This is a genomic window from Curtobacterium sp. GD1, from assembly GCF_020882855.1.
Taxonomy (GTDB): Bacteria; Actinomycetota; Actinomycetes; order Actinomycetales; family Microbacteriaceae; genus Curtobacterium.
The window spans coordinates 56,416-110,429 of sequence record NZ_JAFEVQ010000014.1 but is presented as its reverse complement, the minus strand read 5'-3'; the positions used below and the strand labels follow the sequence as shown (position 1 = coordinate 110,429).

The following is a 54,014-nucleotide window of genomic DNA, read 5'->3' as shown; positions in this document are numbered from 1 at the left end:
CCCGCGACCCGGCCAGCCCACTGCCCCGCGACCCGGCCAGCCCGCCGCCCCGCGACCCGGCCGACGCGCGCCGCGGCGCCTGAGCCCTCACCGGCCGACGGCGCGCTCGACCATCGCGCACGGCACGGTGGCGTCCCACCCCGCGATCCGCGGCATCGCGCCGACCCGGACGGTGTCGCCCGGGTGCGCCGCGCAGTACGACGCTCGCTGCTCGATCTCGGCGGACCACTGCGGCCCGTGCTCGCGGAGCGGCACCGCCCCGGCCCCGGCCATGAACGCGACGAGCGAGGCCACGACCAGCACAGCGCCGGCTGCCCGCCACGACCACCGTGCGCGGGCGAGGAACACGTCGGCGGCGAGGACGACCGCCGCGGTCAGGAACATCGACGACGCAGCCGCGTACCGCAGGGGAGCCGTGCCCGCCCACGCCGCCGGGGTGAACGAGGACCACGTCGTGCCGGGCGTCCGGTTCACGATGAGCGCCGCGTACCAGACGACGCCGGCGCCGACGCTCACGGCGAGGAGCATCCACCGGGTCCGCCAGTCCGCCAGGACGAGGGCGGCCACGACCGCGACCACGAGGAGCACGGCCGGCACGGTGACGACCCACCAGCCGTGGGCGGCGACGGACGCCCCGACCGCACGCACGTCGGCGTTCCCGCTGCCGCCGACGACCTGGGCGACGAACCCGGCGGTCATGTCCCGGAACGAGGTGATGCCACCCCGGTGCGTGGCGGAACGGGGGTGCGTCAGCGCTGCCGTGACCTGTGCCGCGACACCGAGCACCGCGACTGCTGCGACGGGGATGACCCGACGCTGCCGACGGCCCAGCAGCAGGAGCGGCAGGAACACGGCGGCCTGGATCTCGCTCGTGGTCACGACCGCCACCGCGACGGCGGTCCACGCAGACGACCACCAGCTCCGCGGACGGTGGGCGAGCAGCCACGGCGCCGCGAACAGCAGGTACCAGTGCAGGTTCGCCGCGGTCCCGGCGATCTCGACGGGCGCCAGCGGAACGAGGGCAGGGACGGCCGCGAGGAGCACCCGGAGCGGCCAGGCCCGCACCACGCCGCGCGCCAGGACGAAGACGGTGCCGCACACCGCGCCGAGGACCGCGCACGACATCGCCGAGACGGACAGCGCGTACAGGTCGATCCGCCCGAGCGCGACGGCGGCGTCGACCACCAGCCGGGGCAGGACGTGCAGGTAGCCGTCGTACGGGTGCCACACCGAACGCACCGGACCGAGGGTGAGCCGGTCGGTGAGGAAGCGCCCGGAGTCCTCCGCCCAGGCGACGCCGCGGGCCGGGCTCCCGATGCGGACCCACGCGAGCAGGCCGGTGGCGACGGCGACGAGGAGCGCCCAGACCGCCGTGGTCGGTCGTCTCCGTGGGTGGTCCGCCGTCGTCATCGGACCCCCTCGTGCCGTCGTGCCGTCCGTGCTGTGCTGCTGCCGATCGATCCTGGCGTGCGCCGGTGGACGGCACCCGTGACGCAGATGCCGTGACTCTCAGACAGACCGACGAGGACACGGACCGAACCGCTGCGCGCGCCGACTCCCGGCGACGTAGTGTCGGACGGGTGACGACGACGTTCCCCCGGTCCACCCCGTCCGCCCTCGGCATCGACGCCCGTGGCCTCGCCCGGTTCCTCGACGCCCTCGAGTCGACGCCCGACGTCGAACCGCACAGCATCGTGCTGCTCCGGCACGGTCAGGTGGCCGCCCAGGGCTGGTGGCATCCCTACGCCGAGGACCGCGTCCACCTGCTCTACTCCCTCAGCAAGAGCTTCACCGCCGCCGCCGTCGGGATCGCCGTCCGCGAGGGGCTCATCGACCTCGACGCCACCGCCCTCTCGTACTTCCCGGAGCTCGACGCCGAGATCACCGACGAACGCAGCCGCCGCATCCGCGTCCGGCACCTGCTCGCGATGGCGAGCGGCCACCGCGAGGAAGCCCTCGACCGCGCCCGCTCCGCCGACCCGGAGAACCTCGTCCGCGGGTTCCTGCTCACGCCGCCCGACGAGGAGCCCGGCACCGTCTTCGCGTACAACCAGCCGTGCACCTACACGCTCGCCGCCATCGTCCGGCGGGTCAGCGGCGGCACCCTGGTCGACTACCTGCGCCCGCGGCTGCTCGACCCGCTCGGCATCGACGACCTGGCGTGGCGCCGGGACGAGACCGGCGCCGAGCTCGGGTTCAGCGGGTGCTACGCCCCGACGTCGGCGATCGCCGCGCTCGGCCAGCTGTACCTCCAGCGCGGCGTGTGGGCGGGCGAGCGGATCCTCGACGAGGACTGGGTCGCCGCCGCCACGAGCACGCAGGTGGCGAACCCCGACGAGGGCAACCCGGACTGGTCGCAGGGCTACGGCTTCCAGTTCTGGATGGCCCGCCACGGCTTCCGCGGCGACGGCGCCTACGGCCAGTTCTGCGTCGTCCTGCCGGAGCAGGACGTCGTCCTCGCGCTCACCGGCCAGAGCCTCGACATGCAGGCCGTCCTCGACGCGGCCTGGCAGCACCTCCTGCCCGCCGTCGACGCTGCGGACCTCGACGCGGCCGCGGATGCGGACCTGGAGGCGCGGCTCGCCTCCCTGGGACTGCCCCCGTTGCAGGGCGGTCGCCTCCCCGACCTCGGTGCCGGTCCGTTCCGCGGTGACGACATCGACCGGATCGGCTTCACGCGCGACGGCGACCGGTGGCGCGCGGCCCTCGAGGTCGACGGCGGGACGCTCTCGGTACCGGTCGGCGAGGGGGAGTGGGCGGTCGACGGTCCCCTCGCCGCGAGCGGTGCGGTCGTACCGGACGGCACCGTGCTCGTCGACGTCCGGTTCGTGGAGACGCCGCACCTCGCGCACGTTCTCATCGACCTCGCGGCCGGGACCGCCACCGCGTCGTGGGCCACCGAGCCGCTGCACGACGGTCCGCTGACCCTGCGCCGCCCAGCCGCCTGATCGTCACCCAGTGCAGGCGGACCTCGACGGGTTGCGTCGAGGTCCGCCTGCACTCAATTTCGTCCCTCAGCCCGCGCCGGCCAGGTGACCAAGAGCATCGCGGCGATGGGTCCCAGTCCGAGCGTCAGCAGGAACCAGACCCAGGCCGACCTGTTCCGCGTTCGTGCGTGGCCGCCGGCGAGGATCGCGACGGTGATCCACACCAGCGACAGGTACATGGGTGCGAAGTCCTCGTTCATGTCGTGGAAGCCCCTTTCGGACGTTGGGTCAGGAGGACGATCTCTGAACGCCGTCACCCTCCGGTGACGTTGAAGCTGCCGTTCCGCTTGTAGAAGGTCGCGTCGTACTGCACCGTGACGTACGCAGCCAGCGCAGTGAACGAGCCCGAGCGCGAGAACGTGTTGGTTCGCCCGTTCACGGTGGAGGAGGGGTTCGATGAGTACACCAGACCCACCCCACCGGATCCGACCAAGCCGTACGCACGAATGTGTTCCGCTGCCTTGATCTTCGTGACGCTCGAGTTCCCGGTCGCCGTGTAGCCCGTCTGCCACCGTACGGTGAGGCTGGCGCCGATGACGGAACCGTGGCAGCCGTCCACCACACCCGCACCGCTTGCCCCAGACTTCCGGAAGCAGTTGGACGCGGTTCCCCGCGTCGCACTGCTGTCCGCCGTGCTCATGGCGTGCGCCTTGACGAAGGCTGCGTCTTCCGCCGAGAGTTCTTCGCCGACCTCGTACTCGTCCCCGATCACAGCCAGCCGGTCTCTCACCGCGGTCGGCGTGCTGGCTCCCGCGGGCGATGCCCCCAACAGTGTTCCGACGAAGGTCATCGCGATCACCGAAGTGATCGCCCGACGGACGACGTTGTTCTGCTTCTTGCTCATTGCATTCCCTCCGATGGCGACTGGTACCGCCCACCGGAACTCTGCCGCTGGTATTTCAGAGTGTCAAATGCAGATGGTTGGCTGTTCCGTCGGAGCGCGAGGGATCTTCGCGGGTCGGGGCGGCTACGGGGTGTCGGACTTGTGCTCGACGACGTCCTGCAGCTCGGGTCGCTTCGGGGTCACGCCGTCGCCCGAGGACGTGTGCTTGATCCGCCGGACCACCCACGGCACGAGGTACTCGCGCGCCCAGCCGAGGTCCTCGGCGCGGGCCTCCCGCCACGGACGGGCCTCGAGCGGCTCGGGGTTGAACGGTTCGAGCCCGTGCTCGACGCCGAGCGCGTCCAGCACCGCGGCGGCGACGGTCGCGTGGCCCGTCGGGGAGTGGTGCAGCCGGTCCGGAGCCCACATCCTCGGGTCGCGGAGGACCCGGAGTGCCCACATGTTCGCGACGAGGGCGCCGTGCTTCAGCGCGATGGCGTGCAGGTTCTCGTTGTAGATCGCCGTCTTGCCGCGGACCATCCCGAGCACCGGGGTCATGCCGACGTCCGGACCGGTGAAGAGCACCACGGTCGCGCCGTCGCTCCGCAGCCGGGACACCATCGCGTCCACACGCTCGGCGAGCTCGTCGGGGTCGGAGCCCGGCCGGATGATGTCGTTGCCACCGGCCGACACCGTGACGAGGTCGGGACGGAGCGCGAGTGCCGGTTCGACCTGCTCGTCGATGATCTGCTGCAGGAGTCGCCCGCGGATCGCCAGGTTGGCGTAGGCGAAGTCGTCGGACTGGTTCGCCAGGACCTCGGCCACCCGGTCCGCCCAGCCACGGTTCCCGCCGGGGACGGTGGGGTCGGGGTCGCCGATCCCCTCGGTGAACGAGTCACCGATCGCGACGTACCTGGACCACGGATGACGATCTGACACTCCTCGGACCATAGTCTCGTGGCATGACGAAGGCCAACCCCGCGGCGGTGCTGGGCGACGAGCTGCTGGAGCGCATCGCCGCCCGCGCCCCCGGCTACGACGCCGCGAACGCGTTCTGCACCGAGGACCTCGACGAACTCCGGGCGGCCGGCTACCTGCGGCTCGGGGTGCCCGTCGAACGCGGCGGTGCCGGACTCGGGCTCGCCGCGACGACCGCGGTGCAGCGGCGGCTCGCGGAAGCCGCACCGGCGACGGCGCTGGGGCTCGGGATGCACCAGGTCTGGGTGCAGGCGGCGCGCGCCGTCACTGCGCGGGGTGGGACGTTCCTCCAGGCCGTCACCGACCACGCGGCGGACGACCACCTGCTCGCGTTCGGTGTGAGCGAGCCGGGCAACGACGCCGTCCTCTTCGACTCGTTGACGACTGCGGAGCCGGACGGCGAGGGCGGCTACCGCTTCACGGGGACGAAGGTCTTCACCTCGCTGGCCCCGGCGTGGGACGTGCTGAGCGTGTTCGGCAAGGACGGGTCCGGGCCGGAGCCGCGGCTCGTGCACGGTTTCGTGCTGCGGTCCGACGGCGACGTCGAGCACCTCGACGACTGGGACACCCTCGGGATGCGGGCGACGCAGAGTCGTACGACGAAGCTGCACGGCGTGCACGTGCCGGCCGACCGGATCGTGCGGACCCTGCCGGTCGGGCCGAACCAGGACCCGCTCGTGTTCGGCGTCTTCGCGGCGTTCGAGCTGCTCGTGGCGTCGGTGTACGTCGGGATCGCCGCCCGTGCGGTGTCACTCGCGGTGTCGGCGGTGCGGTCGCGCACGGCACTCGACGGGACACCGCGGTCCGCGGACCCGGACGTGCGCCGGGCGATCGCGGACATGCGCGGGACGGTCGACGCGATCGAGCTGCAGGTGACCTCGCTCGCCCGGTCGGTCGACGAGCTCGACGACCTCGGGCAGCGGTGGTTCCCGTTGCTCGTCGGGACGAAGGCCCGGGCGGTCGACGCGGCGCAGCACGTCGTGGACGAGGCGATGCGGGTCGTGGGCGGTGGCGCCTACCGGGCCGGTGGCGAGCTCGCGCGCCTGGCCCGGGACGTCCGGGCGGGCCAGTACCACCCGTCGTCGCGGGACTCGGCGGCGCGGACGATCGCGGCGTCGGTGCTGGGGCCGCTCGCACCGTAGCGTCGCCGCCGCGCGCCCCCAAACTAGTTCGCTTGCGGTACCATTGGCCTCCCCAGCGAACAGGAGGCGGCCGGAGCGTGCCGAGGACCGAGACCGCGAACCGGACCGCCCCGCGGCGACGGACCCGCACCCAGCGACTGACGGACCGTGCCCTCGCACTCGACCCCGGGCTCGTGAAGACCGACGGTGCCCTCCGCACGCTCGTCGCCGTCCCGGCCGGCATGGCCGTCGGGTACGTGATCGCCTCGGCGTTCGGCCTGCCGGCGATCCTCGGCGTGATGATCGGCGCGATGCCGGCCTTCATCACCTGCCTGGTCATCGTCGACCCGAGCACGGGCCGGACCGCCGCGCGCACCGGGGCGGTCCTCGTGCCGTTCGTCGTCGCACTCGCCGGGAGCATCGCCCTGCAGCCGTTCCGGCTCCTCGAACTCGTCCTCATCGTGGTGCTGCTGTTCGTGCAGTTCGCGGCGGCCTCGTGGGGCGTGTGGGCGGCGGACGCGGCGATCGTCGGGTTCGCCGGGTACCTCTGCGGACTCCTGCTGCCCCTGCCCGAGACGAGTGTCGTCCCGCTCGGGCTCGTCGTCGCGGGTTCCCTCGCCGTGACGATCGTCGTCCGCCTGCTGTTCCGGCCGGACCCGCACCGGGCGCTGCTCCGGACCCGTCGCGGGTTCGTCGCCCGGGGATCCGACGTGCTCGAGGCCGCCGCCTCGGTCCTGGCCGCCGGAGCCGTCGGCGCCGCCGCGGACGACCAGCGCGCCCGCCGCCGAGCCCTCCGCCGGCTCGGACGTGCTCGTGACCGGTACCACGAGATCGCCCTGACGGTCGACGGCATGCTCGCCGCGAGCGGGGTCGACGCCGACACCACCGCCGAGGAACTGCACCGCCTGGTGTTCGACACGCACTTCGCGATCGACGAGCTCGGCCGCGCGGCCGGGGCGCTGGTCGAGCAGGGCGCGCCGTCGGACGTCCGGCACGCCGCGCTCCGGGCCGTCACGCTCGTCCTCCGGCACGGCGGCAGCCACGGCCAGGAGGCAGCGCACACCCTCCTCGCCCGCTACGGGATCACGGCCTCGGCGGCCGACGACGGATCCCGGACGACCGCGATCGTCCGCCGCATGGCCGCGGAGTTCGCCGACCTGCGGTCCGCCGGACTCCGGTGGCGCGAACTCCGCGACGAGCTGCCCCGCCACGGTGCCGGTGTGCCCTTCGCCACGCCGGTGATCCTCGCCGGCGGGCGTCCAGCCGGAGCCGTGCCGGTCGTCGCGGACGCCGTCGCCGAGGGGCCGTGGCGCCGCTGGCACCTCACCGCGTCGCTCCGGACCGCCGTCCACGCCGCCATCGCCGTCGCGATCGTCGAACCGCTCGCCCTCCTGCTCGACGGAAGCCGGTTCTACTAGGGCGTCATCGGCGTGATGATCGTCCTCGCCGGCACGAACACCACGCACGAGCGGATCCGGAAGGGCCTCCACCGCGGCGTCGGGACGGTCGTCGGGGGAGCGGTCGGGATCGTCCTCGTGCACCTGCTCGGCACGACGCACCCGTGGGTGACGATCGTGTTCGTGTGCGTCCTGCTCGCCGTCGGCACGTACGGCTTCGGCGGCGTGTACTCGGTCTGGGCCGCGTGCCTCGTGGTCGTCCTCTGCCAGGTGTACGCGTTCTCCGGCACCTTCACGGACGCCCTCATCCCGATGCGGCTCGCCGAGAACCTGCTCGGTGCCGCGGTCGCGGTGCTCGTCAGCGCGGTCGTGTTCCCGATCGCCACCCGTGCCGTCATCCGGCGCGCGGTGCGCCGGCAGCTGGTCGCCGTCCGCGCGTTCGTGCTCGCGCTGGTGGGGGTCGAGGACGACGACGAGGCGGACGCGGTCGACACGACGGAGGCGGACCGCGCCCGGCGTGAGCTGCGCGCCCGGTCGCGCGCGGTCGACGCCGCCACCTACCAACTGGACGCCGTCCTGCGTCCGATGGTCCGCTTCCCGACCGGCGGGCCGGCGCGCGCCGACGCCAGGACGCGCACCTCCCTGCAGGCGGCCGCGACCTTCGCGCGCGAGGCGGCCGGGAGGCTCGGCTCGGCCCCGCAGGACCCGCCAGCGGCCCTGCGCGGTGCGGCCGACCGCCTCGCCGTTTCGATCGCGCAGCTCGCCGACGGCATCGTGGCCGGGCCCCGGTCCGCCACGCCGACGGCGGTCTGGGTCCGGGTCGGCGACCAGCTCGACGAGGCGGTGGCCGCCGCCTCCGGACGGCCGGACGAGCGGGCGATCGCGACGGCCGCGCACGCGCTCGGCCGGATCGACGAGGCGCTCGCACTGCTCGCCGACCGCCACCACGCGACGGTCGTCGGGGCGATGTCGGTGGGTCCTGGCATCATCGCCGTGTGAGCAAGCAGGACGGACGCAACCGACTGGTGTCCGACGCGCCCGTCGACGACGTGACGGCGAGCGTGCTGCACGTCGACATGGACGCCTTCTTCGCCTCGGTGGAGCTGCTCGACCGGCCGGACCTCCGCGGCCTGCCGGTGATCGTCGGGCACGACTCCGACCGCTCGGTGGTCACGGCCGCCACGTACGAGGCCCGCAAGTACGGCGTGAACTCCGCGATGCCGATGGCCGTCGCCAAGCGCCGGTGCCCCGCGGCGATCATCGTCGAGCCGCACTTCGAGAAGTACCGCGCGAAGTCCGACGCCGTGATGGCCGTCTTCGACCGCTTCACGCCCCGCGTCGAGAAGCTCGGCATCGACGAGGCCTTCCTCGACGTCGCCGGGGCGATCCGGCTGTACGGCACCCCGTGGGAGATCGGTCGGGCGATCCGCGCGGCGGTGTACGCCGAGACCGGCCTGCACTGCTCCGTCGGCGCCGCGTCGACGAAGTTCGTGGCGAAGCTCGCGTCGAGTCGGTCGAAGCCGGACGGGCTGCTCGTCGTGCCGGCTGCCGACACCGTGGCGTTCCTGCACCCGCAGCCCGTGTCGGCGCTGTGGGGGGTCGGCGGCAAGACGCAGGAGACCCTCGAGCGACGCGGCATCCGCACCGTGGGGGACCTCGCGACCACGCCACTGGGCTCGCTCGTCTCCGCGCTCGGTCCGGCCGGCGGTCAGCGCCTGCACGACCTCGCGTGGGGCCGTGATCCGCGCGTGGTCGAGAGCGGCGTCGGCGAGAAGTCGATCGGGCACGAGGTCACCTTCGGCCACGACCTCACCGAGCGCGACGACGTCGCCCGTGAACTCCTGCGCCTCGCCGACAAGGTGGCCGTGCGACTCCGGCGCGCCGACGTCCAGGCGCGGACGGTGGCGCTCAAGGTCCGCTACACCGACTTCACCACGCTGACCCGGTCCCGCACCCTCGCGGAACCGACCGACGTCGCCAAACGCCTGCACCGCGAAGCCGTCGAGCTGTACGACGTGCTCCACCGGCCGGGCAACCGGATCCGGCTCATCGGGGTCCGTGGCGAGAACCTCGTGCCGGCGGCGGCGAGCAACGCGCTCTGGGACGACGACGCGCCGTGGCGCGAGACCGAGACGACGATCGACGCGGTCGCCGCACGCTTCGGCGCCGGCGTCCTCCGACCGGCATCCCTGGTGCGCGGCACGCCCGAGGGGCACGTCCCGCACGCTCGGCAGGACGAAGGGTGACGGTAGAATCTCGTGCAGTGAGCGCAGCCGAGTACACCGATCAGCCAGGGGCGGGGGACCAGCCCGCGGCCCTGTGGGACGACGGCACCGCAGCGCCTGAGCACGCGGTCGTCGCCCACGACGAGGCCGTCGCCGCTGCCGAAGCGGCCGGCAACTCGGCCGTGCAGAACCTGTCGCCGGCCTTTCCGGACCGTGCCGCGTGGGGCACCGCGTCGAAGCTCCGCGCCTGGCAGGTCGAAGCGCTCACCAAGTACTTCGAGACCGAGCCGCGGGACTTCCTCACGGCCGCGACGCCCGGCGCCGGCAAGACCACGTTCGCGCTCCGGCTCGCCACCGAGCTCCTCGCCCGCGGCACCGTCGACCGCATCGTCGTCGTGGCCCCGACGGAGCACCTCAAACGGCAGTGGGCGGACTCGGCGGACCGTGTCGGCATCCGGATCGACCCGATGTTCAAGAACGGCGACGGCATGTTCGGCCGGCACTACCAGGGCGTGGCGATCACGTACGCCCAGGTCGGCATGAACCCCGAGGTCCACCAGAAGATCACCGCCGGCGGCAAGACGCTCGTGATCCTCGACGAGGTCCACCACGGCGGCGACGCCCTGACCTGGGGCGACGGCATCAGAGAGGCGTTCTCGAAGGCCACCCGTCGCCTGTCGCTCTCCGGCACCCCGTTCCGCTCGGACACCGCGCCGATCCCGTTCGTGCAGTACGCCCCCGACGAGCAGGGCATCCGCACCTCGATCTCCGACTACAACTACGGCTACGGGCGCGCCCTCAAGGACGGCGTCGTCCGCCCGGTGCTCTTCATGGCGTACGCCGGGCAGATGCGCTGGAAGACCCGCATGGGCGACGAGATGTCGGCGTCGCTCGGCGAGCAGGTCACGAAGGACATCACCGCCCAGGCCTGGCGCACGGCGCTCTCACCCGAGGGCGAGTGGATGCCGGCCGTCCTCTCCGCCGCCGACAAGCGCCTGACCGAGGTCCGCCGTGGTGTGCCGGACGCCGGCGGCCTCGTCATCGCCACGGACACCACCACGGCCCGCGCGTACGCCCGGATCCTGCAGCAGATCACGGGGGAGCGGCCGACGGTCGTCCTCTCCGACGAAGCGGCGGGGTCGAGCCGGATCAGCGCCTTCGCCGAGGACACCTCCCGCTGGATGGTCGCCGTCCGCATGGTGTCCGAGGGCGTGGACGTGCCGCGGCTGTGCGTCGGCGTGTACGCCACGAGCGCGAGCACCCCGCTCTTCTTCGCGCAGGTCATCGGCCGCTTCGTCCGGGCCCGACGGCGCGGTGAGACGGCGAGCGTGTTCCTGCCGAGCGTGCCCGGGCTGATGGCGCTGGCGGCCTCCCTCGAGCTCGAGCGCGACCACGCCCTCGACCGCCCGAAGGACGCCGACGACGGGATGTACAACCCCGAGGACGCGATGGTCGCCGAGGCCAACAAGGAGGACCGGGCGTCGGAGAGCCTGCTCGAGGTCCAGCCGTTCGAGGCGCTCGACTCGCAGGCGTCCTTCGACCGTGTCCTCTACGACGGCGGCGAGTTCGGCAGCGGCGGCGAGGTGGGCTCGCTCGAGGAACTCGACTTCATCGGCATCCCGGGGCTGCTCGAACCCGACCAGGTGCGCGACCTGCTCCGAGCACGCCAGGCGACGCAGGCGAAGCGAGCGAAGGGCCGCACCCCGAAGGACGGCATGCCCAAGGCGGCCGCCCCCGCACCCGAGGACCGCCCGATGTACCAGACGATCAAGGAGCAGCGGTCCGAGCTGCACCGGCTCGTCTCGATCTGGTCCCGACACGCGAACGAACCGCACGGGGCCATCCACGCCGAACTCCGCCGCATCAGCGGTGGCCCCGCGGTGGCGCAGGCGAGCATCGAGCAGATCCAGAAGCGCATCGACGTGCTGCGCTCCCGCATCGGCGGCCGCCGGTGAGCACCGCGTGATCGAGGCCGTCGACGACCGCACCTGGTACGTCAAGCGCGACGCGGAGTCCTCGCCCGAGGCGATCATCGACCGCTTCGGCGGGGGCTACCGGCTCCGTCGGTTCTCGCTCACCGAGTCCCGCCGGACGCCCCACGGGGTGTACACGGGCGTCGAACTCGCCGAGACCGCGTGGTGGCGGCTCCGCGACAGGCCGCGGACCTCATGACATCGCAAGCCGAAGTCGGGTAGACCGGGGGAATGGCAGACTCCATCCCTCACGTCCTCGTCCTCGGCGGCGGCTCCGCTGGCTACACCACCGTCAAGCAGCTCCAGAAGCACGCAGCGACCGTGCCGATGCGCATCACGCTGGTGGACCAGAACACGTACTACACGTACCTGCCGTTCCTGCCCGAGGTCGCCGGTGGCCACATCGCCCCGAAGGACGTGACCTTCGAGCTGCGCCGTGCGCTCCGCAAGACCCGGGTCATCCAGGGCAAGGTCACCGGGATCTCCTCGGCCGACAAGACCGTCTCGATCGCCACGGCCGGCGGCGACGACCGCACGCTCGGCTACGACCAGCTCGTCGTCGCGCTCGGCTCCGTCACGCGCACGTTCCCGACGCCCGGGCTCGAGGAGTACGGCGTCGGCTTCAAGAGCGTCGAAGAGGCCGCCTACGTCCGCGCGAAGCTCCTCGACAACATCGCCAAGGCCGCTGCCACCCGCGACGAGGACGAGCGCCGCAAGCTGCTCACGAGCATCTTCGTCGGCGGCGGGTACACGGGCGTCGAGGCGATCGGCGAACTGTTCGACGTCTCGCAGGCCGCCATCAAGACCTACCCGTCGCTCGCCGGCGAGCACCCCCGCTGGGTCCTCATCGACGCGCTCGACCGCGTCGCGCCCGAGGTCGGTCCGGAGCTGTCCAAGTGGACCCTCGAGTCGCTGCGTGCCCGCGGCATCGACGTCCGCCTGAAGACGACCATGCCGAGCTGCGAGGGCGGCGTCGTGAAGCTCTCCGACGGCGACGAGTTCGCCACCGGCCTGCTCGTCTGGACGGCCGGCGTGAAGCCGAACCCGCTCCTCGACGCGTCCGACCTGCCGCGCGGCCCGAAGGGTCACCTCGCCGCGAACGCGAAGCTGCAGGTCGAGAGCGAGGACACCCACGAGGTCGTCCCCGGCGTCTGGGGCCTCGGCGACGTCGCGCAGGTGCCCGACCTGACGGCCGAGAAGCAGCCGGCGTACTACCCGCCGAACGCGCAGAACGCCGTCCGCCAGGCCGTCGTGGCCGCGGACAACGTGGTCGCGACGATCACGGGCAAGCCGCTCGAGGAGTACCGCCACCCGTCCATCGGCACCGTCGCGTCGTACGGTGTCGCGAAGGGCGCGGCGAACATCAAGGGCATCAAGATGACGAACCTCCTCGCGTGGCTCGCGCACCGCGCCTACCACGTGTACGCGATGCCGACGCTGAACCGCAAGGTGCGCATCGTGATCGGGTGGGTCACCGGGGCCGTGTCGGGTCGCGACGCGACGTCCCTCATCAAGGAGACCGACCCGCGCCGCACGTTCGTCGAGGCGTCGAAGTCCTAGACGCGCGTTCCTGACGGACGGGAGGCGCGGTGCCGGCTGGCACCGCGCCTCCCGTCCGTCGTCTGGTCGCGCCGACGCGCGTGGTGCGGCAGACTGACTCCCTCGGTGCCGCCGCACGGAGGTCCTGGAAGACACCGCACGTGACCACCACCATCTCCTGCCCCCGCTGCCGAGCCGTTCGCCGCCCCACCGGGGTGCACCGCTGCCCCGGACCGGACGACCCGGCCCGAGCGCTGGGCGTGGGCACCAGCGTCGCCGTGGTCCTGGACGTGCTCGCCGGTGTCGGCCGACCGTTCCTCGTCGGAGGGGTGGTCCGCGACGCGCTGTTCCGTGCGTCCGGGCGCGCGGTCCCCGTCGCCGACGACCACGACGTCGACGTCGAGGTGCACGGCACGGACACCGCCTCGGTCGTCGACGCGCTGCGCGCGGCGGGAGCCGTCGTCGTCACCACGGGCGCGCGCTTCGAGGTCCTCAAGGTCGTGGTCGAGGGCGTGCACGTCGACGTCGCGGTCGTGCCGGGGAACGCCGACGACGACGGGCTCGCCGCGGCCGCCGTCCGTCGCGACTTCACGGTCAACGCGGTCGCGTGGGACCCGGCGACGAACGAGTACGTCGACGCGGTCGGTGGGATCGACGACGCCGCCCGGGGTGTGCTCCGACACACCTCGGACCGGTTCGGGGACGATCCGCTGCGGGTGCTCCGCGCCGTGCAGCTGGTGGCGCGCTTCGACCTCGTGCTCGACCCCTCGACGGTGGACGTCGCCCGGTCGCTGGTGGACGCGTTCCCGTCCGTGGCCGCGGAGCGGGTCTGGCCGGAGATCCGGAAGGCGGCGCGGGGCGACCACCAGTCGCGGGCGCTCCGGGTGCTGCACGACACCGGGTGGGAGCGGCACCTCCCGGAGCTCGCCGCGGTGCGCGACGTGCCGCAGGACCCGCGGTGGCACCCCGAGGGGCCCGTGCACGTGCACCTGGGGCTCGCGGCGGACGCTGCTGCCGCTGCCTGCACGGCCGACGGCGTCACCGGTGGGGACCGCACCGTCGTGGTGCTCGGCGCGCTCCTGCACGACCTCGGCAAGGCCGGCGACGGGACGCAGCGGGAGCGGGACGACGACGGCACGGTCCGGGTCCGCAGCCTCGGGCACGAGGTCTCGGGCGCGCGGGCGGCGCGGGACCTGCTGCGGCGGATCGGCGCGCCGCGCACCCTCACCGAGCGCATCGCCACGATCGTGCGGGAGCACATGGTGGTGCACTCGACCGACGGTGCGGCGCCGTCGGTGCCGGCAGCGCGCCGACTGCTCCGTCGCCTGGGTGGGTCGATGGCGACCGCCGAGTGCTGGGCCCGGGTGTGCGAGGCGGACTCGCAGGGACGGGGTGCGGCGTCCGGGCCGTCACCGGCGTGGGCGTGGCTCGCGGTCATGCGTGCGGACGAGGCCGCGGGACCCCGGGTGCGCCTCGTGACCGGGCGGGACCTCGTCGCGGCGGGGCTCGCGCCGGGGCCGCGGTTCCGGGAGGTCCTGGACGCCGCGGCCGAGGCGCAGGACGAGGGGCGCTTCGAGGACGCGGCGGGTGCCCAGCGCTGGTTGCGGGAGCGGCTCAGTCCGCCACGGTGATCGTCACCGTGGCGGACTCGGGGGACGCGCCCGCATCGTCGCGGTAGCGCACCGTGATGGTGTGCCGACCCGGCGCCAGCCCGGTGTCCCCGCGCCGGATGTGTCCGCTGAACCGGCCCTCGGCTCCGGTCGACACCGTGCCGACGAGCGCGCCGTCGACGGCGACCTCGACGTCGGTGTCCGCCCAGCCGGTGATCGTGACCGGCAGCGGGCCGCTCGTCGCGGTGCTCCCGTCGGCGGGGTCGGTGATGGTCGGGACGAACGCGAAGGGGGCGCTGCTCGTCGCCGCGGAGGTGTTCCCGGCGGCGTCCCGTGCGGTGGCGCGGATCCCGGAGGCGGTCGGGGTGAGGCCGTCCACCGCGACGCGCCAGTGACCGTCGGCACCGGTGGTGGTCGACGCGGTGGCCGTGCCGCTCGTGGTGCCTGTGCCGCTCGTGGTGTTCGTGGCGCCTGTGCCGCTCGTGCTGCTCGTGCCGCTTGTGCCGCTCGTGCCGCTCGTGCTGCTCGTGCCGCGCAGGACGGTGACGTCGATCGTGCTGCCGGCCTCGGCGGTGCCGGAGAACACCGGCGGGGTGGTGTCGGTGGGCGTCCAGGTCGTCGCGATCGTCGGCGCCGCCGGAGCGGTGGTGTCCACGGTGACCGTGACGACCACGGGGACCGAGGTGGCGTGGTCCGGCGTCGTCGCGGTGATGCTGACGCGTTCGACCCCGTCCCCGGAAAACCGCAGCGTGGTCCGCCACCTGCCGTCGGACCCGGCGGTGGTCGTGGCGGTCAGGATGCCGGAGCGGACCTCGACGCGGCTGCCGGGCGTCGCCGTCCCGGTGAGCTCGACGGTCCGGCTGGCGATGAGCATCGTGTCCTCGGCCGGGACCGGGGGAGCGGAGCGCGGCAGCTGCGGGTCGACGCCCCCGGTGGTCGAGGATCCGCCGGTCCCCGGTGACGTGGGGTTCGCGCTCGGTTCGTCGGTGCGGACGTCGGGTGTCGAGGACGCCCCGGCGGAGGAGTCCCCGAGGACCGTGTCGACGACGGGGGTCGGAGCGGTCGGGACCGTCGTCCGTGCGCCGGAGTCGTCGCGACCGGGCGACGGCAGGGGACTCGGTTCGGCGACGTTGGCCGGGGCGGTTGGGTCGGCCGGTGCGGGGTGCTCACCGGACGGCGCCGGGACGCCCGCGGGACCTGGTGCGCGAGCGCCGGCGGTGGACGTGCCGGTCGGGTGGCCGTCCGACCACGTCCCGGCGACCGCGACGACGGTCGTGACGACGACGAGCGCTGCGACCACGCCGACCAGCCCGGTGACCGGCAGGGGCGCCCGGCGAGCGGCACCCGTCGCCGGGGCCGAGCGAGCGGGGGACACGGCCGCCGCGGCGGGGGCGTCCGTGTGCAGCACCGCGTGGCCGATGCCCAGACCGACCACCGGCGGGAGGAGTGCCGCCGCGATCCGTCCGGCGAGTCGGCGCGTGTCCTCGAGCACCGGCGGGCAGTGCACGCAGTCGCGTATGTGCGCCTCGAGCTGACGACGGTCGCGCGCGGTGAGCGTGCCCGCTTCGTAGGCGCCGAACGCGGCCAGTCGCCGACGGCACTCGTCGGGCAGGCCGTCCGTCGCGAGGTGTTCCTGGACCCAGGCCGCGCGGAGCGCCCGCCGCGCTCGGAACGCCAGGGACGAGACGGCGCCGGGCTGGAGGTCGACCAACGGGGCGACGTGTCGAGGTCGGAGTCCCTCGACCTCGGTGTACCAGAGCACGCTCTGCCACCGTTCCGGCAGGGTGCTGAACGCTCGCCCCAGGGCCGTGCGGTCGGCGGCGCGGGCCATCTCCGTCGCCGCGTCGGCGCCGGAGTCCTCGAAGGCGTCGAAGTCGACGTCGGCGTCCGTGTGGCGGGCGCGTCGGCGGAACTCGGTGTTGGCGACGTTGCGGATGACCGTGTACAGGTACGGGCGGAAGAGTTCGTCCGGGCCGGCCCCGCGTTCGATCGCACCGATGACGTTCGTGAAGGCCTCGGATGCGACGTCCTCGGCGTCCGAGGAGCCCACGAGTCCGATCGCGTGCCGGACGGCGGCGCGGTGGTGCCGGCTCCACAGCGCTGCCACCGCCGACCGGTCGCCGTCACGCGTCGACCGGATCAGTGCAGCGTCACTGCCTGGCTCAGGGGCACCGCGCACGTCGTTCGTCTCCTCGTCCTGGGTTCACCGGCTGGGCGGTGCAGTCCATCTGAACACACCGCTCTCGGATGCGAGGAGTCCGGGTCGGACGTTTCATCACGCGACCCCGGTGGATCCGACCGACGAGGACGGTGTCACGCCCGCGTGGCGGTGATCACGAGGTTCTGCGTCGACGGTGAGCCGTCCGGGTGTTCGAGGCAGGTGATGAGGAGCAACCGGTCGGGGACGTCGCCCCACACGTCGGCGTCGTCGGCGATGCGGTCCTTGTCCACCAGGGTCGAGCCGGTCACCGTGTACGCCACGCCCGCGACCGTCACCGCGGCACCGGTCGCGACCCGACTCCGACCCCGATCGACGTCCGTCAGGAAGTTCCCCGGGGCGGTGCCGCCGCCCCGCAGGGAGTGCATCACCACGACCACGGTGCCGGACGCGGCGTGCTCGGGGGTGACCCCGACGTCGCGGACCAGGTACGCCGACCGGAACCCCGGCGGCGTGATCCTGCCGCGCACGGCGTCGAGTGCACCGAGCGGGACGTCGAGGTGCACGGACGGAACGCTGAGGCGTCCGGACCCACTGGACGTCGCTCGGGCTCCGGGAGCGCTCGCGACGGGTGCCTCGAGCCGGACGGGGTCGCCGTGCATGTCGCGCGCGGTGCCGGGTGCCTTCGAGTTCGTCGCGGTGACCACCCCGCCGACCCCGAGGCCGAGCATCGTGACCGCGCTCACGGCGGCGAGGACGAGCGGGAGTGAGGACGGTCGTCGACCGGATCGGACGTGCACGGTGTCTCCTCGAGGGGTCGGTCGTGGTCGGGGCAGGTCTCGCGCTGGATGTGCGGACCGGTGGGCGCTTCGGGTGCTGCCCACCGGCCCGCGCGCCGGGTCGTCGTTCGGGCGACGGACCCGGCTGGACTCCGCCCGACGCAGGGTCGTCGAGCGGAGCGGTCGGGGGCCGCGGCACGGGTGCCGCGGCGACGGGTCACGGTCGCGTTCGTGCGCGCGTTCGTGCGCGCGTACGGGCGGCCAACACGCTGAGGACGAGCAACAGGGTCAGGCCGCCGCTGCCGAGGAGCGCGACGGACCACCAGGGGGCCGTGCTGTCGGACGTCGTCCCTCCGGTGTCGACCGCCGCGCCGATCGCCGTGGGCACCGGCGACTCGGTCTCCTCGTCTGCGGTCGACGCACCCGGCGTCGCGGTCGGCCGGACGGTCGGCTCGGCGGTCGGGGTCGGCTCGACCGCCGCCGGAGCGGTCGGGGTCGGCGTCGGGGTGGGCTCGACCGTCGCCGGAGCCGTCGGCGTCGGCGTGCTCGTCGGTGCCGTCCCGGACCCCGAGGCACCGCCACCCTGGTGCACGACCGTGCCGCTGACCGAGGAGTCGTCGTCGCCGTCGATGCTGATCGTGGCGGTGTTCGTGTAGGTGCCCGCCAAGCCGCCGTCCGTGACCCGGGTGGCGAAGTGGACGTCGTAGAAGTACCCCTGGCGCGCGGTGAACGTGACGCTCCCGGCCGGGCTGGCGTAGTCCTCTCGCGGCGCCGGCGCCCATCCGGTGAGTCCCTCTCGCCCGTCGTCCCAGGTGGTCGTCCGGTTCGTCTGCCAGAGCGTGGCGAAGGGGTACCCGCGGAAGCTGGTGAGGAGCTCCTGGTCGGGCCCGGGGGTGTCGGTGACCGTGACGCGCTGGCCGTCCCGCATGCCGCCGGCGCCGGAACCGATCGCCACGGTCCACTCGACCACACCCGCGGCGGCGTCGTAGCTGCCCCACTTGCCGCTCGTCCGGCCGGTGAAGGTGCAATCGACGGTGCACGTCCCGGGTCCGGTGCCGGGCTGTGCGGGTTCGACCGTGGTCGTCACGGCGGTGCCACCGACCTGGTAGGTCGTCGGTGTGGCGGACTCGGTGGTGGTCTCGACGGTGACCCAGAACGAGAACGATCCGTGCAGGTCGTTCGGGTGGGCGGCGACGTAGGCACTGTCGACGGCGCAGTCGAGCTGGGTCGAGGACACGGTGCACCGTCCCATCGCGGAGCCGTCCGGTGCGAGCAGGGGGAACCCGTCGGAGCGGCCCTGGAGCTCGGGCGGCAGGTCCACCACGAAGCCGGCCGGGGTGGTGGGGGAGTCCGGCAGGGACCACGTGCCGGAGAGTTCGGCGGCGCTGCCGGACGTGACGGTCTGGGACGTGAAGCGGAGACCGTCGATCGTCGCGTTCGTGGTGTACTCGGCGGCGGCGGACGCGGGGACCGCGGCGCTGATGCCGGCGGCGATGGCGGCCACGGCGGCGATCCCGGCCGCGAGGAGGACGGTTCCGCGTCGGTCGCGGGATCGGACAGGGTGGTGGTGCATTCGGGCTCTCGGGTTCCTGCGGCAGCCAGGCCCGCGGCACCGAGCGGGAACGTGGCCGTCGACTCGGGTCATCGGGTTGCGGTGCCGAAGGTGAGAGTCCGCCCGCCCCGTTTCGTCACGCGCCCGCCGCGACCCCAGCGAACCGGCACCCACCCACCTGCCGGACGCACCCCGCACCCGCCGTGAGCGCAGCGAACTGGCGCGGCTGAGGCGGTGACGCCCCGAGCGAAGCGACGGCGGCACTCGCCGGGAAGACACAACAGGAAATGCCCCCGGGCCGAAAGGCCAGGGGGCATCCCATTTCCTGTGTCCGAGGGGGGACTTGAACCCCCACGCCCTAATACGGGCACTAGCACCTCAAGCTAGCGCGTCTACCATTTCCGCCACCCGGACAGGTGTTTCTTCACTTGTCGGCCGTCGTTCCGGGCTGTTTCCCCGGCGTTCCTGCCGAGAGAAGACACTAGCACGGGTCTGAACGCCCGATGAACACAGCGGCGCATCCCGGGCGCGTCCTGCTGTGACGTCCGACGCCGGGGCCGTCGGCGCGGACCGGTAGCGTTGGGCCATGACGAACCCGGAGGCCACCCTGACCGACCTCGAGGCCACCGCGGCGATCGCCCGTGACCTCATCCGCATCGACACGACGAACTGGGGCGAGGGGAAGTCCCGCGGCGAGACCGAGGCGGCGCACTACGTCGAGGCGAAGCTCCGTGCGCTCGGGCTCGAGCCGCAGCTGTTCGAGTCCGAACCCGACCGGGTGAGCGTCGTGGCGCGGGTGCCCGGACGCAACCGCGACAAGTCCGCGCTGGTCGTGCACGGTCACCTCGACGTGGTGCCGGCGGACCCGGCGAACTGGTCGGTCGACCCGTTCGGCGGCGAGGTCCGGGACGGCATGCTCTGGGGTCGCGGCGCGGTCGACATGAAGAACATGGACGCGATGATGCTCACGTCGCTGTCGGACGTCATCGAGCAGCAGGGAGCGCCGGAGCGCGACCTCGTGATCGCGTACTTCGCCGACGAGGAGGCCGGGGGAGTCCTCGGCTCGCACCACGTCGTCGAGAACCACCCCGAGGTGTTCCGGGGTGCGAGCGCGGCGATCAGCGAGGTCGGCGGCTACTCGATCACCCTCGGCGACCGTCGTGCGTACCTGCTGCAGACGGGCGAGAAGGCCCTGATGTGGATCAAGCTCGTCGCGACCGGCACCGCGGCGCACGGGTCGCACGTCATCCACGACAACGCGGTGACGAAGCTCGCCGCGGCGGTCGCCCGGATCGGCAGCGAGGAGTGGCCGGTGCGGCTGTCGGCGACGACCGACGCGATGGTGGCCGAGGTCGCACGGTTCCTCGGGGTGGACCCGACGGTGACCGGCCCGGACGAGGTGGCGCTGGCCACGGGGTCGGCGTCGCGGTTCATCCACGCGGCCCTGCACACGACGACGAACCCGACGGTGCTCACCGCCGGGTACAAGCACAACGTCATCCCCGACCACGCCGAGGCACTGGTGGACATCCGGTGCCTCCCCGGCGACGAGGAGACGGTGCTGGCGCGTGTCCGGGAGCTCGCGGGCGACGACGTCGAGGTCGTGATGTCCTTCCGCGACATCGGGCTCGAGCAGGACTTCGGCGGCCCCCTGGTCGACGCCGTGCGCGACGTCCTCGGCCGCCACGACCCGGGCGCTCCGGTGCTGCCGTACCTGCTCTCGGGCGGGACGGACAACAAGGCCCTGTCGACGCTGGGGATCGCGGGCTACGGGTTCGTGCCGCTGCAGCTGCCGGCGGGTGTGGACTTCCCGGCGATGTTCCACGGCGTGGACGAACGGGTGCCGCTCGACTCGCTGGCGTTCGGGCGGCGGGTCCTCGGAGACCTCCTCGCCACGTACTGATATTGTGCATGGTCGCCGGTCCGGCGGTGTCCTGAACCGACTCTCCCCGAAAGGCCCGAGCCGTGCACATCCTCGAGGCGATCTTCCTCGGCTTCGTCCAGGGGCTCACCGAGTTCCTCCCGGTGTCGTCCAGCGCCCACCTCCGCATCGTCGGGCTGTTCCTGCCGGACGCGCAGGACCCGGGCGCGGCGTTCACCGCGGTGACGCAACTCGGCACCGAGACCGCCGTGCTGATCTACTTCTGGCGCGACATCACCCGGATCGTCGGCCGGTGGTTCCGGTCGCTGTCGGGGAACACCGTGCCCCGGAACGACCCGGACGCCCGTCTCGGGTGGCTCGTGATCCTCGGGACCATCCCGATCGGCATCGCCGGCCTGCTGCTCAAGGACTCGATCGAGACGACGTTCCGGTCGCTGTGGATCGTCGCGATCGTCCTCATCGTGTTCGGCATCGTGCTCGGCGTGCTCGACGTCGTCGGCAAGAAGGTCCGGCGCATCGAGCACATGACGTTCGGCGGCGGGATCCTGATCGGCCTCGCCCAGATGCTCGCCCTCGTCCCCGGCGTCTCGCGTTCCGGCGCGACCGTGTCGATGGGGCTCGCGCTCGGCTACACCCGCCCGGCGGCCGCCCGGTTCGCGTTCCTGCTCGCCGTGCCCGCCGTGTTCCTCTCCGGCCTGTACGAGGCCGCCACGAGCCTCGGTGACACCGGCGCACCGTTCGGCGTGGTCGACACGCTCATCGCCACGGTGGTCGCCTTCGTCGTCGGCTTCGTCGTGATCGCGGCGTTCATGAACTACATCAGCAAGCGCAGCTTCATGCCGTTCGTCGTCTACCGCATCGCACTCGGTATCGTTCTCATCGTGTTGTTGTCGCTCGGAGTGATCCAGCCGTGAGGGCCTGGCAGGTCCCGTCCGTCCCCGATGTCCCGGGCACCGCGCCCCGCCCGGTCGTGCACGACACGGCGACCGGCAAGCCCGTCGACCCGACCGGTGGCGAGGAACGTGCGGCGCTCTACGTGTGCGGCATCACCCCGTACGACGCCACCCACCTCGGCCACGCCGCGACCTACCTCTCGTTCGACACGCTCGGTCGTGTCTGGCGGGACGCCGGGTTCGAGGTCGAGTACGCGCAGAACACCACGGACGTCGACGACCCTCTCCTCGAACGGGCGGCGCGGGACGGCGTCGACTGGCGCGACCTCGCGGCCTCGCAGATCGACCTGTTCCGGCGCGACATGGAGGCGCTGCGGGTCCTGCCGCCGGACGACTTCGTGGCGGTGACGGACGAGGTCGAACGCATCGCCGAGGCCGTGGCGTTCCTGCAGGAGACCGGCTACGCCTACGCGGTGCCGACGCCGGAGTCCGCGGGCGACGACCTCTACTTCGACGTGAACCGCCCGACCGAGGCCTGGTCGCTCGGGGACGAGAGCGGCCTCGACCGCGAGACCATGCTCGCGCTGTCGGCCGAGCGTGGCGGCGACCCCGACCGTGCGGGCAAGCGCGACCCGCTCGACCCGCTGCTCTGGCGCGCCGCACGAGCGGGCGAGCCGAGCTGGGACTCCGCCGTCGGCCCCGGGCGCCCCGGGTGGCACATCGAGTGCAGCGTCATCGCCGGCGACCGCCTCGGCCTGCCGATCAGCGTCCAGGGCGGCGGCAGCGACCTCGTCTTCCCGCACCACGAGATGAGCGCCGGGCACGCCGCAGCGCTCGCGCACCAGCCGCTCGCGCAGGCGTTCGTGCACACCGGGATGATCGCCTACCAGGGCGAGAAGATCTCGAAGTCGCTCGGCAACCTCGTCACGGTCCGTGGGCTGCTCGACGACGGCGCCGACCCGCGTGCGATCCGCCTCGCGCTGCTGTCGCACAAGTACTCCGACGACTGGGAGTGGTTCGACACCGAGCTCACCAGCGCCACGACGCGCCTGGCAACGTGGGACGCCTGGGCCTCCGGGGGCGACGCGGGACACGCCGACGACGCGGCCGAGGTCATCGCGCGGGTCCGCGCCCGCGTCGCGGACGACCTCGACACGCCGGGCGCCGTCGCCGCGGTCGACACGGCGATCGCGGGCGGGACGGCGGTCACGCCGGACCTCGTCGACCTGGTCGACGCCCTGCTCGGCATCCGCCTCGGCTGACGCGACCGGCCGCGCCCGTTCGTCGAGCGGGCAGGACATGCCGCTCACGTTCGCCGAGAGGGCGGAGTCGCCCGACTCCAGGCGCCGAGCGTGACCGAAAGTGCCCGCTCGCGCGGACGGGACGCGTCCGTCCGTGCGGTCGCGTCTACTGCGACGGTGGCGGCGGGCGGAACCCCTCGCCCCCGGCGGTCCCGCCGTCCTTGCCGTCCTTGCGCTCGCGCCGGCGGAGGTACTGCTCGAACTCCTGCGCGATGGCGTCGCCCGACGCCTCGGGGGAGTCGACCGTGTCCCGCGCCTGCTCGAGCTGGCCGATGTAGGACGCCATGTCCTCGTCGTCGGCGGCGAGGGCGTCGATGCCCTCCTCCCACTCGGTGGCGTCGTCGAGCAGCGATCCCCGCGGGACCGTGACGTCGGTGAGCTCCTCGATCTTGTCGAGCAGCGAGAGCGTCGCCTTGGGGGACGGCGAGTTGTGCACGTAGTGCGGCACCGAGGCCCAGAGCGACAGCGTGGTGAGGCCGGCGCTGTCCATCGCGTCGGCGAGCACCCCGAGGATCCCGGTCGGGCCCTCGTACGAGGAGCGGTCGACGTCGAACGCGGCACGGACGCCGGCGTTCTCGCTCGACACGAACACCGAGATGGGTCGGGTGTGCGGGACGTCGGCGAGCATCGCGCCGACGAAGACGACGGCGTCGATCGAGTAGACGTCCGCGAGGTCGATGATCTCCGCGCAGAAGCCGCGCCAGGTCCGCGAGGGCTCCGGGCCGACGAGCACGTAGACGTCGCGTTCGGACGGGGAGCCGGTGGCTCCGATCACGGGTCGGCCCTCGGCACCGGGACCGTGCAGGACGATCCGCGGCCACTGGATGCCCCGGCCGCCGTTCTCGTCCGTGCCGACGTTCGGGCGGTTGAACTGGTAGTCGACGTACCGCTCACCGTCGAGTTCGCGCAGCTCGTCGAGCTCGAGCGACTCGACGATGCGCCTGGCGAGACCGCTCGCCGCTTCTCCGGCGTCGTTCCAGCCCTCGAAGGCGACGACGAGCAGTCGACCGTCGCTGAAGGGGGAGTGCTGTGGCACGGACGGGACCTCCTGGTGGTGGAGCGGGGCGCGGGCGGCTCGCAGGTCGCGCGCGACCGGACATTCGCAGCAACAAGGATAGGGCCGCTCGACCGGAGTGCGTCCACGCGTCCGCGGTGAGCGGAACGCGGGCGGACCGCCCCGGTAGACTCGTCGCCCGTGACCGCGCAACCCTCCGCCCTCGTCCCGCCCGCAGCCGTGCTGTGGGACATGGACGGCACGATCATCGACACCGAGCCGATCTGGCAGCAGTCCCAGGTCGAACTCACCGACCGCTACGGCGTCGTCTGGACCCACGAGGACGGTCTCGCCCTGGTGGGCAGCGGCCTCGAGCGCTCGGGGGAGATCCTCCGCGACAAGGGCGTCGACATGGAGGTCGAGGAGATCATCCAGTGGATGACCGAGTACGTGATGGTGCGCCTGCGCGACGGTGAACTGCCGTGGCGTCCCGGTGCCCGCGAGCTCATCGAGGGCCTGCACGACCGCGGCATCCCGACCGCCCTCGTCACGATGTCCCGTCGGAAGATGGCGCTCGTCGCCGCCGATGCGCTCGGTGCCCGCGGGTTCCGGGTCGTCGTCGCGGGTGACGACGTCGAGCGGCCGAAGCCCTTCCCCGACGCCTACCTGTCCGCCGCCGCACAGCTCGGCGTCGACCCGACCGCGTGCGTCGCGATCGAGGACTCGGCGACCGGCGTCGCCTCGGCCGTGGCCTCCGGCGCGGTCACGGTGGCCGTCGAGCACATCGTCCCGCTGTCGGACATCACGGGCGGCGACGTCCACCTCACCACCCTCGCGGACGTCGACGTCGACCGGCTCGTCGAGCTGACCGGCCCGGCCCTCGCCGCCCGCACCCAGGAGGTCGCACGATGACCGACGCGCTCCCGAACCCCACCGAGTCGCTGCCGCACACCGCGGGCGGCGCACCGCACACCCCGCCGCGCGGACCCTTCCGCGCCGGTGACCGCGTGCAGCTGACCGGTCCGAAGGGCAAGCTGACGACCCTGTCGCTCGAGGTCGCGGGGGAGTACCACACGCACCGCGGCGTCCTCCGGCACGACGACGTCATCGGGCAGCCGGACGGGTCGGTGATCCGGGCGAGCACCGGCGACGAGTACCTCGCGCTGCGTCCGCTCCTCAACGACTACGTGATGTCGATGCCCCGCGGTGCCGCCATCGTGTACCCGAAGGACGCCGCCCAGATCGTGGCCTTCGCCGACGTCTTCCCGGGCGCCCGCGTGGTCGAGGCCGGTGTCGGTTCCGGCGCGCTCTCGCTGTTCCTCCTGCGGGCGATCGGACCGACCGGACAGCTGCAGTCGTTCGAGCGCCGCGAGGAGTTCGCCGCGATCGCCCGTGGCAACGTCGGCACCTTCCTCGGCGCCGTCCCGGACAACTGGTCGGTCACGGTCGGCGACCTCGTCGAGGAGCTGCCCGGCGCCGCCGAACCGCAGAGCGTCGACCGGGTCGTCCTCGACATGCTCGCGCCGTGGGAGTGCGTCGACGCCGCAGCGGACGCCCTCGTCCCCGGTGGTCTCATCGTCTGCTACGTCGCGACCGTCACGCAGCTGTCCCGCACGGCCGAGGCGCTCCGCGACACCGGGCGCTTCACGGACCCGCAGTCCAGCGAGACCCTCGTCCGCACCTGGCACGTCGAGGGCCTCGCCGTCCGCCCGGACCACCGCATGGTCGGGCACACCGGGTTCCTCGTCACGGCACGCCGGCTGGCCGACGGTGTCGTGCTGCCGAACCTGAAGCGTCGCGCAGGCAAGGCGGAGTTCTCCGACGAGGACGTCGAGGCCTGGACGCCCGGCGCCGTCGGCGAGCGGTCGGCCAGCGACAAGAAGCTCCGCAAGGTCGCGCGACAGGCGGCAGCGCAGGCCCGCAAGGTCGCCGCAGCCGAGGCCGGACCCGCCGCGTCCGACGCGGACGGCGCTGCTGAGGACGACCGGTAGGCTACGCGACGTGCCCGTCCTGCATCGAACGGAAAGAGGGTCCGTGCGCACCATCCCCGCACTCCTGGTCACCATCGGCCTCGCCGCAGCACTCACCGGGTGCGCGGCGAGCGGGGCCGGTTCCACGCCGTCGAGCTGCGCCGCTCCCGGTGCCGCGTCCGAGGCGGTCACCGCCACGGGTGCGTTCGGCAAGGAGCCGAAGGTCAACATCCCGAGCGGCCTCACCACGAAGGGCACCCAGGTCTCGGTCCTCCGCCAGGGCGAGGGTCGCGAGATCGAGGACGGCACGCCCGTCGTGATCGAGTACACCCTCGTCGACGGTGCGACCGGCGAGGTCGCACAGGCGAGCGGGTACTCCGGCCAGACCGCCCCGATCACCGCGGGTGCCGACAACTACGGGGCGCTCGGCGCCTCCCTCGAGTGCGCGCACGTCGGTGACCGCCTCGCCGTCGCGCTGCCGAAGAGCGCCCTGAGCTCCTCGACCACCGGCGACACGGGGACCTCGTCGACCAAGACCGAGGACGCCGTCATCGCCGTCATCGACGTCAAGAAGGCCTTCGACGCCCGCGCGACCGGCACGCCGCAGCTCGCCGGGGACGGGATGCCCGCCGTCGTCCTCGCGCCGTCGGGTGCGCCCGGCATCACGATCCCCTCGTGGTCCGCGCCGAAGTCGGACGAGACGCACCTGCTCCGCAAGGGACACGGCGCCGAGCTCACCGACAAGGACACCGCCGTCATCAAGTACACCGCCGTGTCGTGGCCCGCTGACGGCACCGACGCCTCGGTGGCTGGCTCCAGCTGGACCGACGGCTCAGGCGCGCAGACCGTGCCGCTCACCAAGGGCCAGGTGCAGGAAGGCGTCCGGAACGCCATCGTCGGGCACCGTGTCGGCGACCAGGTGCTCACGATCGTGCACCAGCAGGGCGCGGCGTACGCGTACGTGATCGACGTCCTCGGGAAGATCTCCGCCTGACCCTCCCGGACCGTCCACGGACCGCGGCGCGGGTGCACTCCGGTGCACCCGCGCTGCCGTAGGATCGGCTCGTGCCAGCGACCCGTGTGCCCCGTGTGCCTGCCGAGGAACGGCTGTTCAGCCTGGTGCTCGCGCTGCTCTCGACGGAGTCCGGGCTGACGAAGTCCGAGATCCTGGCCAACGTGCAGGGCTACCGGCAGCGGTTCACGACGGGCGGCGACAACGCCTCGCTGGAGCGCCAGTTCGAGCGCGACAAGGACGACGTCCGCGAGCTGGGCATCCCGCTCGAGACCATCGAGACCCCGGGTGCCGCCGGCAACAACCAGACGCTCCGCTACCGGATCCCGAAGGGCGAGTACGACCTGCCCGTCGACGTCCGCTTCACGCCGGACGAGTCCGCGCTCCTGTCCCTCGCCGCGATGGCCTGGCGCGAGGGCGCGCTCTCCGCCGACTCCCGTCGCGGCCTGCTCAAGGTGCGGTCCGCCGGATCCGAGGACGACGGCGCCGGGGCCCTCGGCGTCGACGCGTACGCCCCGCGGCTCCGCGCCCGTGACGTCGCCTTCGAGCCGCTGCGCTCGGCGCTCGACCGGTCCGCCGCGGTCCGCTTCGACTACATCACGCCGGGGCAGCACGAGCCGCGTCGGCGTCAGGTGGCCCCGGTCGCACTCGTCCAGCACGGCGGCCGCTGGATGCTCGCCGCGCACGAGTTCGCGACGGACAGCGAGAAGAACTACCTGCTCTCCCGGATCGTCGGGCCCGTCGCCCAGTACGAGGTCGGGCAGCACCCGGCCCCGGCCGGCGCGGGCGAACGCGCACTGGCGGAGCTCGAGCGCATCTGGGCGGCACGCACCGCCCGGATCCGGGTCGCACCGGGGTCGGACGCCGAACGTCGGCTCGCCCGCCGGCGGGACACCGAGACCGATGACGACGGCGTCCTCGTCCTGCACCACGTCGACCCCCAGATCCTCGCCGAGGAGCTCGCCGCCTTCGGGCCCGAGGTTCGCGTGCTCGAGCCGGACGACCTGCGCGACCGGGTGACCGAGCGCCTGCGGGCACTCGTCGCCGACCACGCCGACGCACCGGCACCCGCCGCCCACGCCGACGCACCGGCACCCGCCGCCCACGCCGACGCACCGGCACCCGCCGACCACGCCGCCGACCAGGACGGGAGCCCCCGTGGCTGAGCAGCAACCACTCCAGGCCCAGGACAAGCTCGCGTTCCTGCTCGCCCTCGTGCCGTACCTGATCGACCGCGAGCGCGTCTCGGTCGCCGAGGCCGCTCGGCACTTCGGCGTCCCCGAGACCCGGATCCGCCGTGCCGTCGAGCTCATCGCGGTGTCCGGCGTCCCCGGCGAGACGATGCAGTACCAGCACGGCGACCTGTTCGACATCGCCTGGGACGACTTCGACCAGAACGACATGATCGTGCTGACGAACCTCGTCGCGATCGACGACTCCCCGCGGCTCTCGGCGCGCGAGGCGTCCGCGCTCATCGCCGGGCTGCAGTACCTGTCCGCCCTGCCCGAGGCCGCCGACCGCGACGCGATCCGCGCGCTCATGGCGAAGCTGTCCCGCGGTGCCGGTGGCGCGGCCGCGAACGTCGCCGTCGGGCAGGACCTGCACGACGTCGCCCTCGCGGTCATCCGCAAGGCGATGGCCGATGGCCGTGGGCTCGCGTTCGAGTACGCCGGTCCGCGCACGCAGGGGAGCACCCGCCGCGTCGACGCGCTGCGTGTGGAGTCGATCGACACCGACTGGTACCTGCGGGCGTGGGACCTCGACCGACAGGCCCTCCGGACGTTCCGGCTCGACCGGATGTCCGGCGTGCGGGTCGACGACCGCCCGGCGGAGAAGTCGATCGACGACGTGGTGATCCCGGACACGCTGTTCCAGCAGGCGGCCGAGGACGTGATCGTCACCGTCGAGCTCGACTCCTCGTCGCTGCCGCTCGTGGCCGACTTCCTCGCCGACACGGCCGACGCGCCCGACACCGACGGCCGGGTGCGCATCCGTCTGGCGGCGTCGAACGGCTTCGACGGTGTGGTGCGGCTCGTCGCGGGGCTGCCCGGTCGCGCGGTCGTGCTCGACCCGCCGGCCGCACGGGCCGCGGTGCGCGACTTCGCCGCGGCGGCCCTCGCCGCCGACTGAGCCGCCCGCGACCGACGGACCGGCGCTGCGTGTCGCGCACGTCGAACCACGAAACCGACGTGGAACCGGCACCGCGACGTGGTTCGACGTCAGTTCCGTGGTTCGAACCGAGCGCGGCCGACTGAGCTGCGCGCAACCGCCGGACCGGACGCGCGTCGGCCCCGCCGCCGACGTGCCGACCGACGGACGGGAGGCGCGGTGCGGGCCCGCCCCGCGCCTCCAGGCCCGTGACCCTCCTGTGCGAACGCACGTCGCGGCCGACTGTCGGTCCCGACCCCGTAGGATCGACCCATGGCTTCGACGACCGCGCGCGGGCGAGCGAGGCGGACCGGGCGTCCGACGAAGGACGCCGAAGGCCGCATGTCGCTCGGGCAGCACCTCATCGAGCTGCGTAACCGCCTGTTCCGCGCAGTGATCGCGATCGTCGTCGCCGCGGTCGGTGGGTGGTTCCTCACCCCGTTCGTGCTCGACGCGCTCCGGTCGCCGGTCTCCCAGCTCGCCAAGGTCGGCGGGCACACGGCCGAACTGAACTTCCCGATGATCACGGGCGCGTTCGACCTGAAGCTGCAGATCGCCATCACGATCGGCATCGTCATCGCGAGCCCGGTGTGGCTCTACCAGATCTGGGCGTTCATCGTCCCGGCGCTGGTGCGGCGTGAGAAGCAGTACGTGTGGGGCTTCCTCGGCACCGCGATCCCGCTGTTCTTCGCCGGCTGCTGGTTCGGGTGGTACATCCTGCCGCACGTGGTCGGCATCCTCGGCAGCTTCGTGTCGAGCCAGGACACCTCCATCGTCGACGCCAAGGCCTACTACGACTTCGTCATCAAGCTCATCGTCGCCGTCGGCATCGCGTTCGTCCTGCCGGTGTTCCTCGTGCTGCTGAACTTCGTCGGCGTGCTGTCCGCGTCCTCGATCATCAAGTCCTGGCGCGTGGCGATCCTCTGCATCCTGGTCTTCTGCGCCATCGTGACGCCCAGCGCCGACGTCATCTCGATGTTCCTGCTCGCCGTGCCGATGATCGTGCTGTACGTCGCCGCGTGCGCGGTGGCCTGGCTCCACGACCGCCGGATGGCGAAGCGCCAGGCGAAGCTCGACGAAGAGTACGGCCTGTGAGCACGACGGAGCCGAGCGCTGCCGAACGGTTCCGGGCGGCGAAGGTCCGGAACCGGTCCCGCAACCTCGAACTCTTCCGCGCCGACCTGCGGTTCGACCTCGACCCGTTCCAGTTCGCCGCGTGCGACGCACTCGACCAGGGGCGCAGCGTCCTCGTGGCCGCGCCGACCGGGGCCGGCAAGACGATCGTGGCCGAGTTCGCGATCTGGTTGGCGATGCGGCAGCCGACGGCGAAGGTGTTCTACACGACGCCGATGAAGGCACTGAGCAACCAGAAGTACGCCGAGCTCGTCGACGTCTACGGCGAGTCCGAGGTTGGACTGCTGACCGGCGACACGAACGTGAACCCGCGGGCACGTGTCGTCGTGATGACGACCGAGGTCCTGCGGAACATGATCTACGCGGACTCCGACCTGCTCGACGACCTCGCGTGGGTCGTCCTCGACGAGGTCCACTACCTCGCCGACCGGTTCCGAGGTGCCGTCTGGGAAGAGGTGATCCTGCACCTCCCGACCGAGGTCCGGCTCGTCTCCCTCAGCGCCACGGTCTCCAACGCGGAAGAGTTCGGCGACTGGCTGCAGACCGTCCGCGGCGACACCGACGTCATCGTCTCCGAGGACCGCCCCGTGCCGCTCGAGCAGCACGTGCTCGTCGGCTCGAAGATGGTCGACCTGTTCGACTCCAGCGGTGCCGCGGCGACGAACCGCGTCAACCCGGAGCTGCTCCGGCTCGTCGGCGGTGCCTCGCGCAGCGAACGGCACGGCGGCGGACACCGCGGCGGCCGGGGGCGCGGGGGCTACCACGACCGCCGTGGTCCGCGCACCGAGAAGCTGCACCGCGAGCGCATCGCCCACATGCTCGACGAGCGGATGCTCCTGCCCGCGATCTTCTTCGTGTTCAGCCGGAACGGGTGCGACCAGGGGGTCCGCAACGTCCTCCGGTCGGGGCTGTCGCTGACGACGGCGCAGGAACGCAACGAGATCCGCGAGACGGCGGAGTACCACTGCCGCACCCTCCTCGACGAGGACCTCGCCGTGCTCGGCTACTGGGAGTGGCTCGAGGGCCTCGAGCGCGGCGTCGCGGCGCACCACGCGGGGCTCCTGCCGGCCTTCAAGGAGGTGGTGGAGGACCTCTTCCAGCGCAAGCTCCTCAAGGTCGTGTTCGCGACGGAGACCCTGGCGCTCGGCGTGAACATGCCGGCCCGCACGGTCGTCCTCGAGAAGCTCGAGAAGTTCAACGGCGAGGCCCGCGTCCCGATCACGCCGGGGGAGTACACGCAGCTCACCGGTCGCGCCGGGCGTCGTGGCATCGACGTCGAGGGGCACTCGGTCATCCAGTGGTCGGACGGCCTCGATCCCCAGGGCGTCGCGTCGCTCGCGAGCCGCCGCACCTACCCGCTGAACTCGTCGTTCAAGCCGACCTACAACATGGCCGTGAACCTCATCGACCAGTTCGGTCGGCAGCGCACGCGCGAGGTCCTCGAGACGTCGTTCGCGCAGTTCCAGGCCGACCGTTCGGTCGTCGACCTCGCGCGGAAGGTCCGGTCGCAGCAGGAGTCCCTCGACGGCTACCAGCAGGCGATGCAGTGCCACCTCGGCGACTTCACCGAGTACGCGGCCCTGCGCCGTGAACTCTCCGACCTCGAGCGGACGAACGTCCCCGGCGGGCGCGAGGCCTCGCACGGCGCCCGGGCCGAACGGCAGGCCGCCATCACGGACGTCCGACGGCGCATGCAGCGGCACCCCTGCCACGCCTGCCCTGATCGAGAGGCCCACGCGCGCTGGTCCGAGCGCTGGTACAAGCTCAAGCGCGCCAACGACAAGCTCCTGCAGCAGATCCGTTCCCGCACGGGTGCGGTCGCGACCACGTTCGACCGGGTCACGAACGTGCTCCTGCAGCTCGGCTACCTGGTCGACACCGGCAACGGCGAGGCCACGGTCGCCGCCGGCGGGCGTCGGCTGCAGCGGATCTACGGTGAGCGCGACCTGCTCGTCGCCGAGTGCCTCGAGGCGGGCGTCTGGAAGGACCTCACCCCGGCGCAGCTCGCCGCGATGGCCGCCACGATCGTCTACCAGCCCCGCCGAGAAGACGCGCCCGGCACCGAGCACGCCCTGCCCCGCGGGGCGTTCCGTCCGGCACTCGACGAGACCCTGACCATCTGGTCCCGACTCGACGACATCGAGCGCGACGCCCGACTCGCCGGGTCGCAGCCGCCGACCCCGGCCGCCGCGGTCGGCATGTTCCGCTGGGCGTCCGGTTCCGCGCTCGACGACGTGCTGCGCACGCTCGACCTGCCGGCCGGTGACTTCGTGCGCTGGTCGAAGCAGGTCATCGACCTGCTCGACCAGATCCGGAACGCCGGCGACGACGACCTCGCCCAGACCGCACGGCGGGCGACGGACGCGGTGCGCCGCGGCATCGTCGCCTACGCGGCGGTCTGACAGGAGGCACGGTGCCGGTTCCCGAGTCCGACGTGCGCCCGCAGGGCGCCGCCTCCACTGCCTCCGTCGCCTCTGGTCAGGACGCGACCGCTGGGCGTGGGTCCGCGGCGGGGGGTCGCGGTTCCGCCGTGCGCCCGCCGGCGGGCCGCCGGTCCGACTTCGCCGCCCTGCCGCTCGCGCAGGCGTTCCCGCTCGCCGTCATCGGGGGCGTGCTGTTCGCACTCGCCTTCCCGTCGCCGGGCTGGTGGTTCCTCGCCTTCCCGGCACTCGCGTGCATGCTGCTCGCCGCGATGGGCCAGCGTGCCCGGCGCGCGGCCTGGCTCGGGTACGTCTCCGGCGCGGCCTTCTGGATCCCCGCGATCTCGTGGGCCGGCCGCTACCTCGGCCCGGTCCCGTGGTTCGCGCTCGCGCTGTTCGAAGCCGCGTTCTTCGCCCTCGGCAGCGTCGCGATCGCCCTCGCGTACCGCTGGGTGGCGCGTGTCGTGCCGTCCACCGCCGGACGCGTGTGGGGCCTCCCGGCCGTCGTCGCCGCGCTCTGGACCGGACGCGAGTGGTTCTCGGGGAGCTGGCCCTACGGCGGCTTCGCGTGGGGGCGGGTCGGTCTCTCGCAGTCGCAGGGCCCGTTCACGCACCTGGCTGCCTACGTGGGCGTGCTCGGGGTGACGTTCGTCGTCGTGTACTGCGTCGCGGTCGTCGTGTCGCTCGCCCTGGTCGTGCCCCGCGGTCCCGGCCGGGCCGTCAGGGTGCCCGTCCGCGTGGCGACGGCGGGACTGCTCGTCGCCGCCGTGCTCGCCGTGCCCGCGTGGCCGACCGCCACCGACGGCACGATCCGGATCGAGTCGGTGCAGGGCGACGGCCCCGCCGGGTACTTCGACCGGGCGGCGCCGGGCGCGGTGCTGAGCGCGCAGGTCGCGGCGACCGACGTCGAGGCGAAGGGGGTCGACCTCGTGGTCTGGCCCGAGGGCTCCGCCGAGTTCGATCCGCGCCAGCAGCCGGTGATCGCGTCGGCCCTCGACCAGGTCGTCGACTCCGTCGGGGCGCCGATCGTCGCCGGCGCCATCACGCAGACGTCCTCGGGGGTCCTGCACAACACCTCGTTCGTGTGGACGAAGGACGGCTGGCAGTCGTCCTACGACAAGAAGCGCCCGGTGCCCTTCGGCGAGTACGTCCCGGACCGCTGGTTCTTCTCCAAGCTCGCGCCGTCGCTCATCGGGCTGCTGCAGCGCGACTACACCCCGGGGACGAAGCCGAACGTGCTGTCGGTCGCCGGCGTCCGGGCGGGCATCGCGATCTGCTTCGACATCGTCGACGACGGACTCGCCACCGACATGGCGCGCGGGGGAGCGCAGGTCATCCTGGCGCAGACGAACAACGCGGACTTCGACGGCACCGACGAGAACCTGCAGCAGCTCGAGATCGCTCGGATGCGGGCGATCGAGACCGGTCGGTCGCTCGTGAACATCTCCACCGTCGGGGCGTCGCAGGTCATCGACCCGACCGGACGGACGATCGACCGGGTGCCGGCGTACACCGCGACCTCGATGATCACGGACGTGCCGCTCGGGACGACCACCACCCCGGCGACCCTCGCGTCCGGATCGATCGTGCTCCTGCTCTCGCTCGGCGGGCTCCTCACGCTGCTCGCCTGCGCGCCCTGGGGCCGCCGCGGGACTGCTCGCCGCGCCTGAGCGCCCCGGCCGCGGCCCCGCACTGGGAGAGGACTGTGAATGCGCCGGTCCGGGAGTGCAGGCGCGTGGGACAGTGTTGTGGAGGGCAGACGAGCGAGAGGAGCACACACATGGCTGATCGGAGTCTCCGCGGCATGCGGCTCGGGAGTCAGAGTCTCCAGAGCGAAGAGGGCGTCGAGCTCTCGGACCGCAAGCGTGCGGTCTACCAGACGGAGTCGGGGGAGACGTTCGACATCGTCTTCTCGGCGGATGCAGACGTCCCCCAGACGTGGTCGGAGCCCCGCTCCGGTCGCGAAGGACGACTCCTCGGTGACGACGGCATCCCCGTCGAGGTCGCCGAAGAGGACGTCAAGGCCCCCAGGACCCACTGGGACATGCTGCTCGAGCGACGCTCGCGTGAAGAGCTCGAGGAGCTCCTGCAGGAGCGACTGCAGTTCCTGCGCGCACGACGCGGCGCCTGACCCGCACACAACAACGACGCCCGCCCCGGTTTCCCGGGGCGGGCGTCGTCGTCGTGATGGCCGTCGGCCCGCGGTCAGCGGCGGCCGGAGCCGTCGCTCGTGCGGTGCCCGGAGGCGTCGGGTCCCGCGTCGGTCGCGCTGCCGTGGTGCTCGTCCTTCGCTGCGTCGCGGAGCTCGTCGGCCGCGGCCTCGTCCGACGCCGCGAGGTGCGCGTCGACGCTCTTGTTCGACTCGGCGAGACGCTGGTCGAGCTCGGACTCGGGGACGATGTCTGCCGCCGTGGCATCCGGGCGGGGGACCGAACCGGCCGCGGCGTCGGCGGCCGCGCTGTTCGCCAGGCTCTCGTTCGCGAGCTTGGAGATCCGCGACAGGAAGTCGCCGCCCGCGCCGCCGCCGGCGATCGGTCCGCTGCCGGTGCGCCCGGCGGTGAAGCCCTTCGCGATGCCGGACAGTGCCTCGGTGAACTCGCTCGGGATCATCCAGAGCTTGTTCGCGGTGCCCTCGGCGATCTTCGGCAGGGTCTGCAGGTACTGGTACGACAGGAGCTTGTCGTCCGGGTCGCCGGTGTGGATGGCGTCGAACACCGTGGCGATCGCCTGCGCTTCACCCTCGGCGCGGAGGACCTGGGCCTTCGCGTCACCCTCGGCCGCGAGGATGGCGGCCTGCCGCTGCCCCTCGGCCTCGAGGATCTGGGACTGCTTCGTCCCCTCGGCCTGCAGGATGGCGGCACGACGGCTGCGCTCGGCACGCAGCTGCTGCTCCATGGCGTCCTGGATCGACACGGGCGGCTCGATCGCCTTGAGCTCGACGCGGCCGACGCGGATGCCCCACTTGCCGGTCGCCTCGTCGAGCACGACGCGGAGTTGGCCGTTGATGTTGTCGCGGCTGGTCAGGGCCTCTTCGAGGTTGAGGCCACCGACGACGTTGCGGAGCGTGGTGGTCGTGAGCTGCTCGACCGCGCCGAGGTAGTTGGCGATCTCGTAGGTGGCGGCGCGGGCATCCGTGACCTGGAAGTAGACGACCGTGTCGATCGAGACCACCAGGTTGTCCTCGGTGATGACGGGCTGCGGCGGGAAGGACACGACCTGCTCGCGCATGTCGAGCAGCGGCCGGAGTCGGTCGATGAACGGCACCAGAAGGTTCAACCCGGGGTTGAGGGTCTTGTGGTACTTCCCGAGGCGTTCGACGATCCCCGCGGTCGCCTGCGGCACGATGCGGATCGCGCGGGACAGGACGACGATCACGAAGATGACGACGACGAGGATGAGGACGAGCAGTGCGATCGTCCCGGCTGAGATGGTCACGAGGTGGCCCTTTCTCCGAGGCGGACGACAGCCGTCGACCCCTCGATGGACTCGACGACCACGGGGGTCCCGAGCGGCGGTGTTCGGTCTGTGGCGTCGGCGGAGATGCGGGCGCTCCAGGTCTCGCCGTTGGCCAGGCGGACCTGGCCGGGGGCGGACGCGGTGAAGGCGACGGCGACCGTGCCCGGCAGCCCGATGAGTCCCTCGACGTTGGTGCGGTGCGGGTCGGCGTTGCGACCGAGTGCCGTCAGGAGCCGCGGCCGGACGAACGACAGCAACAGCAGGGCGACGCCCGCGGCGATGATGGCCGACAGCCACCACGGTGCGCCGAGCAGTGCCGCGACCAGCCCGCCGGCAGCACCGGCCGCGAGCATGATGAAGATGAAGTCGAGCGTGAATATCTCGACCACGCCCAGCAGGAGCACCAGTCCGATCCAGATGACGGTCTGGATCCAATCGATCCCGTTCACGCGATCTCCCTCCCTCGGTCGCGCGCGGCTGCTCGCTGCGTCGCGACGGCCGGTCCAACTCCGTTCAACATATCAAGTCCGTGCTGTGCCCGCGCGGTGGTTGGTAGGCTCGTCGGCGGCCGACCCGCCGAACCAGACCTGGAGAACACGACTGTGAGCAACCCCCTCGCCCCCGGATCCCTCGCCGACAAGCGCGCCCTCGTCACGGGTTCGTCCCGCGGCATCGGCGCCGACACCGTCGGGTACCTGGCCGAGGCCGGCGCCAAGGTCGTCGTGAACTACCGCAACAAGGCCAAGCGTGCCGAGCAGATCGCCGAGAAGATCGTCGCCGCGGGCGGGTCGGCACTCGCCGTCGGTGCGGACCTGACCGACCACGACTCCGTCCAGGCGATGGTCGACACCGTCGTGCAGGAGTGGGGCGGCATCGACCTGCTCGTGCTCAACGCCTCCGGTGGCATGGAGTCCGGCCTGGGCGAGGACTACGCGCTGCGCCTGAACCGCGACGCGCAGGTGGACATGCTGCAGACCGCCGTGCCGCACATGCCCGCCGGATCGCGCGTCGTGTTCGTCACGAGCCACCAGGCCCACTTCGTCGAGACCGCCGAGACGATGGACGAGTACGTGCCGGTCGCCAAGAGCAAGCGGGCCGGCGAGCTCGCCCTCCGCGAACTCGTGCCGCAGCTCGACGCAGCGGGCATCGAGTTCGTGGTCGTCTCCGGCGACATGATCGAGGGCACGATCACCGCCACGCTCCTCAACCGCCTCAACCCGGGCGCGATCGAGGGCCGCCGTGCCGAGGTCGGCAAGCTCTACAGCGTCTCCGAGTTCGCCGCCGAGATCGCCGCGGCCGCGATCGAGCCGATCCCCGCCGACCACACCAAGCTCGTCGGCGACGTCAGCGGCTTCGTCGGCTAACGTCGGACGGGTGACTGCGAAGCCCGGCCTGCGCCGCACCTCCCGGATCATCCTGCTCGACCCCGACGGTCGGGTGTTCCTGATGGACACCAACTCCCCGTCGTCGGACGGAGCGCACCGCTGGATCACGCCCGGCGGCGGTGTCGACCCCGGCGAGGAGCACCGCGACGCCGCGATCCGCGAGCTGCGCGAGGAGACCGGCATCGTCATCGACGACCCGGGGGAACCGGTGTGGTCGTGGGACTTCACCGTCGAGTGGGACCTGGCCGACCATGACCGCGGCCACGCGGAGTTCTACGTCGTCCGGACGCCCGGTTTCACGCTGTCGGACGCCGAGTGGACCGACGACGAGCGCGTGGACATCCTGCGGTCCCGCTGGTGGACGGCCGACGAGCTCGACGCCACCGACGAGCCCTTCGAGCCCGCCGAGCTCCCGGGCCTCGTCCGCACGCACGCGCCGTCCTGACGCGCCGGCTCGTTCCAGTGCGGAACCGTCCTGTGGAACGTCACACGTCACCGCTACCCTGTGGGGCATGGAACCGAGTGCCGAGCACGCCGCTGACACCCACGACCGCATCCGGGTGCGTGGTGCACGTGAGAACAACCTGCGCGACGTCGACGTCGAGCTCCCGAAGCGTCGCCTGACCGTCTTCACCGGCGTGTCCGGGTCGGGCAAGAGCTCACTGGTCTTCGCGACCATCGCGGCGGAGTCGCAGCGCATGATCAACGAGACGTACAGCGCGTTCCTGCAGGGCTTCATGCCGTCGCTCGCACGCCCCGACGTCGACGTGCTCGACGGCCTCACCACCGCGATCGTCGTCGACCAGGAACGCATCGGCGCCGATCCCCGCTCGACGGTGGGCACCGTGACGGACGCCAACGCCATGCTCCGCGTGCTGTTCAGCCGCCTCGGGACGCCCCACATCGGTGGCCCGAACGCGTTCTCCTTCAACCTCGCGACGGTCACGGCCGGCGGCGCCATCACCGTGCAGAAGGGCAAGGACGCCAAGGCGGAGAAGGTCTCGTTCTCACGGCTCGGCGGCATGTGCGCCGACTGCGAAGGCCGCGGCACGGTCACCGACATCGACCTCACGCAGCTGTTCGACGACACGAAGTCCCTGTCGGACGGGGCGATCACGATCCCCGGGTACGGCACGGACGGCTGGAACGTCCGGATGTTCGCCGAGTCCGGGTACTTCGACAAGGACACGCCGATCCGTGACTTCACGGACGCCGAACGCCAGGACTTCCTGTACCGCGAACCGACGAAGCAGAAGATCGCCGGCATCAACATGACCTACGAGGGGCTCGTCCCGCGCGTGCGGCGTTCGTTCCTGCAGAAGGACCGCGAAGCGATGCAGCCCCACATCCGGGCCTTCGTCGACCGCGCGGTCACCTTCACCACCTGTCCGGCCTGCGGTGGCACTCGGCTGAACGACGTCGCACGGTCGTCGACGATCACCGGCAAGAGCATCGCGGACGTCTGCGCGATGCAGATCACCGACCTCGCCGCCTGGCTGCGGGGGATCGACGAACCGACCGTCGGGCCCTTGCTCGACGGCCTGCGGGACGCGGTCGACTCCTTCGTCGAGATCGGCCTCGGGTACCTCTCGCTCGACCGCCCCACGGGGACCCTGTCCGGGGGAGAAGGGCAACGCGTCAAGATGGTGAAGCACCTCGGGTCGTCCTTGAGCGACGTCACCTACGTCTTCGACGAACCGAGCACCGGGTTGCACCCCCACGACATCGAGCGGATGAACGGGCTCCTGCTCCGCCTCCGCGACAAGGGCAACACGGTGCTCGTCGTCGAGCACAAGCCCGAGGTCATCGCGATCGCGGACCACGTCGTGGACCTCGGGCCGGGGGCGGGGACGAACGGCGGGGCGCTCTGCTACGAGGGGCCGGTCGACGGGCTCCGCACGAGCGACACGGTCACCGGTCGCCACCTCGACGACCGGGTGTCGGTGAAGGACGTCGTGCGCGAACGCACCGGCGTCCTCGAGATCCGCGGCGCCGATGCGCACAACCTGCAGGGTGTGGACGTCGACGTGCCGACCGGGGTGCTCACGGTCGTGACGGGTGTCGCCGGCTCCGGCAAGAGCACGCTCATCCACGGGTCGCTGTCACCGCGTGACGGTGTCGTCGCGATCGACCAGGGCGCGATCCGCGGCTCCCGGCGGAGCAACCCGGCGACGTACACGGGGCTGCTGGAGCCGATCCGCAAGGCCTTCGCGAAGGCCAACGGTGTGAAGCCCGCCCTGTTCAGCGCCAACTCCGAGGGTGCGTGCCCGGCGTGCAACGGCGCGGGGGTCATCTACACGGACCTCGGCATGATGGCCGGCATCGCGACCCCGTGCGCCGAGTGCGGTGGGAAGCGATTCGACCAGTCGGTGCTCGAGTACCGGCTCGGGGGGAAGGACATCAGCGAGGTCCTCGCGATGCCCGTGGCCGACGCTGCGGCGTTCTTCGCGACGGGGGAGTCGAGGATCCCCGCGGCGCACGCGATCCTCGCCCGGCTCGTCGACGTCGGACTCGGGTACCTGACGATCGGCCAGCCGCTGACGACGCTGTCCGGCGGCGAGCGGCAGCGCCTCAAGCTCGCGACGCACCTCGGCGACCCCGGCGGGGTGATCGTCCTCGACGAGCCGACGACCGGGCTGCACCTGGCGGACGTCCAACAGCTGCTCGGGCTGCTGGACGGCATGGTCGAGGCCGGGCGGACGGTCGTCGTGATCGAGCACCACCAGGCCGTGATGGCACATGCCGACTGGCTCATCGACCTCGGGCCCGGCGCCGGCCACGACGGCGGCCGCATCGTGTTCGAGGGCACGCCGGCCGAGCTCGTCGCGGCTCGGTCGACGATCACGGGGGAGCACCTGGCGGCATACGTCGGAGCCTGAGGCGGGGGACAGGTCCGGGCGGAGTACCTGAACACCAGCTGGCCGAACGGTCTACCGTCCTGACTGACGCTCATGCTTGGGCCACCCCGCCCGCGGCTACCCGGTCGCATGACGAGCGTCCACGACGAAGGAGACCTCATGGCCGACCAGACCGGTGGACCGAACTACCCCGCAGCGAACACGCCCGGTGCAGCACCGGCCGGCACGGGTGGCGGACTCGCCATCGCGAGCCTCGTCCTCGGCATCATCGGTGTCGTCGGGGGCATCTTCCTCGCGATCATCGGCGTGATCGCCGGCATCATCGGGCTCGTCCTCGGCATCCTGGCTCGCCGACGCGCGTCCGGTCGGGGGATCGTCCTCGGCGGCATCATCCTGTCGGCCATCGCGATCGTCATCGGCATCGTCGGCTACATCCTCACCGCGGTCGTGCTGTCCCAAGCCTGAGTCCACATCGCCGCTGGCGTCTGACCGGGGATCACCATCCCGAGTCGGCGCGCGGCGGTCCGCCAGCGAGGCGGGTCGGCAGCGATGCCGATCCGCCTCGCTGGCGTTCGGCATCCGCGCGTCGCACCCCACGTCCCCACGTCGCGACGCCACGGCGGACGGGAGGCACGGGTCGGGCCCGCACCGTTCCTCCTGGACCACGCAACGCGTGTTCCGGACCGCCGGACGCGTGCTCAGGTCGGTCCGCGTAGCTTCCGCCACATGAGCTACAGCCAGCCTGACCCTGCCGAGGAGACCACCCACAGCGAGGAGCCCGAGCAGCTGGACACAGACCAGGAGAACCTCGAGGAGCAGGGCGGCGAACACGCCTCGCTCGAGATCGACGCGGACGACGTCCCGACGAGCGTCGATCCGCAGTCCTGATCGCACGGCGGCACGGTCCGCCGGTCAGACGGCCGGTTCCGTCGCCTGCAGCAGGGCGCGAACGAGCTCGACGTAGTCCAAGCCGACCGCCGCGAACATCCGGGGCACCTGCGACTGCTCGGTGAACCCCGGCGCGGTGTTCACCTCGTTCAGCACGACGCCGTCGTCGGTGAGGAAGAAGTCGAACCGCGCGACGCCAGAGCACCCGAGCGTGTCGTAGAGGATTCGGGCTGCGTGGTCGATCGCTGCCTCGTCGGAGGCAGACAGCGCCGCCGGCACCGTGAACCGTGCGGTCCCGTCGTACTTCTCGGTGCGCCCGAACACGTCTCCGTCGGCGACGCCGATCTCCAGCGTCGCGCCGGTGCGGAGCGCCCCGGTGTCGTCGCGGAACACGGCGATGTCGATCTCGCGCCCGGTGACGAACGCCTCGGCGAGCACGTCGGTGCCTGCAGCCCGGGCATCTGCCACGGCAGCCGCGTACGCGTCGGGCGTCCGGACCACCGTCACGCCGTTGCTCGACCCACCGGTCGTCGGCTTCACGACGAAGGGCGGCCGCAGGGGCACCGGGCCGATCTCGTCTCCAGCGCGGATCAGCACACCCGGCGCCGTGCGGACGCCGACGGCCTCGGCCACGGTCTTCGTGACCCACTTGTCCATGCCGAGTGCACCGGCGCGGACGGGGGAGCCGACCACCGGCACGCCGATCATCGTGAGGAAGCCGGCGACCGCGCCGTCCTCACCGTGGACACCGTGGAGCACCGGGAACGCCGCGCGGCACGACGTCAGCACGGCGACGGCGTCCGCGGGGGACAGCGCGGCACCGTCCGTGTGCCGCCAGCCGCCCGTCCGGTCGATCGTCAGGGGGACCGCGTCGAAGCCGAGGGCCCGGACGGCACGCGTGACCGCGGCCGCGGATGCGAGCGAGACCTCGTGCTCGTCGTTCGCGCCGCCACCGACGACCGCGATCCGCGTCGGCGCTGTGGGGGTGTGGGAGTCGTGGCGATCAAGCAACGGTGGCCTCCGGGGTGGTGACGGTGCGGTGGACCCGGGCGGCGCGCGTGCCGATGCGGGTGACGATCTCGTGCTCGATGGTGTCGGCCCAGCCCGCCCAGTCGTGGACGGTCGGCTCGCCGTCGAGGCCGCGCCCGAAGAACGTGACGGTCTCGCCGAGCTCCAGCCGGTCGTCGCCGGTGTCCACGACGACCATGTCCATCGAGAACCGGCCGACGAGCGGTCTGCGGCGTCCGCGCACCTGGACCTCGGCCCGCTCGGACGCCGCACGGGGGAGTCCGTCGCCGTAGCCCAGGGGGAGCAGCGCCAGGGTGGTCCGACGGTCGACGACGTGGTCGAGGCCGTAGCCGACGCCGGCCCCGGGGCCGATCACCCGGGAACCGACGACCGGAGCCGTCAGGGAGAGCGTCGGCTGCAGGTCCGTCGAGGTCCGGGAGGGGTCGATCCCGAAGAGCCCCGCGCCGATGCGGTGCAGACCGTGGCGGCCGCCGACCCCGGTGACGGTCGCTGCCGTGGCGGCGAGGTGCGTGACGAAGCCGGACAGTCCGCGGCGCCGGGCGGTGCGGACCGCGTTGTCGAAGAGCAGCCGTTCGCGCGTGTTCTGCGGGTCGTCGGGCTGGTCGGCGCAGGACATGTGGCCCATCACCCCGACGACCCGGACCGTGCCGAGCCGCTCGAGCTCGCGTGCGGCGGTGCACAGTGACGGCCACGACCCGGGGTCGGCACCGTCGCGGGCCATCCCGACGTCGACGTGCAGGTGGACCCGGGCACGGCGTCCGGTCCGGACTGCTGCACGGCTGACGGCACTGAGCAGCTCGGCGCTCGGGACGGCGATGTCGACGTCGGCGAGCAGCGCACCGTCGAAGTCCGCGTCGACCGGGTTGAGCCAGCTGAGCACCGGCGCGTCCGTCACGATTGCCCGGACGGCGATCGCTTCGTCGATGGTGGTCACGCCGATCGACGTCGCTCCGGCGGCGAGGACCGACCGGGCGATCGCCCCGTGGCCGAAGCCGTCGGCCTTGAGGACGGCCATGACGCCGCCGTCCGTCCGGTCGGCGAACACGGCGGTGTTCGCGCGGACGGCGTCGTCGTGGACGACGAGCTGTGGGCGCGACGGTGTCATGCCTGCCTCCTGGAGATCGCTACCGAACTGATATGCATGATATCGATGGTCACCGACACCACGGAGGAAGTCATCGGTCCTGGGGATGACGTCGCGCGCCGCGCGACCCAAGCCGTCGACGCCGTGCGGATGACGGTCGTCGCTGCTGCAGGAGGGACGGGAGGCGCGGCTGGCGTGAGCCGACGAGCTGCGGTGATCCGCGCCTCCTGGCCCCACTCGCTGCGCGCCGATAATGCATATTATGTCAACTCAGATCCTCGCTCGCGTATTTGCACACCCTTAGGCCTAGACACGCATATTTGACATTTGGAATATTTAGACTCACTCTTGGGATGAACAGTTCGCTCCCAGCAGGAGGCCATCGTGCACGACAACCCGCAGCAGTACTTCCTCCTGACCGCCACCGTGCGCCCGAACATGCTGAAGAAGTTGCGCGTCACCGACCCGACGATCCGGCTCCGTCAGTACCAGGACGCGCTCAAGCACTGGGTCGAGGCCGCCCGTCAGCAAGACGCCGGCGTCATCATCGTCGAGACGAGCGGATTCGAGCGTTCAACATTCCTGTCCGAGGTGGCACCCGACGATCGCGCGGCAATCCAGTACGTCAACTACGAACCCAGCGCAGAGGTCGTTGATCGCGGTATCGGGTACATCGAGTGGTCCGCGATCAGGTACGCGATCGACAGCAACGAGTTCGATGGCGCAGACACGGTCTACAAGGTGACCGGTCGACTCGTCGTCACCAATCCCGGGCAGGTATTCGGCAAGCTCGCCTCCGACGGTGTTCGCCTCAGGACGCGAATCGATGGGTCGCACTCTGATACTCGAGTTCTCGGTGCGTCGGTGCGGATGTGGCAGGAGGTCATCCTGCCTGCGGCCGAAGACGTCGACTACGAACGACGTATCGAGATAGAGCACTGTGTTGCCGCGCGCATTCGGTTTGCGAGGACGATTCGTAAGGTTAAGGTCTCGCGATTTCCACGACGACCGCTGTTCGCAGGGCAGTCCGGAACGAACGGCTCGGTCTATTCGCCGTGGAAGGTCGCGCTTCAGGGACTCCTCGTTCGCCCCCTTGAGCCGTTGGTCGCGCTCGCTGCGCGATCGATCTCCCACTGACGCATCACGTCGACGACGTGCAACTCGCGGCGCTGGTGAGGTGTTCCGAACTGTTCTAGCATCGCGGTCATGAGCACCGAGCGGTGCTCGGAAGCGGCGGTGTCCGATGCGGAAGCTCGTCCTCAAGATGTCGATGTCCCTCGACGGTTTCGTCGCAGGTGCACGTGCGGAGTCCGACTGGATGTTCCGCGACGCGAGTCCGGACTCGGCCGCGTGGGTGCTCGACACCGTGTCCGGCGCCGGTGTGCACGCGTTCGGTCGTCGGACGTTCGAGTCCATCGCCGGCTTCTGGGCGAACGCGACGACACCCGTCGCCGGTGCGATGAACACCGTCCCGAAGGTCGTCTTCACCCGCCAGGCCGGGTTCGATCCCGCCACGGTCGACACGGGTGGGGCCGACTCCCCCGCGGCGGCGACCTGGACCGGTGCCCGGGTGGCGAACGGCGACCTCGTGGCGGAGGTCGACCGGCTGCGGGCCGAGGACGGCGCCGACGTCCTCGCACAGGGCGGGACGGACTTCTGCCGGAGCCTGGTGGCTGTGGGCCTCGTCGACGAGTACCGCCTGGTGGTCCTGCCGGTGGTGCTCGGGACGGGTGACGGGATCTTCTCGGGGCTGCAGGACGAACTCGACCTGACGTTGATCAGCTCGACGGTGTTCGACGGCGGCGCGAAGGCGGACGTGTACCGACCGAAGCGCTAGCGTTCCCGGCATGGGTGCGTACGACGAGCAGATCGGCCGGAACCTCCGACGGGTGCGCCGGGAACTCGTGCACCTGGACCGGTCGACGGTGGCGTTCCGGATGCGCCTGCGCGGTTGGTCATGGGACGAGGACGTCGTCGCGGCCGTCGAGGACGGCGGACGACCGATCCTCCGTACCGAGGCGTCCGACCTCATGAGCGCGCTGGGGTACTCGACGGCGTTCATCACGATGCGGACCGACGCGGAGTCGGTGGCCGAGATCGCGGATCAGCGACTCGTGGTCGCCGCTGCCGGCCTGCGGGAGGCGGCTGACCACTGGTTCGAGACGGCCGCCAGGTTCGACGCGAACGGGCTCGCGATCCCGACGACCATCGAACGGTTGCTGGTCGAGGGGCGGGAAGCCTTTGCGGATCCGGACGCCGTCCTCGGGACGCCCGCTCCCGCGCCGGAGGGCGGCGCGGCGTCGACGACCTTGGCCGAGTGGGAGGACCTGCCCGTGCGGCCGCCGCACCCGCTCGACACGATCGGCGTCGGCGTGCCGTGGACCGACGAACAGCTCCGCATGCAGTACGGACATGACCTCCGCGAGGCGTCCGACGCCGTGCGGGTCGCCGTGGTCGAGTGGCTGCGTGCCGCGGCAGCACATGCGCCCCTCTGGCCGGACGACACCCCTGGGTCGCCCGAGCAGATCGTCGAGGACGTCCGATCGCTCCGGATCGCCGGCTGAGCGCGGTCGCCGGCGCTCAGAACACCGCGACCGTCATGCCCGCGGAGGTCGCCGGCCTGTCCATCGCGAGGATCGCCTCGGGAAGCTCGTCGAACCCGATCGTCCGACCGATCGACTCGGACGGGCGGAGTCGCCCCGCGACGACGTCGTCGAGCATCGCGGCGTACTCCCCCACCGAGATCCCGTGACTGCCGAGCAGCTCGAGTTCGTCGCCGATGACGCGGCCCATCGGGATCGCCGGCACGGCCTCGTCGTCGAGCAGCAGCCCGACCTGGACGTGCCGACCCCGAGGCCGCAGTGCGGCGACCGCGGCGACCGACGTGGCGCGGCTGCCGAAGGCGTCCACGGACACGTGGGCTCCGCCGCCCGTGACGGCTCGGACGGCCCCCCCGACCGCGTCGTCCATCGGCACCGCGACCGCACCGAGGGCTTCCGCACGTGCGAGCGCGGCGGGCGAGACGTCCACCGCGACGACCTTCGCTCCGGCGGCGACCGCGACGATGACGGTCGACAGTCCGACTCCCCCGCAGCCGAAGACGGCCACCCACTCGCCGGCGGCCACCCGTCCCCGGGCGTGCAGTGCGTGGTACGCGGTCCCGAAGCGGCACCCGAGTCCGGCGGCCTCGGCGAACCCGACGGCGTCCGGCAGCGCGACGAGGTTGACGTCCGCGTGCGGGACCACCACGGCCTCGGCGTACGAACCGGGCAGTGTGAAGCCGGGCTGCTGCTGCCGGGTGCACACCTGCGTCGCACCGTCCAGGCACTGCTCGCACTCGCCGCACGCGAAGACGAACGGCGCGGTGACCCGGTCCCCCACGGCGAACCCGCGGACGTCGGGGCCGGCGGACGACACCACGCCGGCGAACTCGTGCCCGGGGACGTGCGGCAGGCGCACCGAGTCGTCGTGCCCCTTCCACGCGTGCCAGTCGCTCCGGCAGACCCCGGTCGCGGCGACCCGGACGACCACCCCGTCGACCGGGGCGACCGGGTCCGGGACATCCACGACCACGGGGACGGAACCGAACTCGTCGTACTGGACTGCGCGCATCCGGCCATCCTGACAGACGGTGCCCCGCGTGAGCGCCGTCCACAGATCGTGGATCGGCCGTTGCGGCCCGGACGCCGCCGCCGCTTCACTGGCTGCATGAACGGACTGCGCTTCTCCGCCGACCCCGCCGACCTCGACGTCCCCCGTGTCCACCGCTGGCTGAGCGAGGAGTCCTACTGGGCCCGGGGCCGTGACCGTGCCACGCAGGACGCGATCATCGCCGGCTCCCGGAACTTCGGCGTCTACGACGACACCAGCGGTCAGCAGCTCGGGTACGCCCGTGTGATCACCGACGGTGTGACGTTCGGCTGGCTCGCCGACGTCTTCGTCGACCCGGAGGCGCGAGGCAGGGGTGTCGGGGTCGCCCTCGTCCAGGGAGTCACTGAGGCCATCGAGCCACTCGGACTGAAGCGGTTCGCACTCTTCACCGCCGACGCCCACGGCTTGTACGAGCGGTTCGGGTTCCGCCCGCTCCCCGATGCAGCGGGCTGGATGATGCGTCCAGGGCTGGGTTTCGGTGCCGACGTGCACGACTGAACCGGGCGCTCTGCGACCCGGCCACGGGACGGAGCGAGCTCGCCCGTCGGACGCGAGCCGTGCCTCCAGGCCGTCCCGCCCGCGGTGGGGACGCACTTGGTGAGCAGAAGGTGTCGGGTCGATCCGTCCGACCCGACATCTTCTGCTCACGAAGCGGCCGCGGCGCCCCGCGGGCCGCCCGCCCTCAGTACGCGACGCGCCCGGCGCGGTCGTGGAACTCCCCCGTGGGACCGTCCGCGCCGATCGTCGCCAGCGCCACCGTGGCGTCCGTCCCCTCGGTCACGGTCTGGTGCCCGCCGAACCCGTTGAACTCCGTCGCCGTGTACCCGGGGTCGCTCGCGTTCACCCGGAACCCGGGCAGGTTCTTCGCGTACTGCACGGTCAGGGCGATGAGTGCCGCCTTCGACGCCGCGTACGGCACCGCCGGCACCGGGTACTCGTCCCGCCCCGGAGTCGTCAGCCACCGCGGGAAGCCCACACCCGAGGCCACGTTCACGATGACCGGGTTCGCCGACTCCCGCAGCAGCGGCAGCGCCGCCTGCGTCACGCGCACGACGCCGGTCACGTTCGTGTCGAGCACGGCTCCGATCGCAGCGGCGTCGAGGTCGTCGACCCCGAACGACGTCCCGAGGATTCCGGCGTTGTTGACGAGCACGTCGAGTCCGCGCAGTCCGGCGACCGCGCGCTCGACCGAGGACTGGTCGGTGACGTCCAGCTGGACGACGTGCGCGCCGAGGGCACGCGCCGCGTCCCCTGTGGCCGGATCGCGCATGCCGGCGTACACGGTGTGCCCGGCCTCGACGAGGCGACGGACGGTCTCGAGCCCGAGACTGCGGTTGGCTCCGGTGATGAGTGTCGTTGTCATGCGCCCAGCCTCCGCCTCCGTGGCCCGGTCCCCCAGGCACCGCTCGACAGTGGGACCACCAGTACCAGGCAGGCCGGGAGGCGCGGGTCGAGGATGGTGGGCATGAGCGAGTTCGCGAGTGTGCTGCGTTCCTGGCGCGACCGGGTCCGTCCCGAAGCGGTCGGCCTGCCGGCCGGGCCCGGACGACGGACGCCCGGTCTCCGTCGCGAGGAGCTCGCTGCGCTCGCCGGGGTGAGCGTCGACTACGTCGTCCGCCTCGAACAGGGACGCGCGACGAACCCGTCGCCGCAGTTGCTCGGCGCACTCGCCACCGCGCTCCGTCTCACCGAGGAGGAACGCGACCACCTCTGCCGCGTCGCAGGGTCCGCGCCGCCGTCGCGCCGGGTCGTCCCCCGGCACGTCACCCCGGGCGTGCAGCGCATCGTCGACCGCCTCGGCGACGTCCCCCTCGCCGTGTTCACCGCCGCGCACGACATCGTCCTGTGGAACGACCTCTGGGCAGCGCTCACCGGTGACCCATCCCGGTACACGGGCATCGACCGGAACCTCGTGTGGCGACACTTCATGCACGGCCACGACGAGGTCGAGTGGGACGACGAGCACCAGGAGGAGTTCTCCAGCGACCTCGCCGCCGACCTCCGCGCCGCCGTCGGACGGTACCCCGCCGACCGGGACCTCGCCGAGCTCGTGGCACGCCTCCGTCGCGAGTCCCCCGAGTTCGAGCGCCGCTGGGACACCGGACGCGTCGCCGAGCACCGGGCGAGCCGCAAGCGCGTGCACTCCCCCGTCGGCCCGATCGAGATCGACTGCGACGTCCTGAGCGTGCCGGGCGGGGACCTCCGCATCGTCGTCTACACGGCCGTCCCCGGCACCGAGGACGCCGCGAAGCTCGACCTCCTGCGCGTCACCGGCCTGCAGGAACTCACGCCGAGCTGAGCACGACCAGTCGTTGGGTCGCCCGGGTCATCGCCACGTACCGGTCGACCGGGCGCCACCGCTCCGGGTCCACCAGGACGACGAGGTCGAACTCGAGACCCTTCGTGGCCTCCGGGGAGAGGGAACGGATCCGGTCCGTCCCCGCGTACCCGGCGTCGCCGACCACGCACGCGATCCCGTCGGCGCTCGCCGCGGCCCACGTGTCCAGGACCTCGTCCCGCTCGTCGGCGGTCCCGTACTGCACCGGCACGCCGGAGTCGCGGATCGAGGTCGGCACGTTCGCGTCCGGCACGGCTGCGCGGATGACGGCTTCCGCGACCGCCATCACCTCGGACGGCGTGCGGTAGTTGATCCGGAGACGCGCGGTCCGGACGTCCCGGAGCCCGATCCGGGCGAGCCGGTCCTCCCACGACTCGGCGAACGGCTCCCGCGCCTGGGTCCGGTCCCCCACGACCGTGAGGCTCCGGCTCGGGCACCGCCGGAGCAGCATCAGCCACTCCGCGTCCGTGAGCTCCTGTGCCTCGTCGACGACGACGTGGGCGAACGGTCCCGCGAAGGCATCGGCGTCCGGTGCCGCCGTCACCGCGTCGTCGTCGAGGCTGTTCCGCGCGTCCGCACCGCGCAGCATGCTCATGAGCTGCAGCTCGGAGTCGTCGTTCGCGACGAGGTCCTCGATCACCCGGTCCATCCGCTCGCGTTCGGCGGCCCTGGCGGCCGCAGCACGACGCTCCCGGGCCGGAGCGGCCGGGTCCCCGATCCGTCGACGGGCGGCGTCGAGCACGGGCAGGTCGGACCGGGTCCACGCGCGGGAGTCCGGGCGGTGCAGGCGTGCGCGGTCGGCTGCGGTGAGGTCGGGCGCGCACCGCGCCAGGTGCTCGGGCACCGCGAGCAGGTCCGCGACGACACCGTCCGGGTCGAGCACGGGCCACGCCCGGCGGAACGCGTCACGCAGGACGTCGCTGTCGTCCACGGAGGCGCGGATCGCCCTGGGTGGGGCCGCTCCCGCGAGGCGGTTGGTCACGATCTCGAGCAGCGCCTCCCAGACGTCGGAGCGTGCGGCGTTGTGCGGGTCGCCCGGGTCCGCCGCGTCGAACGCGTCGGCCCAGTCGTCGGGCGTGATCGGCACGTCCGCCCAGTCCGTCTCGACGACGACCGTCAACTCCGGCGGCTGCTCGTACCCGCGCACCGCACGCTCGACCGCCCGGGTCAGCGCCGTACCCGCCTTGATCGCCGCGACGTCCGGATCTGCCTCGTCGGGGACGTCGGCGCCGTCGGGCACCAGGTCCGTCACGGTCGCGAGCTGCACCCCGTCCTCGCCGAGTGCCGGCAGCACGTCCCCGACGTAGTCGAGGTGCCCGTGCGTCGGCCCGACGAACAGCACGCCCCCGTGCCGCGGCGACACGCGTGGGTCGGCGTACAGCAGGTACGCCGCCCGGTGCAGCGCGACGACGGTCTTGCCGGTCCCCGGGCCGCCGTCCACCACGAGTGCTCCGGCCGAGTCTGCGCGGATCACGGCGTCCTGGTCGGACTGGATCGTCCCGAGCACATCCCGCATCCGCGGGCTGCGGCTGGTGCCGAGACTCGCGACGAACGCCGACTGGTCGTCCAGGGCTGCGGTGTGCAGCAGGCCCTCGGCGGTGAAGGCCTCGTCCCAGTAGTCCACGATCCGACCGCGCTGCCAGCGGTAGCGTCGCCGGCTCACCAGGCCACGAGGATCGCCGTGCGACGCCGCGAAGAACGGTTCGGCGGTCGCGGAGCGCCAGTCGACCAGCAGCCGCTCGAGGTCCGCGTCGGTGAGCCCCGAGCGGCCGACGTAGACCGGGTGCGGTCGGTCGGCGAAGACCATCCTGCCGATGCACAGGTCGAGCCCGTACCGCCGGAGTGCCGTGAGCTCGCGGGTGACCCGGCGCACCTCGGCATCGCGCTCCACCGTGTACTCCCCGCCGCCCGCTCGGGTCCGGCGGAGCTCGTCGAGGCGTCGGGTGAGCGTCGTGGTCGAGGCGTCGAGGGTGGCGGCGATCGCGGCGAAGTGCCGCTCGTCGTCGGCGATCAGGGCCGGATCGGCCTTGTCGGCGAGGCGTTCGGGGAGGTCGAAGACGGGGTACGGCGTTGACACGAGGGTCGATTGTGGGGCACGACGGGGGTCTTGCGGCAAGCCCCCGGTCCGGCCGTATCCTGGTCATGGCAGGAGGCGTCCGCCGTCTCGCGGCCGGTTCACGCCGCGGTGAACACCAGCGACGCGTTCTGCCCACCGAAGCCGAACGAGTTGTTCAGCGCCGTCCGGATCGGTACCTCCCGCGCGACTCCGGCGACCACGTCCAGCTCGACCGCCGGGTCGAGGTGCTCCAGGTTCAGCGTCGCCGGCACGAGCCCGGTCTCGATCGCCCGCACGGCGAGGATCGACTCGACGGCACCGGCTGCCCCGAACATGTGCCCGATGGCCCCCTTCGGCGCGGTCACGACCGCTCCGGTGCCGACCGCGCGAGCGATCGCAGCGGCTTCGCCGACGTCCCCGACGGGCGTGCTGGTCGCGTGCGCGTTGACGTGGTCGATGTCGTCGCCCGTCAACCCGGCCATGCGGATCGCCGCGGTCATCGCCCGCTCCTGTTCGGACCCGTCCGCCAGGGGTGCGGTGATGTGGAACGCGTCCGAGGTGATGCCCCATCCGGCGAGGGTCCCGTGCGAGTGCTGGGTGCGGGCAGCGGCGTGGTCGGCCCGCTCGAGCACGACGAACCCGGCACCCTCGCCGAGCACGAACCCGCGGCGCGATGCGTCGAAGGGGCGGGAGAGCGTCGTCGGGTCGTCGTCGCCGGGCTTCGCGAGGGCCTGCGACTGCGCGAAGGACGCCATGGTCACCGGCGTCACGGCCGCCTCGGTGCCACCGGCGATGACGACGTCGGCCTCCCCCGTGACGATCAACCGCGCGGCCGTCGCGATCGCCTCGGCCCCGGAGGCGCAGGCGGACACGGTCGTGTACGCCCCGGCCCGTGCACCGAACGCGATGCTGATCTGCGCCGCGGCGGCGTTCGCCATGAGCATCGGGACGGTGCGGGGAGACACGCGACGGGCGCCAGCGGTGCCGAGCACGTCGTGGGCGTCGAGGAGCGTCTCCACTCCCCCGATCCCGGTGCCGACGACGACGGCGAGCCGGTCCCCCTCGACCGTCGGGGCGCCGGCGTCCGCCCAGGCCTCCTCCGCCGCGACGAGCGCGAGCTGCTGGCTGCGGTCGAGCCGGTTCGCCCGGACCCGCCCGAGTGCTCCGTCCGCGTCGAGTGCGGCGGCGGCACCGACCCGGATCGGGACCTGGTCCCAGTGCGTGCCGGTCCGGTCGAGGTCGTGCACGCCGGAGCGGCCGGCGACCAGGGCGTCCCAGAGCGTGTCGACGCCGTGGCCGAACGGCGACACCGCTCCGTAGCCGGTGATGGAGATGTGCACGGGAGGCTCCTTCTTGTACGTTGAACAAGTTGAGTTGTACCACGTACAATTCCGGCATGGCAACCACGAGCGACGCCCCGGGCACCCCGCGCGGGGCAGCGACCCGGGCGCGGATACTCGCCGCGACCGCCGGACTGCTCAGCGGCACCGGCGGCCCGACCGAGCACCGGACGGTGACCGTGAGCGAGATCGCCCGGGCCGCGGGCGTCTACCCGAACCAGATCACGCACCACTACGGATCGAAGGACCGGCTGGTGCTCGACGCCGCCTTCGCGCTGTTCCTGCGCGACACGACCCGGTTGCAGGCAGCCGGGCGCCGCGCCACGAGCGCCGAGGCGTTCCGGCAGGTCCTCGCCCGCACCGCCCTCGCGATGCCGTCGACGCCGCTCGTCGTGCGGGCCCTCGCGAGCGCGGGCGACGATGCCGCGCAACGCGATCGGGTGCGACTGCTCCTGCAGGTGCTGTTCCGGCAGTCGGAGCGCTACCTCGAACGGGTCGTCACCGAACACGGCTGGACGAGCCGGAGCGGCGTCGGACGCGACGCGCGGACGTTCTGGAGCGCGGTGTTCGGCGCCACGCTGCTCGCCGACGCCGGGGTCACCGGCGGACCGTCCGACCTCGACCTCGCCGGCACCGTCTCGATCACCTGAAGGACCGAGCGACCGGCCTCAGCGGTGTGCCGCCCAGAGCTCGCCGGCCCGGTCGGCACCCCGCCGGATCACCTCCGCGAGCTCCGGCCGGTCCGGAACGGGGAACGAGACGTACGCACCGCGTCCACCGGCGACGGGTCGCCCGTACGCCTTCGCCGCGAGGGTCCGGTCTGGCAGCATCCGGACGGTGATGGTCTCGAGTTCGAACTCCTCTCCGCGGCGCTCGTCCCGCCACCGCAGCGCGGGCGGGACGCTCACGGTGATCGCCATCGCGCCCACCACGACCTCGTCCGACGAGTCGATCGGCTGCGCCATCAGCCGCGCCGGATCACTCGCCGAAGCCGGACCGCACGAGGGCCACGAGCGCGTCGACCGCGTCCTGC

General features: G+C 72.4%; 50 protein-coding genes and 1 tRNA gene (1 of these 51 running past the window's edge). 32 read left to right on the top strand and 19 right to left on the bottom strand.

Annotated elements, in window-relative coordinates; genetic code table 11:
* Positions 1-87 precede the first annotated feature (87 nt).
* On the bottom strand, positions 88-1,410 hold the full coding sequence (locus JSX79_RS09910; protein ID WP_229085992.1) for a hypothetical protein: 1,323 nt from the start codon (positions 1,408-1,410) through the stop codon (positions 88-90).
* A 170-nt stretch (positions 1,411-1,580) separates the two neighbouring features.
* Here JSX79_RS09910 and JSX79_RS09905 point away from each other — a divergent pair, with 170 nt between their 5' ends.
* On the top strand, positions 1,581-2,948 hold the full coding sequence (locus JSX79_RS09905) for a serine hydrolase (RefSeq protein ID WP_229085991.1): 1,368 nt from the start codon (positions 1,581-1,583) through the stop codon (positions 2,946-2,948).
* Between the two features lie 53 nt (positions 2,949-3,001).
* Here the strand turns inward: JSX79_RS09905 and JSX79_RS09900 are convergent, their stop codons facing one another.
* The 3 genes from JSX79_RS09900 to JSX79_RS09890 all read right to left on the bottom strand — a co-directional run bounded on the left by JSX79_RS09900 (position 3,002) and on the right by JSX79_RS09890 (position 4,749).
* Positions 3,002-3,187: a hypothetical protein gene (locus tag JSX79_RS09900; protein ID WP_229085989.1), complete on the bottom strand. Its 186-nt coding sequence runs from the start codon at positions 3,185-3,187 to the stop codon at positions 3,002-3,004.
* A 53-nt stretch (positions 3,188-3,240) separates the two neighbouring features.
* The gene (locus JSX79_RS09895) at positions 3,241-3,831 is read right to left on the bottom strand and encodes a hypothetical protein (protein ID WP_229085987.1); all 591 of its coding nucleotides are present in this window, start codon (positions 3,829-3,831) and stop codon (positions 3,241-3,243) included.
* Positions 3,832-3,954: 123 nt separating this feature from the next.
* Positions 3,955-4,749, bottom strand: a complete 795-nt coding sequence (locus JSX79_RS09890) for an SGNH/GDSL hydrolase family protein (RefSeq protein WP_229085985.1) — start codon at positions 4,747-4,749, stop codon at positions 3,955-3,957.
* 23 nt (positions 4,750-4,772) lie between these two features.
* Here JSX79_RS09890 and JSX79_RS09885 point away from each other — a divergent pair, with 23 nt between their 5' ends.
* From JSX79_RS09885 to JSX79_RS09850, 8 genes are all read left to right on the top strand, one after another.
* Positions 4,773-5,930 (top strand): acyl-CoA dehydrogenase family protein, encoded by a 1,158-nt coding sequence (locus JSX79_RS09885; RefSeq protein WP_229085983.1) that lies wholly within the window; start codon positions 4,773-4,775, stop codon positions 5,928-5,930.
* 77 nt (positions 5,931-6,007) lie between these two features.
* Complete coding sequence (locus JSX79_RS09880) at positions 6,008-7,327, top strand: hypothetical protein (protein ID WP_229085981.1); 1,320 nt, start codon at positions 6,008-6,010, stop codon at positions 7,325-7,327.
* Between the two features lie 15 nt (positions 7,328-7,342).
* Positions 7,343-8,305, top strand: coding sequence for an FUSC family protein (locus JSX79_RS09875; protein ID WP_229085998.1), 963 nt, complete (start codon positions 7,343-7,345; stop codon positions 8,303-8,305).
* The gene (dinB, locus tag JSX79_RS09870) at positions 8,302-9,552 is read left to right on the top strand and encodes a DNA polymerase IV (protein ID WP_071296323.1); all 1,251 of its coding nucleotides are present in this window, start codon (positions 8,302-8,304) and stop codon (positions 9,550-9,552) included. The genes JSX79_RS09875 and dinB overlap by 4 nt, the downstream gene beginning before the upstream one ends.
* A 17-nt stretch (positions 9,553-9,569) precedes the next feature.
* Positions 9,570-11,486, top strand: a complete 1,917-nt coding sequence (locus JSX79_RS09865; protein WP_374115176.1) for a DEAD/DEAH box helicase — start codon at positions 9,570-9,572, stop codon at positions 11,484-11,486.
* 7 nt (positions 11,487-11,493) lie between these two features.
* Complete coding sequence (locus JSX79_RS09860) at positions 11,494-11,703, top strand: hypothetical protein (RefSeq protein ID WP_070419019.1); 210 nt, start codon at positions 11,494-11,496, stop codon at positions 11,701-11,703.
* A gap of 32 nt (positions 11,704-11,735) precedes the next feature.
* Positions 11,736-13,064 carry an NAD(P)/FAD-dependent oxidoreductase gene (locus JSX79_RS09855; RefSeq protein ID WP_071296325.1) on the top strand — a complete coding sequence of 443 codons (1,329 nt, stop codon included), beginning with the start codon at positions 11,736-11,738 and terminating at the stop codon, positions 13,062-13,064.
* A gap of 140 nt (positions 13,065-13,204) precedes the next feature.
* On the top strand, positions 13,205-14,674 hold the full coding sequence (locus tag JSX79_RS09850; RefSeq protein WP_229085979.1) for an HD domain-containing protein: 1,470 nt from the start codon (positions 13,205-13,207) through the stop codon (positions 14,672-14,674).
* Here the strand turns inward: JSX79_RS09850 and JSX79_RS18505 are convergent.
* From JSX79_RS18505 to JSX79_RS09830, 4 genes are all read right to left on the bottom strand, one after another.
* Positions 14,658-16,760 carry a sigma-70 family RNA polymerase sigma factor gene (locus tag JSX79_RS18505; RefSeq protein ID WP_308061372.1) on the bottom strand — a complete coding sequence of 701 codons (2,103 nt, stop codon included), beginning with the start codon at positions 16,758-16,760 and terminating at the stop codon, positions 14,658-14,660. The genes JSX79_RS09850 and JSX79_RS18505 overlap by 17 nt on opposite strands.
* A gap of 206 nt (positions 16,761-16,966) precedes the next feature.
* Positions 16,967-17,611, bottom strand: coding sequence for a class F sortase (locus JSX79_RS09840; RefSeq protein WP_229085977.1), 645 nt, complete (start codon positions 17,609-17,611; stop codon positions 16,967-16,969).
* Positions 17,612-17,807: 196 nt separating this feature from the next.
* Entirely contained in the window at positions 17,808-19,094 is a 1,287-nt protein-coding gene (locus tag JSX79_RS09835) for a collagen binding domain-containing protein (RefSeq protein ID WP_229086000.1), read from the bottom strand.
* Between the two features lie 376 nt (positions 19,095-19,470).
* Positions 19,471-19,556: transfer RNA gene (locus JSX79_RS09830), tRNA-Leu, on the bottom strand.
* Between the two features lie 172 nt (positions 19,557-19,728).
* On the opposite strand from JSX79_RS09830, the gene JSX79_RS09825 reads away from it, so the two are divergent.
* From JSX79_RS09825 to mshC, 3 genes are all read left to right on the top strand, one after another.
* Positions 19,729-21,045 carry a M20/M25/M40 family metallo-hydrolase gene (locus tag JSX79_RS09825; RefSeq protein ID WP_092387087.1) on the top strand — a complete coding sequence of 439 codons (1,317 nt, stop codon included), beginning with the start codon at positions 19,729-19,731 and terminating at the stop codon, positions 21,043-21,045.
* 62 nt (positions 21,046-21,107) lie between these two features.
* On the top strand, positions 21,108-21,938 hold the full coding sequence (locus JSX79_RS09820) for an undecaprenyl-diphosphate phosphatase (RefSeq protein WP_071296530.1): 831 nt from the start codon (positions 21,108-21,110) through the stop codon (positions 21,936-21,938).
* Positions 21,935-23,179 (top strand): cysteine--1-D-myo-inosityl 2-amino-2-deoxy-alpha-D-glucopyranoside ligase, encoded by a 1,245-nt coding sequence (gene mshC / locus JSX79_RS09815; protein WP_229085975.1) that lies wholly within the window; start codon positions 21,935-21,937, stop codon positions 23,177-23,179. Before JSX79_RS09820 ends, mshC begins: the two co-directional genes overlap by 4 nt.
* Before the next feature lie 145 nt (positions 23,180-23,324).
* On the opposite strand, the gene JSX79_RS09810 is transcribed toward mshC, so the two are convergent.
* The gene (locus JSX79_RS09810) at positions 23,325-24,254 is read right to left on the bottom strand and encodes a proteasome assembly chaperone family protein (protein WP_070419012.1); all 930 of its coding nucleotides are present in this window, start codon (positions 24,252-24,254) and stop codon (positions 23,325-23,327) included.
* A 159-nt stretch (positions 24,255-24,413) separates the two neighbouring features.
* Between JSX79_RS09810 and JSX79_RS09805 the strand changes: the two genes are divergently transcribed.
* The 9 genes from JSX79_RS09805 (at position 24,414) to JSX79_RS09765 (ending at position 35,027) form a co-directional block, all read left to right on the top strand.
* A complete protein-coding gene (locus tag JSX79_RS09805) occupies positions 24,414-25,124 on the top strand; it encodes an HAD family phosphatase (RefSeq protein WP_229085973.1) in 711 nt (236 codons plus the stop codon).
* Positions 25,121-26,203, top strand: coding sequence for a tRNA (adenine-N1)-methyltransferase (locus tag JSX79_RS09800; protein ID WP_229085971.1), 1,083 nt, complete (start codon positions 25,121-25,123; stop codon positions 26,201-26,203). The genes JSX79_RS09805 and JSX79_RS09800 overlap by 4 nt, the downstream gene beginning before the upstream one ends.
* A gap of 43 nt (positions 26,204-26,246) precedes the next feature.
* Positions 26,247-27,176: a hypothetical protein gene (locus tag JSX79_RS09795; protein WP_229085969.1), complete on the top strand. Its 930-nt coding sequence runs from the start codon at positions 26,247-26,249 to the stop codon at positions 27,174-27,176.
* Between the two features lie 71 nt (positions 27,177-27,247).
* Positions 27,248-28,360 (top strand): YafY family protein, encoded by a 1,113-nt coding sequence (locus JSX79_RS09790; protein WP_229085967.1) that lies wholly within the window; start codon positions 27,248-27,250, stop codon positions 28,358-28,360.
* On the top strand, positions 28,353-29,324 hold the full coding sequence (locus JSX79_RS18665) for a YafY family protein (RefSeq protein WP_071301561.1): 972 nt from the start codon (positions 28,353-28,355) through the stop codon (positions 29,322-29,324). Before JSX79_RS09790 ends, JSX79_RS18665 begins: the two co-directional genes overlap by 8 nt.
* 360 nt (positions 29,325-29,684) lie before the next feature.
* On the top strand, positions 29,685-30,437 hold the full coding sequence (gene tatC / locus JSX79_RS09780) for a twin-arginine translocase subunit TatC (protein WP_229085996.1): 753 nt from the start codon (positions 29,685-29,687) through the stop codon (positions 30,435-30,437).
* Positions 30,434-32,878, top strand: a complete 2,445-nt coding sequence (locus JSX79_RS09775) for an RNA helicase (RefSeq protein WP_071294706.1) — start codon at positions 30,434-30,436, stop codon at positions 32,876-32,878. The genes tatC and JSX79_RS09775 overlap by 4 nt, the downstream gene beginning before the upstream one ends.
* A gap of 128 nt (positions 32,879-33,006) precedes the next feature.
* Complete coding sequence (gene lnt / locus JSX79_RS09770; protein WP_229085965.1) at positions 33,007-34,566, top strand: apolipoprotein N-acyltransferase; 1,560 nt, start codon at positions 33,007-33,009, stop codon at positions 34,564-34,566.
* Positions 34,567-34,676: 110 nt separating this feature from the next.
* Positions 34,677-35,027, top strand: coding sequence for an RNA polymerase-binding protein RbpA (locus JSX79_RS09765; protein WP_070419007.1), 351 nt, complete (start codon positions 34,677-34,679; stop codon positions 35,025-35,027).
* A gap of 74 nt (positions 35,028-35,101) precedes the next feature.
* On the opposite strand, the gene JSX79_RS09760 is transcribed toward JSX79_RS09765, so the two are convergent.
* Both JSX79_RS09760 and JSX79_RS09755 read right to left on the bottom strand, forming a co-directional pair.
* A complete protein-coding gene (locus tag JSX79_RS09760; protein WP_070419006.1) occupies positions 35,102-36,331 on the bottom strand; it encodes an SPFH domain-containing protein in 1,230 nt (409 codons plus the stop codon).
* Positions 36,328-36,801, bottom strand: coding sequence for an NfeD family protein (locus JSX79_RS09755; RefSeq protein ID WP_229085964.1), 474 nt, complete (start codon positions 36,799-36,801; stop codon positions 36,328-36,330). Before JSX79_RS09755 ends, JSX79_RS09760 begins: the two co-directional genes overlap by 4 nt.
* Before the next feature lie 153 nt (positions 36,802-36,954).
* On the opposite strand from JSX79_RS09755, the gene JSX79_RS09750 reads away from it, so the two are divergent.
* The 5 genes from JSX79_RS09750 to JSX79_RS09730 all read left to right on the top strand — a co-directional run bounded on the left by JSX79_RS09750 (position 36,955) and on the right by JSX79_RS09730 (position 41,483).
* Positions 36,955-37,716 (top strand): SDR family oxidoreductase, encoded by a 762-nt coding sequence (locus tag JSX79_RS09750; protein WP_071294704.1) that lies wholly within the window; start codon positions 36,955-36,957, stop codon positions 37,714-37,716.
* A 10-nt stretch (positions 37,717-37,726) separates the two neighbouring features.
* Positions 37,727-38,182 carry an NUDIX hydrolase gene (locus JSX79_RS09745; RefSeq protein ID WP_229085963.1) on the top strand — a complete coding sequence of 152 codons (456 nt, stop codon included), beginning with the start codon at positions 37,727-37,729 and terminating at the stop codon, positions 38,180-38,182.
* A gap of 67 nt (positions 38,183-38,249) precedes the next feature.
* Entirely contained in the window at positions 38,250-40,616 is a 2,367-nt protein-coding gene (locus JSX79_RS09740; RefSeq protein WP_229085962.1) for an excinuclease ABC subunit UvrA, read from the top strand.
* 138 nt (positions 40,617-40,754) lie between these two features.
* Positions 40,755-41,060: a hypothetical protein gene (locus JSX79_RS09735; RefSeq protein ID WP_070419002.1), complete on the top strand. Its 306-nt coding sequence runs from the start codon at positions 40,755-40,757 to the stop codon at positions 41,058-41,060.
* 261 nt (positions 41,061-41,321) lie between these two features.
* The gene (locus tag JSX79_RS09730; RefSeq protein ID WP_229085961.1) at positions 41,322-41,483 is read left to right on the top strand and encodes a hypothetical protein; all 162 of its coding nucleotides are present in this window, start codon (positions 41,322-41,324) and stop codon (positions 41,481-41,483) included.
* Positions 41,484-41,507: 24 nt separating this feature from the next.
* Here JSX79_RS09730 and JSX79_RS09725 read toward each other — a convergent pair whose 3' ends face one another.
* Both JSX79_RS09725 and alr read right to left on the bottom strand, forming a co-directional pair.
* Positions 41,508-42,494 (bottom strand): ATP-grasp domain-containing protein, encoded by a 987-nt coding sequence (locus JSX79_RS09725; protein ID WP_229085960.1) that lies wholly within the window; start codon positions 42,492-42,494, stop codon positions 41,508-41,510.
* Complete coding sequence (gene alr / locus JSX79_RS09720; RefSeq protein ID WP_229085959.1) at positions 42,487-43,617, bottom strand: alanine racemase; 1,131 nt, start codon at positions 43,615-43,617, stop codon at positions 42,487-42,489. The genes JSX79_RS09725 and alr overlap by 8 nt, the downstream gene beginning before the upstream one ends.
* Before the next feature lie 363 nt (positions 43,618-43,980).
* Here alr and JSX79_RS09715 point away from each other — a divergent pair, with 363 nt between their 5' ends.
* From JSX79_RS09715 to JSX79_RS09705, 3 genes are all read left to right on the top strand, one after another.
* A complete protein-coding gene (locus JSX79_RS09715) occupies positions 43,981-44,733 on the top strand; it encodes a hypothetical protein (RefSeq protein WP_229085958.1) in 753 nt (250 codons plus the stop codon).
* A 106-nt stretch (positions 44,734-44,839) separates the two neighbouring features.
* The gene (locus tag JSX79_RS09710) at positions 44,840-45,433 is read left to right on the top strand and encodes a dihydrofolate reductase family protein (RefSeq protein WP_229085957.1); all 594 of its coding nucleotides are present in this window, start codon (positions 44,840-44,842) and stop codon (positions 45,431-45,433) included.
* 10 nt (positions 45,434-45,443) lie between these two features.
* Positions 45,444-46,160 (top strand): hypothetical protein, encoded by a 717-nt coding sequence (locus tag JSX79_RS09705; protein ID WP_229085956.1) that lies wholly within the window; start codon positions 45,444-45,446, stop codon positions 46,158-46,160.
* A gap of 16 nt (positions 46,161-46,176) precedes the next feature.
* Here JSX79_RS09705 and JSX79_RS09700 read toward each other — a convergent pair whose 3' ends face one another.
* The gene (locus JSX79_RS09700; protein ID WP_229085955.1) at positions 46,177-47,208 is read right to left on the bottom strand and encodes an alcohol dehydrogenase catalytic domain-containing protein; all 1,032 of its coding nucleotides are present in this window, start codon (positions 47,206-47,208) and stop codon (positions 46,177-46,179) included.
* 96 nt (positions 47,209-47,304) lie between these two features.
* Between JSX79_RS09700 and JSX79_RS09695 the strand changes: the two genes are divergently transcribed.
* On the top strand, positions 47,305-47,745 hold the full coding sequence (locus JSX79_RS09695) for a GNAT family N-acetyltransferase (RefSeq protein WP_229085954.1): 441 nt from the start codon (positions 47,305-47,307) through the stop codon (positions 47,743-47,745).
* Between the two features lie 184 nt (positions 47,746-47,929).
* Here JSX79_RS09695 and JSX79_RS09690 read toward each other — a convergent pair whose 3' ends face one another.
* Positions 47,930-48,610 (bottom strand): SDR family NAD(P)-dependent oxidoreductase, encoded by a 681-nt coding sequence (locus tag JSX79_RS09690; RefSeq protein WP_229085953.1) that lies wholly within the window; start codon positions 48,608-48,610, stop codon positions 47,930-47,932.
* 102 nt (positions 48,611-48,712) lie between these two features.
* Here JSX79_RS09690 and JSX79_RS09685 point away from each other — a divergent pair, with 102 nt between their 5' ends.
* Positions 48,713-49,546, top strand: a complete 834-nt coding sequence (locus JSX79_RS09685; RefSeq protein WP_229085952.1) for a helix-turn-helix transcriptional regulator — start codon at positions 48,713-48,715, stop codon at positions 49,544-49,546.
* On the opposite strand, the gene helR is transcribed toward JSX79_RS09685, so the two are convergent.
* Positions 49,533-51,662 (bottom strand): RNA polymerase recycling motor ATPase HelR, encoded by a 2,130-nt coding sequence (helR, locus tag JSX79_RS09680; protein WP_229085951.1) that lies wholly within the window; start codon positions 51,660-51,662, stop codon positions 49,533-49,535. The two genes, JSX79_RS09685 and helR, sit on opposite strands and share 14 nt — an antisense overlap.
* Positions 51,663-51,760: 98 nt before the next feature.
* Positions 51,761-52,981, bottom strand: a complete 1,221-nt coding sequence (locus JSX79_RS09675; RefSeq protein ID WP_229085950.1) for a beta-ketoacyl synthase — start codon at positions 52,979-52,981, stop codon at positions 51,761-51,763.
* A 56-nt stretch (positions 52,982-53,037) separates the two neighbouring features.
* On the opposite strand from JSX79_RS09675, the gene JSX79_RS09670 reads away from it, so the two are divergent.
* Positions 53,038-53,631 (top strand): TetR/AcrR family transcriptional regulator C-terminal domain-containing protein, encoded by a 594-nt coding sequence (locus tag JSX79_RS09670; protein ID WP_229085949.1) that lies wholly within the window; start codon positions 53,038-53,040, stop codon positions 53,629-53,631.
* An 18-nt stretch (positions 53,632-53,649) separates the two neighbouring features.
* On the opposite strand, the gene JSX79_RS09665 is transcribed toward JSX79_RS09670, so the two are convergent.
* Both JSX79_RS09665 and dhaM read right to left on the bottom strand, forming a co-directional pair.
* Entirely contained in the window at positions 53,650-53,946 is a 297-nt protein-coding gene (locus JSX79_RS09665; RefSeq protein ID WP_229085948.1) for a hypothetical protein, read from the bottom strand.
* A gap of 13 nt (positions 53,947-53,959) precedes the next feature.
* Positions 53,960-54,014, bottom strand: partial view of a dihydroxyacetone kinase phosphoryl donor subunit DhaM gene (gene dhaM / locus JSX79_RS09660; RefSeq protein ID WP_229085947.1) — the end only. Its footprint extends 668 nt past the window's final position; 55 of the gene's 723 nt are visible here — the last part of the coding sequence; its start codon lies off the right edge, out of view; its stop codon occupies positions 53,960-53,962.

Bases quoted from the DNA above. Each gene is read 5' to 3' on its own strand.
- JSX79_RS09695 (WP_229085954.1), top strand. From the start codon at position 47,305: ATGAACGGACTGCGCTTCTCCGCCGACCCCGCCGACCTCGACGTCCCC.
- JSX79_RS09765 (WP_070419007.1), top strand. From the start codon at position 34,677: ATGGCTGATCGGAGTCTCCGCGGCATGCGGCTCGGGAGTCAGAGTCTC.
- JSX79_RS09670 (WP_229085949.1), top strand. From the start codon at position 53,038: ATGGCAACCACGAGCGACGCCCCGGGCACCCCGCGCGGGGCAGCGACC.
- JSX79_RS09710 (WP_229085957.1), top strand. From the start codon at position 44,840: ATGCGGAAGCTCGTCCTCAAGATGTCGATGTCCCTCGACGGTTTCGTC.
- JSX79_RS09690 (WP_229085953.1), bottom strand. From the start codon at position 48,610: ATGACAACGACACTCATCACCGGAGCCAACCGCAGTCTCGGGCTCGAG.
- JSX79_RS09855 (WP_071296325.1), top strand. From the start codon at position 11,736: ATGGCAGACTCCATCCCTCACGTCCTCGTCCTCGGCGGCGGCTCCGCT.
- JSX79_RS09665 (WP_229085948.1), bottom strand. From the start codon at position 53,946: ATGGCGCAGCCGATCGACTCGTCGGACGAGGTCGTGGTGGGCGCGATG.
- JSX79_RS09825 (WP_092387087.1), top strand. From the start codon at position 19,729: ATGACGAACCCGGAGGCCACCCTGACCGACCTCGAGGCCACCGCGGCG.
- JSX79_RS09705 (WP_229085956.1), top strand. From the start codon at position 45,444: ATGGGTGCGTACGACGAGCAGATCGGCCGGAACCTCCGACGGGTGCGC.
- JSX79_RS09895 (WP_229085987.1), bottom strand. From the start codon at position 3,831: ATGAGCAAGAAGCAGAACAACGTCGTCCGTCGGGCGATCACTTCGGTG.
- JSX79_RS09885 (WP_229085983.1), top strand. From the start codon at position 4,773: ATGACGAAGGCCAACCCCGCGGCGGTGCTGGGCGACGAGCTGCTGGAG.
- JSX79_RS09700 (WP_229085955.1), bottom strand. From the start codon at position 47,208: ATGCGCGCAGTCCAGTACGACGAGTTCGGTTCCGTCCCCGTGGTCGTG.
- JSX79_RS09740 (WP_229085962.1), top strand. From the start codon at position 38,250: ATGGAACCGAGTGCCGAGCACGCCGCTGACACCCACGACCGCATCCGG.
- tatC (WP_229085996.1), top strand. From the start codon at position 29,685: ATGTCGCTCGGGCAGCACCTCATCGAGCTGCGTAACCGCCTGTTCCGC.
- JSX79_RS09685 (WP_229085952.1), top strand. From the start codon at position 48,713: ATGAGCGAGTTCGCGAGTGTGCTGCGTTCCTGGCGCGACCGGGTCCGT.
- JSX79_RS09900 (WP_229085989.1), bottom strand. From the start codon at position 3,187: ATGAACGAGGACTTCGCACCCATGTACCTGTCGCTGGTGTGGATCACC.
- alr (WP_229085959.1), bottom strand. From the start codon at position 43,617: ATGACACCGTCGCGCCCACAGCTCGTCGTCCACGACGACGCCGTCCGC.
- JSX79_RS09730 (WP_229085961.1), top strand. From the start codon at position 41,322: ATGAGCTACAGCCAGCCTGACCCTGCCGAGGAGACCACCCACAGCGAG.
- JSX79_RS09875 (WP_229085998.1), top strand. From the start codon at position 7,343: ATGATCGTCCTCGCCGGCACGAACACCACGCACGAGCGGATCCGGAAG.
- JSX79_RS09910 (WP_229085992.1), bottom strand. From the start codon at position 1,410: ATGACGACGGCGGACCACCCACGGAGACGACCGACCACGGCGGTCTGG.
- JSX79_RS09735 (WP_070419002.1), top strand. From the start codon at position 40,755: ATGGCCGACCAGACCGGTGGACCGAACTACCCCGCAGCGAACACGCCC.
- JSX79_RS09800 (WP_229085971.1), top strand. From the start codon at position 25,121: ATGACCGACGCGCTCCCGAACCCCACCGAGTCGCTGCCGCACACCGCG.